The 56,500-nt window shown below is 61.2% G+C and carries 52 protein-coding genes and 1 pseudogene (2 of these 53 running past the window's edge); 22 read left to right on the forward strand and 31 right to left on the reverse strand.

Translation table 11 applies throughout. From position 1 onward, the window contains the following. On the reverse strand, positions 1-814 hold the 5' portion of the coding sequence (locus tag KW062_RS05205) for a helix-turn-helix domain-containing protein (RefSeq protein WP_105755098.1). It extends 62 nt beyond the left edge of the window; only the first 814 of its 876 coding nucleotides appear in the window; it begins with the start codon at positions 812-814; its stop codon lies beyond the left edge, outside the window. Between the two features lie 137 nt (positions 815-951). Between KW062_RS05205 and KW062_RS05210 the strand changes: the two genes are divergently transcribed. Beyond that, a complete protein-coding gene (locus KW062_RS05210; RefSeq protein ID WP_027618598.1) occupies positions 952-1,854 on the forward strand; it encodes a DMT family transporter in 903 nt (300 codons plus the stop codon). A 6-nt stretch (positions 1,855-1,860) separates the two neighbouring features. Here KW062_RS05210 and KW062_RS05215 read toward each other — a convergent pair whose 3' ends face one another. The 3 genes from KW062_RS05215 to KW062_RS05225 form a co-directional block, all read right to left on the reverse strand. Continuing rightward, positions 1,861-2,370 carry a DUF2165 domain-containing protein gene (locus KW062_RS05215; RefSeq protein ID WP_027618599.1) on the reverse strand — a complete coding sequence of 170 codons (510 nt, stop codon included), beginning with the start codon at positions 2,368-2,370 and terminating at the stop codon, positions 1,861-1,863. Positions 2,371-2,562: 192 nt separating this feature from the next. Next, entirely contained in the window at positions 2,563-3,537 is a 975-nt protein-coding gene (locus tag KW062_RS05220) for a 2-hydroxyacid dehydrogenase (RefSeq protein ID WP_027618600.1), read from the reverse strand. 96 nt (positions 3,538-3,633) lie between these two features. Further along, on the reverse strand, positions 3,634-4,602 hold the full coding sequence (locus KW062_RS05225) for a LysR family transcriptional regulator (RefSeq protein WP_027618601.1): 969 nt from the start codon (positions 4,600-4,602) through the stop codon (positions 3,634-3,636). A 176-nt stretch (positions 4,603-4,778) separates the two neighbouring features. Here KW062_RS05225 and KW062_RS05230 point away from each other — a divergent pair, with 176 nt between their 5' ends. Genes KW062_RS05230 through KW062_RS05245 form a run of 4 tightly spaced genes read left to right on the forward strand, consistent with a single transcriptional unit; the run spans position 4,779 to position 9,539 of the window. After that, positions 4,779-6,290, forward strand: coding sequence for an efflux transporter outer membrane subunit (locus KW062_RS05230; protein ID WP_105755099.1), 1,512 nt, complete (start codon positions 4,779-4,781; stop codon positions 6,288-6,290). A 10-nt stretch (positions 6,291-6,300) separates the two neighbouring features. Beyond that, entirely contained in the window at positions 6,301-8,487 is a 2,187-nt protein-coding gene (locus tag KW062_RS05235) for an FUSC family protein (RefSeq protein WP_105755100.1), read from the forward strand. Next, positions 8,477-8,677, forward strand: a complete 201-nt coding sequence (locus KW062_RS05240; RefSeq protein ID WP_027618604.1) for a DUF1656 domain-containing protein — start codon at positions 8,477-8,479, stop codon at positions 8,675-8,677. The genes KW062_RS05235 and KW062_RS05240 overlap by 11 nt, the downstream gene beginning before the upstream one ends. Before the next feature lie 10 nt (positions 8,678-8,687). After that, positions 8,688-9,539 carry an efflux RND transporter periplasmic adaptor subunit gene (locus tag KW062_RS05245; RefSeq protein WP_027618605.1) on the forward strand — a complete coding sequence of 284 codons (852 nt, stop codon included), beginning with the start codon at positions 8,688-8,690 and terminating at the stop codon, positions 9,537-9,539. Positions 9,540-9,577: 38 nt separating this feature from the next. Here KW062_RS05245 and KW062_RS05250 read toward each other — a convergent pair whose 3' ends face one another. From KW062_RS05250 to KW062_RS29220, 3 genes and pseudogenes are all read right to left on the reverse strand, one after another. Continuing rightward, positions 9,578-9,961, reverse strand: a complete 384-nt coding sequence (locus KW062_RS05250; protein WP_027618606.1) for a hypothetical protein — start codon at positions 9,959-9,961, stop codon at positions 9,578-9,580. Further along, positions 9,958-10,443, reverse strand: a pseudogene (locus KW062_RS05255) (MFS transporter); the annotation flags it as partial. The pseudogene KW062_RS05255 and the gene KW062_RS05250, both read right to left, overlap by 4 nt. A gap of 8 nt (positions 10,444-10,451) precedes the next feature. Continuing rightward, positions 10,452-12,626, reverse strand: coding sequence for an IS30 family transposase (locus tag KW062_RS29220; protein WP_327192027.1), 2,175 nt, complete (start codon positions 12,624-12,626; stop codon positions 10,452-10,454). 110 nt (positions 12,627-12,736) lie between these two features. Here KW062_RS29220 and KW062_RS05270 point away from each other — a divergent pair, with 110 nt between their 5' ends. Next, on the forward strand, positions 12,737-13,618 hold the full coding sequence (locus tag KW062_RS05270) for a LysR family transcriptional regulator (RefSeq protein WP_105755105.1): 882 nt from the start codon (positions 12,737-12,739) through the stop codon (positions 13,616-13,618). Between the two features lie 3 nt (positions 13,619-13,621). On the opposite strand, the gene KW062_RS05275 is transcribed toward KW062_RS05270, so the two are convergent. The 15 genes from KW062_RS05275 to yaaA form a co-directional block, all read right to left on the reverse strand. Next, the gene (locus KW062_RS05275) at positions 13,622-14,446 is read right to left on the reverse strand and encodes an SDR family oxidoreductase (RefSeq protein WP_105755106.1); all 825 of its coding nucleotides are present in this window, start codon (positions 14,444-14,446) and stop codon (positions 13,622-13,624) included. Positions 14,447-14,476: 30 nt separating this feature from the next. Next, positions 14,477-14,941: a hypothetical protein gene (locus tag KW062_RS05280; protein ID WP_027618610.1), complete on the reverse strand. Its 465-nt coding sequence runs from the start codon at positions 14,939-14,941 to the stop codon at positions 14,477-14,479. 171 nt (positions 14,942-15,112) lie between these two features. After that, a complete protein-coding gene (locus KW062_RS05285) occupies positions 15,113-16,564 on the reverse strand; it encodes a mannose-1-phosphate guanylyltransferase/mannose-6-phosphate isomerase (RefSeq protein ID WP_027618611.1) in 1,452 nt (483 codons plus the stop codon). A 168-nt stretch (positions 16,565-16,732) separates the two neighbouring features. Continuing rightward, the gene (locus tag KW062_RS05290; RefSeq protein ID WP_105755107.1) at positions 16,733-17,386 is read right to left on the reverse strand and encodes an alginate O-acetyltransferase AlgF; all 654 of its coding nucleotides are present in this window, start codon (positions 17,384-17,386) and stop codon (positions 16,733-16,735) included. A gap of 14 nt (positions 17,387-17,400) precedes the next feature. Continuing rightward, positions 17,401-18,579, reverse strand: a complete 1,179-nt coding sequence (locus tag KW062_RS05295) for an alginate O-acetyltransferase (protein WP_105755108.1) — start codon at positions 18,577-18,579, stop codon at positions 17,401-17,403. 11 nt (positions 18,580-18,590) lie between these two features. Beyond that, complete coding sequence (locus tag KW062_RS05300; RefSeq protein WP_105755109.1) at positions 18,591-20,069, reverse strand: MBOAT family O-acyltransferase; 1,479 nt, start codon at positions 20,067-20,069, stop codon at positions 18,591-18,593. Positions 20,070-20,260: 191 nt separating this feature from the next. Next, positions 20,261-21,376 carry a mannuronate-specific alginate lyase gene (locus KW062_RS05305; protein ID WP_105755110.1) on the reverse strand — a complete coding sequence of 372 codons (1,116 nt, stop codon included), beginning with the start codon at positions 21,374-21,376 and terminating at the stop codon, positions 20,261-20,263. 8 nt (positions 21,377-21,384) lie between these two features. Further along, positions 21,385-22,833, reverse strand: coding sequence for an alginate O-acetyltransferase (locus tag KW062_RS05310; RefSeq protein WP_105755111.1), 1,449 nt, complete (start codon positions 22,831-22,833; stop codon positions 21,385-21,387). Between the two features lie 11 nt (positions 22,834-22,844). Next, positions 22,845-24,407: a mannuronan 5-epimerase AlgG gene (gene algG, locus KW062_RS05315; protein ID WP_105755112.1), complete on the reverse strand. Its 1,563-nt coding sequence runs from the start codon at positions 24,405-24,407 to the stop codon at positions 22,845-22,847. Positions 24,408-24,433: 26 nt separating this feature from the next. Then, on the reverse strand, positions 24,434-25,921 hold the full coding sequence (locus tag KW062_RS05320) for an alginate export family protein (protein ID WP_105755113.1): 1,488 nt from the start codon (positions 25,919-25,921) through the stop codon (positions 24,434-24,436). After that, on the reverse strand, positions 25,918-27,411 hold the full coding sequence (gene algK, locus KW062_RS05325) for an alginate biosynthesis TPR repeat lipoprotein AlgK (RefSeq protein WP_105755114.1): 1,494 nt from the start codon (positions 27,409-27,411) through the stop codon (positions 25,918-25,920). Before algK ends, KW062_RS05320 begins: the two co-directional genes overlap by 4 nt. Positions 27,412-27,426: 15 nt before the next feature. Then, on the reverse strand, positions 27,427-28,596 hold the full coding sequence (locus tag KW062_RS05330; RefSeq protein WP_027618620.1) for an alginate biosynthesis protein Alg44: 1,170 nt from the start codon (positions 28,594-28,596) through the stop codon (positions 27,427-27,429). Positions 28,597-28,632: 36 nt separating this feature from the next. Further along, complete coding sequence (gene alg8, locus KW062_RS05335) at positions 28,633-30,114, reverse strand: mannuronan synthase (RefSeq protein ID WP_371321429.1); 1,482 nt, start codon at positions 30,112-30,114, stop codon at positions 28,633-28,635. A 174-nt stretch (positions 30,115-30,288) separates the two neighbouring features. Continuing rightward, positions 30,289-31,605, reverse strand: a complete 1,317-nt coding sequence (locus tag KW062_RS05340; RefSeq protein WP_027618622.1) for a nucleotide sugar dehydrogenase — start codon at positions 31,603-31,605, stop codon at positions 30,289-30,291. A gap of 756 nt (positions 31,606-32,361) precedes the next feature. Continuing rightward, the gene (yaaA, locus tag KW062_RS05345) at positions 32,362-33,141 is read right to left on the reverse strand and encodes a peroxide stress protein YaaA (protein WP_027618623.1); all 780 of its coding nucleotides are present in this window, start codon (positions 33,139-33,141) and stop codon (positions 32,362-32,364) included. A 153-nt stretch (positions 33,142-33,294) separates the two neighbouring features. Here yaaA and KW062_RS05350 point away from each other — a divergent pair, with 153 nt between their 5' ends. From KW062_RS05350 to KW062_RS05375, 6 genes are all read left to right on the forward strand, one after another. Next, complete coding sequence (locus tag KW062_RS05350; protein WP_105755115.1) at positions 33,295-34,419, forward strand: polysaccharide deacetylase family protein; 1,125 nt, start codon at positions 33,295-33,297, stop codon at positions 34,417-34,419. 334 nt (positions 34,420-34,753) lie between these two features. Next, on the forward strand, positions 34,754-36,148 hold the full coding sequence (locus KW062_RS05355) for a PhoH family protein (RefSeq protein ID WP_105755116.1): 1,395 nt from the start codon (positions 34,754-34,756) through the stop codon (positions 36,146-36,148). 129 nt (positions 36,149-36,277) lie between these two features. Next, entirely contained in the window at positions 36,278-36,751 is a 474-nt protein-coding gene (gene moaC, locus KW062_RS05360; RefSeq protein WP_027618626.1) for a cyclic pyranopterin monophosphate synthase MoaC, read from the forward strand. Then, complete coding sequence (gene moaD / locus KW062_RS05365) at positions 36,748-36,990, forward strand: molybdopterin converting factor subunit 1 (RefSeq protein ID WP_027618627.1); 243 nt, start codon at positions 36,748-36,750, stop codon at positions 36,988-36,990. The genes moaC and moaD overlap by 4 nt, the downstream gene beginning before the upstream one ends. Before the next feature lie 3 nt (positions 36,991-36,993). Then, positions 36,994-37,446: a molybdopterin synthase catalytic subunit MoaE gene (moaE, locus tag KW062_RS05370; RefSeq protein ID WP_105755117.1), complete on the forward strand. Its 453-nt coding sequence runs from the start codon at positions 36,994-36,996 to the stop codon at positions 37,444-37,446. Positions 37,447-37,738: 292 nt separating this feature from the next. Next, positions 37,739-38,515, forward strand: a complete 777-nt coding sequence (locus KW062_RS05375; RefSeq protein WP_027618629.1) for an ABC transporter substrate-binding protein — start codon at positions 37,739-37,741, stop codon at positions 38,513-38,515. A 75-nt stretch (positions 38,516-38,590) separates the two neighbouring features. On the opposite strand, the gene KW062_RS05380 is transcribed toward KW062_RS05375, so the two are convergent. The 5 genes from KW062_RS05380 to KW062_RS05400 form a co-directional block, all read right to left on the reverse strand. Further along, positions 38,591-39,217, reverse strand: a complete 627-nt coding sequence (locus KW062_RS05380) for a helix-turn-helix transcriptional regulator (protein ID WP_027618630.1) — start codon at positions 39,215-39,217, stop codon at positions 38,591-38,593. A gap of 72 nt (positions 39,218-39,289) precedes the next feature. After that, positions 39,290-40,417, reverse strand: coding sequence for an NAD(P)/FAD-dependent oxidoreductase (locus KW062_RS05385; protein ID WP_027618631.1), 1,128 nt, complete (start codon positions 40,415-40,417; stop codon positions 39,290-39,292). A gap of 12 nt (positions 40,418-40,429) precedes the next feature. Further along, positions 40,430-41,374 carry an ornithine cyclodeaminase family protein gene (locus KW062_RS05390; RefSeq protein ID WP_105755118.1) on the reverse strand — a complete coding sequence of 315 codons (945 nt, stop codon included), beginning with the start codon at positions 41,372-41,374 and terminating at the stop codon, positions 40,430-40,432. 129 nt (positions 41,375-41,503) lie between these two features. Beyond that, positions 41,504-42,958 carry an ATP-dependent RNA helicase RhlB gene (rhlB, locus tag KW062_RS05395; RefSeq protein WP_105755119.1) on the reverse strand — a complete coding sequence of 485 codons (1,455 nt, stop codon included), beginning with the start codon at positions 42,956-42,958 and terminating at the stop codon, positions 41,504-41,506. Between the two features lie 97 nt (positions 42,959-43,055). Beyond that, entirely contained in the window at positions 43,056-43,712 is a 657-nt protein-coding gene (locus KW062_RS05400; protein WP_105755120.1) for an alpha/beta hydrolase, read from the reverse strand. Between the two features lie 468 nt (positions 43,713-44,180). Here KW062_RS05400 and KW062_RS05405 point away from each other — a divergent pair, with 468 nt between their 5' ends. From KW062_RS05405 to KW062_RS05445, 9 genes are all read left to right on the forward strand, one after another. Continuing rightward, positions 44,181-45,212, forward strand: coding sequence for an amino acid ABC transporter substrate-binding protein (locus tag KW062_RS05405; RefSeq protein ID WP_027618635.1), 1,032 nt, complete (start codon positions 44,181-44,183; stop codon positions 45,210-45,212). Positions 45,213-45,277: 65 nt separating this feature from the next. After that, positions 45,278-46,459, forward strand: coding sequence for an amino acid ABC transporter permease (locus tag KW062_RS05410; protein ID WP_027618636.1), 1,182 nt, complete (start codon positions 45,278-45,280; stop codon positions 46,457-46,459). A 10-nt stretch (positions 46,460-46,469) separates the two neighbouring features. Continuing rightward, the gene (locus KW062_RS05415) at positions 46,470-47,567 is read left to right on the forward strand and encodes an amino acid ABC transporter permease (RefSeq protein ID WP_027618637.1); all 1,098 of its coding nucleotides are present in this window, start codon (positions 46,470-46,472) and stop codon (positions 47,565-47,567) included. A gap of 30 nt (positions 47,568-47,597) precedes the next feature. After that, on the forward strand, positions 47,598-48,362 hold the full coding sequence (locus tag KW062_RS05420) for an amino acid ABC transporter ATP-binding protein (RefSeq protein WP_027618638.1): 765 nt from the start codon (positions 47,598-47,600) through the stop codon (positions 48,360-48,362). Positions 48,363-48,504: 142 nt separating this feature from the next. After that, positions 48,505-49,164: a FadR/GntR family transcriptional regulator gene (locus KW062_RS05425; RefSeq protein WP_027618639.1), complete on the forward strand. Its 660-nt coding sequence runs from the start codon at positions 48,505-48,507 to the stop codon at positions 49,162-49,164. Next, on the forward strand, positions 49,154-50,458 hold the full coding sequence (locus KW062_RS05430; protein WP_105755121.1) for a CynX/NimT family MFS transporter: 1,305 nt from the start codon (positions 49,154-49,156) through the stop codon (positions 50,456-50,458). The genes KW062_RS05425 and KW062_RS05430 overlap by 11 nt, the downstream gene beginning before the upstream one ends. 99 nt (positions 50,459-50,557) lie before the next feature. After that, on the forward strand, positions 50,558-51,028 hold the full coding sequence (locus KW062_RS05435) for a nuclear transport factor 2 family protein (RefSeq protein ID WP_105755122.1): 471 nt from the start codon (positions 50,558-50,560) through the stop codon (positions 51,026-51,028). A 39-nt stretch (positions 51,029-51,067) separates the two neighbouring features. Further along, positions 51,068-51,379: a GIY-YIG nuclease family protein gene (locus tag KW062_RS05440; RefSeq protein ID WP_027618642.1), complete on the forward strand. Its 312-nt coding sequence runs from the start codon at positions 51,068-51,070 to the stop codon at positions 51,377-51,379. An 88-nt stretch (positions 51,380-51,467) separates the two neighbouring features. After that, complete coding sequence (locus KW062_RS05445) at positions 51,468-52,400, forward strand: glutathione S-transferase family protein (RefSeq protein ID WP_027618643.1); 933 nt, start codon at positions 51,468-51,470, stop codon at positions 52,398-52,400. Between the two features lie 160 nt (positions 52,401-52,560). Here the strand turns inward: KW062_RS05445 and KW062_RS05450 are convergent, their stop codons facing one another. Both KW062_RS05450 and yejK read right to left on the reverse strand, forming a co-directional pair. Next, positions 52,561-52,908 (reverse strand): glutaredoxin family protein, encoded by a 348-nt coding sequence (locus KW062_RS05450; protein ID WP_027618644.1) that lies wholly within the window; start codon positions 52,906-52,908, stop codon positions 52,561-52,563. Then, entirely contained in the window at positions 52,908-53,912 is a 1,005-nt protein-coding gene (yejK, locus tag KW062_RS05455) for a nucleoid-associated protein YejK (RefSeq protein WP_027618645.1), read from the reverse strand. The genes KW062_RS05450 and yejK overlap by 1 nt, the downstream gene beginning before the upstream one ends. A 396-nt stretch (positions 53,913-54,308) precedes the next feature. Here yejK and KW062_RS05460 point away from each other — a divergent pair, with 396 nt between their 5' ends. Continuing rightward, positions 54,309-54,590 (forward strand): HU family DNA-binding protein, encoded by a 282-nt coding sequence (locus KW062_RS05460; protein ID WP_007905514.1) that lies wholly within the window; start codon positions 54,309-54,311, stop codon positions 54,588-54,590. A gap of 62 nt (positions 54,591-54,652) precedes the next feature. Here the strand turns inward: KW062_RS05460 and rlmF are convergent, their stop codons facing one another. Together rlmF and KW062_RS05470 are read right to left on the reverse strand one after the other, a co-directional pair. Beyond that, a complete protein-coding gene (rlmF, locus tag KW062_RS05465; protein ID WP_105755123.1) occupies positions 54,653-55,675 on the reverse strand; it encodes a 23S rRNA (adenine(1618)-N(6))-methyltransferase RlmF in 1,023 nt (340 codons plus the stop codon). A 240-nt stretch (positions 55,676-55,915) separates the two neighbouring features. Then, positions 55,916-56,500 carry the final stretch of a valine--tRNA ligase gene (locus KW062_RS05470; RefSeq protein ID WP_027618647.1) on the reverse strand. The gene runs 2,262 nt beyond the window's last position, so the window shows 585 of its 2,847 coding nt (coding positions 2,263-2,847); its start codon lies off the right edge, out of view — the gene reads right to left on this strand; its stop codon occupies positions 55,916-55,918.

The raw sequence follows: 56,500 nt of genomic DNA on the forward strand, positions 1-56,500 counted from the left end.
TGGTGAAATGACTGGCGCTGGCAAACCCACAGGCCAGGGCTACTTCGCCGAGGGGCAGGGTGGTGTTGCGCAGCAGGTGCCGAGCATGGGCCAGGCGCCGCGCCAGCAGGTACTGATGGGGCGGCAGGCCGAAGCTTTGGCGAAACATCCGGGCGAAGTGGTACTCCGACAGTGCGCACATCGCCGCGAGTTGTCCCAGGCTGATGGGCTGTTCCAGATGCTGGTCGATGTACTCCACCAGTTGCCGGCGCTGGTAGGCAGCCAAGCCACCTTTGAGGCGCAAGCCCTGGCGCAGGCCGACCTGGTTGAGCAGGGTGTGGCTGAGCATTTCGTGGGCCAGGCTGCTGGTCAGCAGGCGTTCGCCGGGCTCCTTCCAGTTCAGTTCGGTCAACTGGCGAAAGCGTTGGGCCTGCAGCGGGTCGTCGAGAAAGGTGCTCTCCTGCAACTGCACGGCGCGCGGTTCGCGGTCGAGCAGGGTGATGCAGCCGAGGGCGAATTGGTCAGGGCTGAAATACAGGTGGGCGAGGCGGATTTCGCCGTTGATCACCCAGGCTGACTGGTGTTCGGCGGGGAGGATGCAGAGTTTGTTCGGGCCGCCGGTGGTGCCGGGCTGTCCACGACGAAAGGTCCCGGTGCCGCCGGCCAGGTAGCAGGACAGGGTGTGATGCCCGGGCGCCTCGTAGTCCTGGGAGTCGTGGTGGTTGTTCCACAGGGCTGCAGCCATGCCGTCACCGAGCTCGGCACTGTGCTCCAGACGAGCATGGGGCGAGCGGTTGAGGGCTTGAAAGACTTGCAGGGTTTCGAGTGCGGGCATGATCGTTTCTCCAACGCCTTGCATCCTACTCCCTCGCCATGGTCGTGCCAGCCCGGCAGCCGACAAAAGCGCAAGTTTATGCAAGCGCGCTAGATCATCACGCCACAGACTGAAGGCCATCTTCAGGAGTGAGCGTGATGAACCTTTCGTTGTATGTGCTGACCGTGCTGATCTGGGGCACCACCTGGATTGCCCTGAAACTGCAACTTGGGGTGGTCGCCATTCCGGTGTCGATCGTCTATCGCTTTGGCCTGGCGGCGTTGGTGCTGTTCGTGATGCTGCTGCTCAGCCGCAAGCTGCAGGTGATGAACCGCCGTGGCCATCTGATCTGCCTGGCTCAGGGGTTGTGCCTGTTTTGTATCAACTTCATGTGCTTTCTCAGCGCCAGTCAGTGGATCCCCAGTGGCTTGGTTGCGGTGGTGTTTTCCACGGCGACCTTGTGGAACGCGCTCAATGCACGAGTGTTCTTCCGGCAGAAAATTGCTCGTAACGTACTGCTGGGCGGCGGGTTGGGTTTAGCGGGACTGGGCCTGTTGTTCTGGCCCGAGCTGGTCGGTCACAGCGCCAGCCCGCAAACCTTGCTCGGCCTGGGTCTGGCGCTGTTGGGCACCCTGTGTTTCTCGGCCGGTAACCTGCTCTCGAGCCTGCAGCAGAAGGCCGGGCTGAGGCCTCTGACCACCAATGCCTGGGGCATGGCCTATGGCGCGGCGATGCTCTCGTTGTATTGCGTATTCAAGGGCATTCCCTTCGATATGGAGTGGAATACCCGTTACGTCGGTTCGCTGCTGTACCTGGTGATTCCGGGTTCGGTCATCGGTTTCACCGCGTACCTGACCCTGGTCGGGCGCATGGGCCCGGAGCGTGCGGCCTATTGCACGGTGCTGTTCCCGGTGGTGGCGCTGAACGTTTCGGCCCTGGTCGAGGGTTATCAGTGGACCGCGCCGGCGTTGGCCGGGTTGGTGCTGGTGATGCTGGGTAACGTGCTGGTGTTTCGCAAACCTTCGGCACGCAGCAAAGCGCTGAAGGCCGACCTCGCGTGAGGGTGATCAGTGTTCGTTTTTCAGGGAGACATAGATCAGCGCAGGAAACATGTACGCGAGATTACTGCGGGCCCAATCAAAGGCATTGCGCTTGGTCGAGTATTCGACATCAAACCATTCATTAATGATGACTACATAGAGGATGTAGTAGACAAAGATCGCTGTTGTCAGGCCGATAATGGCGAACTTCTTGGCGCTCTGGAACTCCTTGCGGGGTGCCTCGATAGTTCGGTAGAGCTGATAAGTCCCGATCAGGCAACATATCGTGAAGATGGTCTCGAACGTAATGATCGCCCAATAGAAGCGATGATGAAAATAGCTTGAGGTGACGGCGCGGTAGCGACGTGAATCGTTGCCTTCAGTGGTGGTCATGCTGAGGATCTCGCCAATGTATTCGTAATAGGCGGTGTAGTCCGTGAAGTTGTTGACGAGGGTGACGCAACCAAAGGTGGCTGCCATCAAGACAATCAATATTTTGCTGCGCCTGACTGCGCAAGTGGTCGTGAGTTTCATCATGCGCGATATTCTCCTGATATAGAGCCTGTTATTGAAGTTCTCCAGGCGATTGGCGGAGTCTATAGCGCGTGACTGCAATCAGGTTGTGAGTTGCCGTGCAAGTTTTGTCGCTTGATATTAAGCGTTAGTCTGCAACTAAATAGTAATAAGCGGATTGTCAGCGGCACGTCCGGCAAACGTGCCGCCACTGAATCAGCCTTTCCACACCTGCGGGTTGACCAGATCCTGCGGCCGCTCACCCAACAGGGCGCTGCGCAGGTTGGCCAGGGCGCGATTGGACATGGCATCGCGGGTTTCGTGGGTGGCGGAGCCGATGTGCGGCAAGGTCACTGCATTCTGCAATTGGAACAGCGGCGACTCGGCCAGCGGTTCCTTTTCATAGACATCCAGCCCGGCGCCGCGAATCCGCTTGTTCTGCAACGCTTCGATCAACGCCGGTTCATCCACCACCGGTCCACGAGAAATGTTCACCAGGATCGCCTCAGGCTTCATCAGCGCCAGTTCGCGGTGGCTGATCAGGTGCCGGGTTTTCTCGCTCAGCGGTACCACCAGGCAGACGAAGTCGGCTTCGGCCAGCAATTGGTCGAGCGTACGGAACTGCGCGCCCAATTCTTGCTCAAGCGCCGTCTTGCGACTGTTACCGCTGTACAGGATCGGCATGTTGAAGCCCAGGCGGCCGCGACGAGCGATGGCCGCACCGATGTTGCCCATGCCGACGATGCCCAGGGTCTTGCCGTGCACGTCACAGCCAAACAACGGCGCGCCGACGCTGGCTTGCCACTGGCCGGCCTTGGTCCAGGCGTCCAGTTCGGCGACGCGGCGGGCGCTGCTCATCAGCAACGCAAAGGCCAGGTCGGCGGTGCTTTCAGTCAGCACATCCGGGGTGTTGGTGAGCATAATCCCGCGTTCGTTAAAGTAGGCCAGGTCATAGTTGTCGTAACCCACCGAGACGCTGGACACCACTTCCAGGCGGCTGGCGTTTTCCAGTTGTGCCCGGCCCAGCTTGCGCCCGACACCGATCAAGCCATGGGCATGGGGCAGGGCTTCATTGAACTGTGCATTGATATCGCCCTGCTTGGGATTGGGCACGATCACCTCGAAATCCTGTTGCAGGTACTCGACCATGGCAGGCGAGACACGGCTGAAAGCAAGTACAGTCTTTTTCATCGCGGGAAAGCTCATCGGGCGGAGGACAATGCCAAGCAAGCTATCATTCTTGGCAGGGTCAGCGCGAGTCCCATGGACAAGAACCGCGCATCCGCTTCAATTGGTCAAGCGCGCGCCGCCCAGGGTGCCACTCAGCTCATAGGCCGCCAATTCTGCCTGGTGGGCCGAAAGAATTTCCGGCAGCGAGCCGCGCAGGTATTCGACCCAGGTCTTGATCTTGGCGTCCAGGTATTGGCGCGAAGGATAGATCGCGTACAGGTTCAGTTCCTGCGAGCGGTAGTTGGGCATCACCCGCACCAGACTGCCGTTGCGCAAGCCGTCGATCGCCGCATACAGCGGCAGCACGCCAACGCCCATGCCGCTGGTGATCGCGGTTTTCATCGCATCGGCAGAGTTCACCAGGAACGGTGAGCTGTTGATGGTGACCATCTCCTGGCCATCGGGACCGTCGAACAGCCACTTCTCCAGCGGAATCACCGGGCTGACCAGACGCAGGCAGGCGTGGTTCAGCAGGTCGCTGGGCTTGGTCGGGCAGCCGTGCGCCTTGACGTAGGCTGGCGAGGCGCAGGCGATGCTGTAGGTGATGCCCAGGCGCTGGGAGACGAAACCGGAGTCCGGCAGTTCGCTGGCAAGCACGATGGACACGTCGTAGCCCTCGTCGAGCAAATCCGGGACACGGTTGGCCAAGGTCAGGTCGAAGGTCACATCCGGATGACTCTTGCGATAGCGGGCGATGGCATCGATGACGAAATGCTGGCCGATCCCGGTCATGGTGTGCACTTTCAACTGCCCGGCGGGCCGTGCATGGGCATCGCTGGCCTCGGCTTCGGCTTCTTCTACATACGCGAGGATCTGTTCGCAGCGCAGCAGGTAGCGCTTGCCTGCCTCGGTCAGGGCGATGCGGCGGGTGGTGCGGTTGAGCAGACGGGTTTGCAGGTGGGCTTCCAGATTGGAGACCGCGCGCGAGACGTTGGCTGTGGTGGTATCGAGCTGCACGGCGGCGGCAGTGAAGCTGCCAGCCTCGGCGACACAGCTGAAGGCGCGCATGTTTTGCAAGGTGTCCATGGGGTGCTCTCAAGGGAGATGGCAAATTGTGACATGAAGTTACGAGGCAAAGCATTCAACCAAGGGATTATCTCGTTAACGGTAACAAAGATTCACAGGATTCCCAGCTTATCGCCGTACGGCCCCAGCCCTAGAATCATCGCGGTCAAACACCTTTCCCTCAGGAATTTGCAGCAGTGCCGCGTCGCATCAACAGAGAGCTCAAGGCTCTCAGTATTTTGGCTTTATCCCTGGCAATCAGCGGCTGCATCGGAACCGGAGGTATTGCCCCACAGGGCAAGGCACTCGATGTCAATACATTGGCCACGGACGAGGCCATCCAGAGCGCTGCACAGGACGCTCATTGGCCCGTCGCACAATGGTGGCGCGCCTATGGCGATCGCCAACTGGACGCCTGGGTCGAACTCGCCGTGCAGGGCAGTCCAAGCCTGGCCATGGCAGCGGCGCGGGTGCGGCAGGCCAAGGCCATGGCGGGCGTGGTGGAATCGGCGGAGTCATTGCAGATCAATGCCGATACCACCCTCAAGCGCCACAACTGGCCCACCGATCAGTTCTACGGCCCTGGCGACCTGGCCAACTCCACCACCTGGGACAACAACGCGGCGCTGGGTTTCAGCTATGCCCTCGACCTCTGGGGCCGCGAAAGCAATGCCAGCGAACGTGCCGTCGACCTGGCGCACATGAGCGCCGCCGAAGCGCGCATGGCCCAGCTGGAATTGCAGAACAATGTGGTGCGTGCCTACATCCAACTGTCGTTGCATTACGCCCAGCGCGATATCGTCGCCGCCACTCTGGCCCAGCAACAACAGATTCTCGACCTCGCGCAAAAGCGCCTGGACGGTGGCATCGGCACCCATTTCGAGGTCAGCCAGGCGCAGACGCCGTTGCCCGAAACCCATCGCCAACTGGACGCGCTGGACGAGGAAATCGCCCTCAGTCGCAACCAGCTCGCGGCCCTGGCTGGCAAAGGTCCGGGCGAGGGCGCGCGGCTGCAACGTCCGACCCTGGCCTTGGGTGCCGCACTGAAGTTGCCCTCGAGCCTGCCGGCGCAATTGCTTGGGCAGCGTCCGGACGTGGTTGCCAGTCGCTGGCAGGTGGCTGCCGAGGCACGCGGAATCGACGTCGCCCACGCCGGCTTCTACCCCAATGTCGATCTGATTGGCAGTCTGGGTTACATGGCCACCGGTGGTGGTGCGCTGGAGTTCCTGACCGGGAAAAAGCTCAATTACAGCGTCGGCCCGGCAATCTCCCTGCCGATCTTCGACGGCGGGCGTCTGCGCTCGGAACTGGGTTCGGCCTCGGCCGGTTACGACCTGGCGGTGGCCAGGTACAACCAAACCCTGATCAATGCACTCAAGGGCATTTCCGATCAGTTGATCCGTCGCGAGTCGATGGACAAGCAGCAGGACTTCGCCGCCGAGTCGGTGGCCGCGGCGCAGAAAACCTATGACATCGCGATGATCGCCTACCAGCGTGGCCTGACTGATTACCTCAATGTGCTGAACGCGCAAACCCTGCTGTTCAAACAGCAGCAGGTGCAACAGCAGGTCCAGGCGGCACGCTTGAGTGCCCACGCCGAACTGGTCACCGCCCTTGGCGGCGGTCTCGGCGCGGGCGACGACGTGCCGGCCGACAGCAAAATCCAGGCACCGAAACCCCCGGCCATTCTCTCCGCCCTCGATCATTGAGCAGGACACCATGACTCCCTTGCCTGCACCGCTGCGCTGGCTTTATAGCCTTGAGTGGCGCCGTGGATTTTTCGACTGGGCACGCAGCGATGGCGTGACCTGGGTCTACATCTTCAAGGTGTTGATCGCGGCCTTCCTGACCCTGTGGCTGGCCATGCGCCTGGAATTGCCGCAACCGCGCACGGCGATGATCACCGTGTTCATCGTCATGCAACCGCAAAGCGGCCAGGTGTTCGCCAAGAGCTTCTATCGCTTCCTCGGCACCCTGGCCGGATCGGCAGTAATGGTCGCGTTGATTGCCCTGTTTGCGCAGAACACTGAACTGTTCCTCGGGGCGCTGGCGATCTGGGTCGGTATCTGCACGGCCGGCGCTGCGCGCTATCGCAACTTCCGCGCCTACGGTTTTGTGCTCGCCGGCTACACCGCGGCGATGGTCGGCCTGCCGGCTCTGGCGCATCCTGAGGGGGCGTTCATGGCGGCCGTCTGGCGGGTGCTGGAAATCTCCCTGGGGATTCTCTGCTCGACCCTGGTCAGCGCTGCGATCCTGCCGCAAACCGCCAGTGCCGCGATGCGTAACGCCCTGTATCAACGCTTCGGCGTGTTCGCGCTGTTCGTCACCGATGGCCTGCGCGGACGCAGCCAGCGCGACAGCTTTGAAAGCCGTAACGTCGGCTTCATCGCCGAAGCCGTGGGCCTGGAAGGGCTGCGCAGCGTGACCGTGTTCGAGGACCCGCACATGCGCCGGCGCAACGGCCGCCTCAGTCGGCTGAACAGCGAATTCATGGGCATCACTACCCGATTCAACGCCTTGCACCAGTTGCTTGAGCGCTTGCGCGACACTGGCGCAGACCAAGTGCTGGCGGCGATCAAGCCGGGGTTGCAGGACCTGGCGGAATTGCTCGACGGCTTTTCCGGACGGGCCCTGACCCATGCCGACGCGGCGCGCCTGGCCAGTCAACTGGCGGCTTACAAGGACGGCCTGCCAGCACGGGTGCGCAGCCTGCGCGCGGCTTTCGAACACAGCGCGCCGAGCGACGCCGATCAGCTGGATTTCCACACCGCCTACGAGCTGCTCTATCGCTTCGTCGATGAGCTGCACAGTTATGCTCAGACCCACGCTTCGCTCGCCGAACACCGCCATGAACGGGAGCAGTGGGACGAACCTTTCACACCGAAAACCAACTGGCTGGCAGCGGCGGCGTCGGGTATTCGCGCCTCGTTCATTCTGCTGGTGCTGGGCAGCTATTGGGTCGCGACTGCGTGGCCGAGTGGCGCCACCATGACTCTGATCGCGGCGGCGACGGTCGGCTTGTCTGCGGCGACGCCCAATCCGAAACGCATGGCGTTCCAGATGGCCTGCGGCACATTTCTCGGTGCACTGATCGGCTTCGTCGAGATGTTTTTTATCTTCCCGTGGATCGACGGTTTCCCGCTGCTGTGCGTGATGCTGGCGCCGGTGATCGTGCTCGGCGCCTTCCTGACCTCACGCCCGCACTACGTCGGCGTTGGCCTGGGTTTGTTGATTTTCTTCAGCACCGGTTCGGTGCCGGACAACCTGACGATTTATAACCCTTACACCTTCATCAACGATTACATCGCCATGGTCATTGGCATGCTGGTCTGCGCGGCCGCCGGCGCGATCATTCTGCCGCCCAACAGTCGCTGGCTCTGGCGCCGACTGGAGCAGGACCTGCGCGGCCAGGTGGTCTATGCCATCAGCGGCAAGCTCAAGGGCCTGGCGACGAGTTTCGAAAGCAGCACTCGCGACCTGTTGCACCAGGCCTATGGCCTGGCGGTGGGTCAGCCGCAGGTGCAGCGCAATCTGCTGCGCTGGATGTTCGTGGTGCTGCAGGTCGGTCACGCGATCATCGAGTTGCGCAAGGAGCAGGCGATTCTCCCGGTGCACCCGGCCTACGCCGAGTCGCAGCCGTGGCGCCAGGCAATCCGGGTCATGGGCCGCTCGCTGGTGCGCCTGTTCCTGCAGCCGGGGCAGAGCAATCTAGAGCGCGCGCTGATTGCCGTCGACCATGCCATCAGCCGCGTCCAGGCCACCGACGAGCCCTTCGCCCCGCACTTCGACACCTCGGCCCTGCGCCGGGTGAAGAGTTACCTGCATTTCATTCGCACTTCGTTGCTCGACCCGCAATCGCCGCTGGCGGCGCTGACCGCCCCGCAAGGACCTGACCATGCCTCGTGAAATCGCCTTCCACGGCGTGTACATGCCGACCATGACCCTGATGTTTTTCATCGCCGCCGCCTTGGCCTGGGCGCTGGACCGGTTTCTTTCCGGGTACGACCTCTACCGTTTTTTCTGGCATCCGGCGTTGTTGCGCCTGAGCCTGTTCATTTGCCTGTTCGGCGCCCTGGCGCTGACGGTTTATCAGTGAGACCGCTTCGATGAAAAAGCTTTTCAGTCTGCTTGCCACCTTGCTGGTGCTGGCCCTTGCGCTGTGGATCGGCCGCTCGCTGTGGGTGCACTACATGAACACCCCCTGGACCCGTGACGGCCGGGTGCGGGCCGACATCATCAACGTCGCCGCCGACGTCACGGGTGAAGTAGTCGACGTGCCGGTGCGGGATAACCAACGGGTGAAAAAGGGCGACTTGCTGATGCAGATCGATCCTGAGCATTACCTGCTCGCGGTCAAACAGGCGCAAGCGCTGGTGGCTTCGCGCAAGGCCACCTGGGAAATGCGCAAGGTCAACGCCCACCGGCGTGCCGACCTGGACAACCTGGTGATCTCCCGCGAGAACCGCGACGACGCCAGCAACATCGCCGACTCGGCACTGGCCGACTACCAGCACGCCCAGGCGCAACTGGAAGCCGCGCAATTGAACCTCAAGCGCACCAAAGTGCTGGCGGCAGTGGACGGTTATGTCACCAACCTCAATGTGCATCGCGGCGACTACGCACGCATCGGCGAACCGAAAATGGCCGTGGTCGACATGAACTCGTTCTGGGTCTACGGCTTCTTCGAAGAAACCAAGCTGCCTCACGTGCGGGTCGGTGACCAGGCCGAGATGCAATTGATGAGTGGTGAAGTGCTCAAGGGTCACGTGGAAAGCATTTCCCGCGGCATCTACGACCGCGACAACCCCGAGAGCCGCGAACTGATCGCCGACGTCAACCCGACCTTCAACTGGGTGCGCCTGGCCCAACGGGTGCCGGTGCGCATCCATATCGATGAAGTGCCGGAGGGCGTTCTGCTGGCGGCGGGGATTACTTGCACGGTGGTGGTGAATCTGTAGAAGCGAGCAAGCTCGCTCCACAAGGTGGGGTGGGGCATTCAGCAAAACGTCTCATGCAGATGCCGCCACGCCAGCGCCCCTGACGCCTGTCGTTCCAAAACCGCAGTGGCGCGCCTGTCGTTGAGCACCCCGCTGGCATCCGACTGCAGTTCGCGGTAGCTGACGCTGGCGCCATCGGCATGCCGGTCGATGCTATGCCACTCGCTCAACTCGATGCGCAACCCAGGGCGGGCGCCGCCGAGTTTTTCGAACAACGCTTGCAGGCCTGCAAAGTCCAGCGCGTCACCATTGGGCGTGATCATCGAGAACTGCGGCGAGAATCGCGCGAGCAGACGCTTTAGCACCTTGCGATCATCCGTGCCGGCGAACCATTGCTCGATGTCGGCGAGGGTGTGGCTGACTTCAGCGAAATAGTCATTCATGGGTTTTTCTCCAGTTTGGGGTGGGGAGTGATTAGGGCCTTCACCGGCGTGGCATCGAAGCGCCAGACGGCGAGGAGCGGGATCAGGGTCAGCAGGGCGGCGATCTGGAAGCAGCGCTCGAAGGCGTGCAGCGATTGCGGGCCCAGGGCATCGAGCAGCGCACTGAGAACTGCGGCGCCAAGGCCGAAGCTCAGTTGGCGGTTGATGTTCCACAGGGCGCTGGCGTGGTTCATGCGCTCGGCACGGATGTCGAGAAACGCCAGGGTTTGCGCGCAACTGCTGCATAAGCTGCCCCCCAGGCCCATCAATCCATAAGCGAGGATCGGCAAGCCACCCTGGGGTTGCTCGATGAGTATCAACAAGCCAATCCCGACGCTTTGCAGCAGCGCGCCGAGTATCAGGAGCGGCTTGGGGCCGTAGTGTTGGAAGGCGCGTTTACCGGCGATGATCGCCAGTGCCGAACCCATGGCCCAGGGCAGCATCGGCGGATTCAACCGGTCGTCGCAACACTGGATTGTTGTACAGACTTTAGATACTCATTCAGTGCTTCGGCAGGTGTTTTCCAGCCGAGTGTTTTTCGAGGTCTAGTGTTAAGTACGTGAGCTACCGCCTGTATTTCTTGAGCACTCCAACGAGAGAGGTCAGTGCCTTTCGGGAAGTATTGCCGTAGAAGGCCGTTCGTATTTTCGTTTGTGCCGCGCTGCCATGGACTATGTGGATCAGCAAAGAAAACCTTTACTCCGGACTCGATGGTAAATCGAGCGTGATCCGACAGCTCCTTTCCACGATCCCAGGTCAAAGATCGCCACAGCTCGATGGGAAGATCAGTCACCGTCTTCTTCAATGCATTGGCCATACTAACAGCCCCATAGCCAGCCAGCGCCGGGCCGTTCTTCGTGCGGGGAATTAGCCCATAACCTTTCTCGCGGGGCAGATGGACGAGCATGGTAAATCGAGTTGAGCGCTCGACCAGAGTTCCAATCGCAGAACGGTTCAGACCGATGATCAGGTCGCCCTCCCAATGCCCGGGTACAGCCCGATCTTCTACCTCAGCAGGGCGACTGGAGATCATGACATCCTCGCTGACGTGTGCCCACGCTTTGGCCTGCGCTCTGGCTCTCGGCACGCGCAATGCGCGTCCCGTGCGTAGGCAGCTCACCAGTTCGCGCTTGAGAGCGCCTCGCCCTTGAATATAAAGGGCCTGATATATGGCTTCGTGAGAGATACGCATGGATTCATCGTCCGGAAAGTCGATCTGGAGCCGGTTGGTAATCTGTTCGGGCGACCAGCCAATGACCCATTTACGGTCACTGCGATGTGGTTTGTTTCGGCCTTTGAAGGGCGCTTGTCGAGGCCCAGCAATCTCACAACCATCGGCGTCTTGAACCTTACCCTCAAGACGGTCTCGTACGTATTGATGCAGTCGCGGGTTAGTGACCAGTTTCGCTGGCTTTGGCCTCTTGGCCACCAGTTCTGCCTTCCATTGCGCGACTGAAGCTCGATACTCAAGCCGACCGCAACGAGTTGCAGCATTACGTGTCAGCTCTCGTGAAATTGTCGATGGGCTTCGTCCAAGGCGACGGGCAATCTCACGAACGCCGACACTTTGCGCCCGAAGCAGCCCAATCTCTTCTCGCTCTGCGAACGACAAGTACCGTCCTGATATGTGGTTCGACATGAATAATGGCATCCCGCCCCGATGACGGAACCAGCGTGTGCCTACCGCTGTTGATACGCCAACGGCCTGTGCTGCCTTTTCACTTGTGATGCCGGTCGCGATCTGCACCCAAAACAGCCGCTCTATCTCATTACGAAGTGACGGTGCGCCTGGAGAACGCATCGCTCCCCGGCCCGTCAATTTTTGCATCCATCCTGCAGGTCGTCCCATAAACACCTCGATCAAGGTGTTGCAACGACCGGTTGAATTCGCCATCAGTGCGCCGATCTGCGCGACCCCCCAGCCGCGCTGATTCAGGTACAGCACGGCGATCAGGCTGGTGCCGATGAACACCCCGGGAATCAGCAGGTAGACCCACATGGCCAGGCGCAATGCCGGATTGCGCAGTAATTGCAGGTCGAGCAAGGGGCGTGTCGTACGCTCGACGACCGCGTTATCGGTCTTCAACCAAAGCGCCGCCAGCAGCAGGGCCAGCAGGACAAACGGCAGATTCAGGTAAAACACCCAGCGCCACGACAGCGCTTGTACGATCAGCCCGCCCAACGCCGGTGACAATGCCGGGACCAACAACGCGACCGACATCACCCAAGTCGTCAGTTGAGCGCGCTGCTGCGCCGGGAATTGGCGGAACGCCAGGGCCTGGCCGATGGGGATCAGCAGGCCGCCGCTGAGCCCTTGCAGCAGTCGCCAGCCGATCAAGGCTTCAATCGACGCGGCTTGTGCGACCAGCAGCGAAGCGCAACCGAACGCCAGCAGTGAAGCCAGGATCAGGCAGCGCTCGCCAACCTTGGCCGCCAGCCACACGCTCAGGGGAATGACCAGGGTCAGGCCGAGCATGTAAGCGTTGCCGATCCATGCCAGTTGGCTCACCGAGGCTCCCAACTGATGGGCAATGTCGGGGTAGGCGATGTTCGCGACAAACATGTTCAGCAGGTCCAGGGCGAACCCCAGCAGGTACACCAGCGCGACTTTCCAGCGATAGGCCATGACGATTTTCCGGTCAATGAGCGGTGCAGGGTAGGGCGCGCAAAGGTTTGGAAAAACAGCGAATTGGCTGCTAGTTTGTCAAAATTATTTTGACAAGGGGCACCGCCGAGATGGTCAGCCTGGACCGATTCGATACCTTTAAAGCCGTGGTCGAGGCTGGTTCGCTGACCGCAGCGGCCGACCTGCTGGGGCAAACCCGGGCGGTGGTCAGCTTCAACCTCAAGCGCCTGGAGGCCGAGCTGGGCGTCACCCTGTTGACCCGCAGCACCCGCCAACTGGCCCTGACCGATGCCGGCGAGCGGTTTTACCAGCGCTGCGTGCGCACCCTCGACGAAGCGCGCCTGGCTATCGAGGATGCTCGCTCGGAGCACAGCCAGCTCAAGGGCACGCTACGCATCACCACCACCCTGGAATTTGCCCTGGCCCAGGTGGTGGCGGCCTTGCAGGTGTTCCGCGAGCAACACCCGCAATTGAACATCCATCTGTCGACTTCATCGACCCACGCGGACCTGATCTCCGAGCGCTTCGACGTCGCCCTGCGGCTGGGGCGCATGTACGACTCCAACCTGCGCGCCGTGCAGTTGTCGACGTTCGACATTCATGCGGTCGCGGCACCGGCGCTGCTGGCGCAACACCCGCCGGTGCAGACCCTGGAGCAGTTGCAGGCACTGCCGGCGCTGGGCCACGGGCGGGTGCCGGAGTTGACGGTGGAGGACCCGGAAGGCACGGAACACGTCTATCAGCCACAACCCGGCAAGACCACAATCATCGCCGACAACTCGGCCACGCTGCGGGCCTTCGCGTTGTCTGGTCAGGGCGTGGCGATCCTCCCGGAATGGCTGGTGGCCGATGACCTGAAGAGCGGCACCTTGCAACGCCTGCTGCCCGGTTACCGCTTCGCCCGGCAAGGTGTCTATGCCTTGTACCCGGACACCCGCCACCTACCGTTGAAGGTACGGGCGTTTATTGATTTCATGAAAGAGTGGAATTGAATTTCAGAGCGAACCGCGCAGACCAAAGCGCTTCATCAGCACCCACTCCAGCAAGCCTTTGGGCAACAGCGCGGCGAGCAGGGGAAGGGCGCGGCTGCCGTTACCCAGGCGCAGCAGGCGCGGTGGCTGATCTTGCTGCGCAGCCTTGAGCAGGTCGGCGGCAAATTCGCTGGCGGGTGTGGGCTTGTCCTGGGAGGCCTTGGCCCTTGCCCTAATGCCTTCGCGTAGCGGCCACCACGGCGATTGCTCGCTGATCAACTGCTCGGCCTCGGCGCCGGCGTTCTTTGCAAAGCTTGAGGCAATCGCACCGGGCTGCACTTCCATCACGCGGATGCCGAATGGCGCCAGCTCCATGCGCAGTGCATCACTCAGTGCATGGACCGCTGCCTTCGAAGCGCAATAGGCGCCGGCGAATGGCGTGACCAGCACACCGGAGACGCTGCCGATATTCACCACCAGGCCCTTGCTGCGACGTAACACGGGGAATAGCGCGCGGGTCACGCCAACGATGGAAAACACGTTGGTCTCGAATTGACGCTGCATCGCCGCCACGCCGCCATCGAGCAGTGGCCCCATGGCGCCGTAACCGGCATTGTTGATTAACAGGTCGAGGCCGCCGTGCTGCTGGTTGAGGCGTTCACTCAACTGCTCGAGTGCCGGTCCGTCGTTGACGTCCAGTTGCACTGCGGTGAAGCCGGCGGCCGCCAGGAACGCCACGTCTTCAACCTTGCGCGCCGTGGCCCAGACCTCGTAGCCGGCCTGTTTGAAGGCATCGGCCAGGGCGCGGCCAATGCCGCTGGAACAACCGGTGATCAACGCAACGGGCATGGCGCATTCCTTGTGCAGGGAAGAGGAAAGTCAGTCGGAGAAACTACCCTGCAATCGCTCGGCGCGAAACTCCAGGGTTTGCGGGCGGTAGCCGGGGCGCAGGGGTGGCATGGGCAGGCAATCCTGCCAGTTGGCGCCGGCCTGCAGTTCGCCAGGGCCACGGTAGCGTGGCGCGGCGTATTGATTGTCGGCCAGGTTGACCGTATCGCCCGGGGCATAGGCGGCGATGCGCCAACGCAGCTCGGTCAGCGGAACGTCGTTGCCGTTGTTCATGTTCAGCAACAGCGGCCGGTCAGCCGGGCACTGCTCGGGGGCATAACTGATCCGCAACTCAAGGCGCGCCAGTTGCTTGACCTCGCGGTTATCCAGCCACACCACCCATGCGGCTACCAGCCCCAGGCCCAGCGCGGCGGCCAGGGACACAGGCAAGGCTTTACTCGGATAGCGCAGTAACAGAACCAGCCAGGTAATGATCAGCAAAACGCCAATGAACATGACGTACAACCTCGGGAACAGAGATCAGCATCCTACCGAAGCATAGGGAGGTTGGCGAATGGGGGAGGTCTTGTTGTCGTCCTCAGGAGCCCCCGTGGGAAAGCCCCTGTCCAACCCACTGCGGATAGGGGACGCAGTCGGCTGGACAGGGGGCTTGTTCTTGCCGGGCAGTTACTGCGCGATGGTTTTTACCGACACCCCACGCTCCAGCGGTGTCGAGCGCCCATAGATATCCTCAAACCGCTCAATATCATCCTCGCCCAGGTAACTCCCCGACTGCACCTCAATGATCTCCAGGGGAATCTTCCCTGGATTGCGCAAGCGATGCACCGAGGCAATCGGAATGTAGGTCGACTGGTTCTCGGTCAGCAGGAACACGTTCTCATCACAAGTCACCTCCGCCGTGCCGCTGACCACGATCCAGTGCTCGGCACGGTGGTGGTGCATTTGCAGCGACAGGCAAGCCCCCGGTTTGACCGAGATGTGCTTGACCTGGAAACGTCCGCCCATGTCCACCGAATCGTAGGAGCCCCACGGACGATAAACCTCGCAGTGATTCTGAGTCTCGCTGCGGCCCTGTTCGTTGAGGGTGTTGACCATCTGTTTGACGCCCTGGACCTTGTCCTTGTGGGCAATCATCATCGCGTCTTTGGTTTCGACCACGACTATGTTCTCCAGGCCGATCACCGACACCAGTTTGCCGTTGCCGTGGATCATGCAGTTGCGGCTGTCCTGGATCACCACGTCACCTTTACTGACGTTGCCGTTGACGTCTTTTTCATGCACGTCCCACAGCGACGACCAACAACCGACATCGCTCCAGCCGGCGGTCAGCGGCACCACGCAGGCGCGCTGGGTTTTTTCCATCACGGCGTAATCGATGGAGTTGTCCGGGCAGCAGGCGAAGGTAGCTTCGTCGAAGGTGATGGTGTCGGCGTCCTGGGCGCTGCGTTCGAGGGTCAGCAGGCAGGTGTCGTAGATGTCCGGATCGTGTTTTTTCAGCTCCTCGAGGAAGCGACTGGCGCGGAACAGGAACATGCCACTGTTCCAGAAATAGCCGCCCGTGCGGACGAACTCGGTGGCGCGCTTGACGTCGGGTTTTTCGACGAATTGCGCGACCCGGCTGATACCTTCCGGCAGCAGCGCATCGTTGGTCGACTTGATGTAGCCGTAGCCGGTTTCCGGCTTGGTCGCCGGCACCCCGAACAGCACCATCTCGCCGCGCTCGGCGGCGACTGTGGCCAGGGCCAGGGCGCGTTGCAGGGCCTTCTGGTCTTCCAGCACGTGGTCGGCCGGCAGCACCAGCATCAGCTCGTCGCGACCTTCATTGACCAGCATCATCGCGGTCAGGGCCACGGCCGGTGCGGTGTTGCGGCCGAACGGCTCCATCAGGATGCGCTGGGTTTCCAGCTTGCGGCTGCTCAGTTGCTCGTTGACGATGAAGCGGTGGTCCTGGTTGCAGACCACGATCGGGTTGTCCATGCCGTCGAACACCAGGCGTTCGAGGGTTTGCTGGAACAGCGTGTGCTCGCCGGTCAGGGCCAGGAACTGCTTGGGGAACTGTTTGCGGGAAAGCGGCCAAAGACGTGAACCGCTACCGCCGGAGAGGATGACTGGGATCATGGTGTAACTCCTTCAAAATTTTTAAGTCGGGGCCGCTTGTAGGAGCGGGCTTGTCGGGCCGCCGCATCGCAGCGAAGGCGGCATATCAGACACATCAATGCCCAATGACACACCGCAATCGCCAGCCAGCCGGCTCCTACAAGGAACTGCATCAATTCGGAAAATGGCTTAGCGAGTAGAAACCGGACGTTTTACCCACACCGGCGACAGGCTGCTGCCGCTACCCGTGACGTACAGCACCGCCGCTTCACCGCGCTCCAGGGCAACGGGTTTGACGTCGCCGACTTTGGTAGCACCGTCGTACAGCGCCAGGCTGACTTTCACCGGGTTGATCTCGCGTTCGCCACGGCCTTTGGCGGCGACGGTCTTGACCACTTCGGTCTTGCCGTCGGCGGTCTTCAACGTCAGCGCCTTGTCGCTGAGGTTCTGTACCCGCACCAGGGATTTCTGCTTGTTCTTGAACGGCGGTTCTTCGATCAGTTGCGGCTGGCCGCTGGCGTTGTTGACCAGGGTGTAATAGTGGTCGGCGGCGAGTTTCACCGGCAGGCTCTGGCTGCCAACCTTGGCGCTGTAGTCGCCGCCGGGCATGAAGCTGAAGTCGCTGCTGGCCAGCGGCGCAACATCGTTGAGGGCGGTGCTGCCGACGGTGGCGCTGACCTCGGCGTTGCTGGCGTTGTAGATCCGCACGAAGCTCGAGCCTTTCGGCGCGGTCGGGCCGTAGAGCGCGGCGTCACCGGCGAAGGCCTGCAGAGACAGCGCGCTCATACCAGCGACGAGGGCGATGGTCTTGGCGAGACGACGAGGAGTGGAAGTGCAAGTCATGGGAGTTACCTCTTTCAGTTTTGCGCCCGGTCGGGCATCTCGGATTTACGGATGTTGAGTGCAACGTTCTGTTGGCGCGCACCGGCTTGCTTGAGTTCGGCGACCCATTGCGGGTCGGCGTCGCCGATTTCGTTGTTGACGGGCAGATAGCGTTCGGGGAACTCCCAGATCAGCACCTGGGGCGGGCTGTTCTTGAAGTCATCGCTTTTCAGGTAGCTGAGCATCGGCAGGATCGGCCCGTGGCCGTCCTCGGCGTAACTGAGCACATCGCTGTTCAGTGCCTGCTTGAGTGCGCCGACGAAATTCCAGTTTGGGTTGGCGCTGTAGCTGGTACCGACCAGGGCGACGGGCACCTCGCTGTTGGCGAACAGCGCGTCCTCACCTTCAGCAGGTTGCTCGGCAGCAACGGTGGTGCGCTTTTGCAGCGGTTCGGTGGCCGGCATCAGGTTTTCGAACAGCGGATCCAGCGGCAGGAACAGGCGCAGGTCGCCCTTGTGACTGACGTTCTCGCTGGCCTGGGTGACGAATTGCTGAGGTTGGCCGCTCAGCGGGGTTTTCTCGGCAATGGTCCGCGCCAGTTGCTCGGCGGCGATCTGCGCGCCTTCCGGGGTCCAGTGGGTATCGGTGCGCAGGAACACTTGCTGCCCGGCATTCTTGGCCTGTTGCAAGGGGCCCAGCAGGTCAGGCGCGGGGATCCGCTCGGCGGCCACGCGCTGGTGGAAATCCCGGTACAGGTCGGCATGGATGCTCGCCGGCTTGACCTCGGCCAGATGCTCCGGATACAGGCGCACCTTGGCCGGGACAATCGCCATCACCAGTTCGACGCCACGGGCCTTGAGAGTCTGGCGTACGCCTTCGACCAGCGCGTAGTTGCCTTGCAGGTTCAGCTCTTCGTTGACGATCGGGTTGAACTCTTCATCGCTGTATAGCCATTGATCGCGACCGAGCACCACACCCGGACGCCCCTCGTTGAACAGCTTGAAATCCAGCGCCGCCCACAGGTTGGTGCCCAGGCGCTTGATTGGGAATTCATCGTCGTAGTGGGTTTCCACGGCCTTGGTCCAGCGGCCGTTGAGCACGGTTGCCTCGTTGTTGGTGCTGAAGCCGAAGAAGCTGCGTACCGACCACAGGCCCAAGACCATCAGGGTCACCAGGAACAGGGCGATGTAGAACACGCGTAATGAGCGGGTCATGGTCAGATCCCTCAGAACTGGAAGTAAAGGAACGGCGAGAAGCTTTGCGCCGAAAGTTTCAGGATCGAAGCGATGAACAGCAGCAGCACCAGCGCGCGCATGGCGTAGCGCGGCCAATCCACCATGGCGCCACCGGCCAGGCTCAGGGCACCGCCGTCGACCGCTTGGCTGGGTGCGGCGCTGTCCTTGGTCGGCGGACGGTTGCGGTAGAAGTCGCGCAGGCCGAAGAACGCCAGGGTTGTGTAGGCCACCACCAGGGTTGCCACTTGCAGACCGGTGAGGCTGGCGCGGTTGAGCTCCGAGAGCGACCAGTCGCTGAAGCTGAACATGGCGCCGTACATGCGGGCGGCGACGTGCAGGTTTTCCGCGCGGAAGATCACCCAGCCCATCACCACCAGCAGGAAAGTCAGTGCCCAGCGGATCGGGTTGAAACTGCGTGGCGAGGTGTTGAGGCCGATGGCTTTTTCAATCGCCAGCCACATGCCGTGCCAGGCGCCCCAGACGATGTAAGTGATGTTGGCGCCGTGCCACAGGCCACCGAGCAGCATGGTCAGGAACAGGTTGCGGTAGGTGGTCAGGGTGCCTTTGCGGTTGCCGCCCAGGGTGATGTACAGATAGTCGCGCAGCCAGGTCGACAGGCTGATGTGCCAGCGTCGCCAGAACTCGGTGATCGACTGGCTGATGTAGGGTTGCTTAAAGTTTTCCATGAAGCGGAAACCCATCATCAGGCCCAGGCCGATGGCCATGTCGCTGTAGCCGGAGAAGTCGAAGTACAGCTGCGCGGTGTAGGCCAGCGCGCCGAGCCAGGCGTCGCCGGTGGTCGGGTTCTGCAGGGCGAAGCAATGGTCGGCGACCACCGCCAGGGTGTCGGCGATGAACACCTTCTTGATGAAACCCTGCATGAACCGCGTGCAGCCTTCGGAAAACTTGTCGAGGGTATGGGTGCGGTGATTGAACTGGTCGGCCAGGTCACGAAAACGCAGCACCGGGCCGGCGATCAGGTGCGGGAAGATCGCTACGAACGCGGCGAAGTCGATCAGGTTGCGGGTGGCTGGGGTGTCGCCGCGGTAGACGTCGATGATGTAGCTGATGGACTCGAAGATGTAGAACGAGATCCCGATCGGCAGCAGCACGTGGGTCAGGATGAAAGGTTCCAGGCCCACTGAGGTCATCATCGCGTTGATGCTGTCGACGCCGAAATTGGCGTACTTGAAATAACCGAGGATGCACAGGTCGACGGCGACGCCGAGCAGCAACCAGCGCTGAGCCGGTTTGGTCCTGACCCCGGCGGCACCGACTTTCAGGCCGATCCAGTAGTTCCACAGCGTGACGGCAGCGAACAACGCGAGAAAGTCCACGCGCCACCAGGCATAGAACACGTAGCTGGCAATCAGCAGCAGCAAGTTGCGATAGCGTTGCCCGCTCAGGTAGTACAGGCCGAGAAAGATCGGCAAGAACAAAAACAGGAACACGTTGGATGAAAACACCATCCCGGTTTCTCCTTGTGTACATCAACAGTCAAGGGCCAACGGCCCCCCCAACCCCCCCAGTGAAATGGAGGGGTAACGCATTCACCCTTGTAGGAGCGAGCCTGCTCGCGATGGCGGTGTATCAGTCGACATCAATGGTGAATGTCAGACCCTCATCGCGAGCAGGCTCGCTCCTACAGGGGGTGTGTTGTTCATGAGCCTTTTTCATTCCTCGGGTCATAGACCTTGGTCAGATCCCCACCCAGGCGAAAGGACTTGAACGGCTGCATGCCGTGCTTTTTCTCCAGCACATCCGCCGAGCAGCTGTAGAGCGAGCAGTAGGGTTCGAGCCAGGCGAATTTGGAGTCGACCTTGAGGTCGGTCATGTCCTGCTCCTTGCCGTTTTTCTGCTCGAACTCGTCCGGGTCCTTGACCCCGGCCAGCACCCGCTCACCCAGGCGCTTGAGCGCGCTGTTGTTTTCCTGACGCAGGTCGACACCGTTGACCTGGGCGAAGCTGGCGATCATCGCCAGGGGTGGCAGGGCGTAGTTGTGATAGGCCAGCGCCCGTTGCTCGCGCTTGAGTTCATTGGGCAGGTAGCCCTGGGCGTCGACCTGGTTGGCGCCGACCTTGAACTCCTTCACGGCCCAGTCGAACAGGTCGCGGCGGTTGGTCGCGACCGAGGTGGCCATCACCGACCAGGCAGCCCAGTACGAGTGGTTGTTGGTTTTCTCCAGCGGCAGGTCGTTCCAGTCGCTGACCACCTGATCGGCCATTTTGCTGAACCAGGCTTCGATCTGCTGCGCTTGCTGCGGGTGATTCGCCAGCGGATGGGAGTCGGAGAACTTCAGGCGGATGTAGGCCGAAGCCATGCTGCCCAGCGCCCATTTGCGCATCGACTTGCCGGTGTGGTTGAAGTCCCTGGACATCAGCGCATCGGCCTGGGCCCAGGCGGTCAGCCAGTTCAGCGTGCATTCCAGTTGCTGCGGGCGACCGTCGCGCATGAACTGCATGACCCGCTTGCTGGTGCCGCGCTCGATTTTAGTGATGTCGGCGGTGGTGTCGCGGAAGGCTTTTTCCGATTGCACATTCAGGGTCGAACGGGCCTTGTCGGAGCCTTCGTATTTGCTGCGAAATTGCAGGGCACCGGTGTACGGCGTCGGCACCGCGTCGCAGCCTTCACTGCTGTCGCCAGTCTTGAATTTTTCCACCGGGGCAAAGTAACCCTGGGGCGGATGCAGTGGTGCGGCGGCCTGGGTGGCGCCGGCGAACATCGCCAGGCTGAGCAGGGCTGGTACCCAGAGCTTTTTGCGTTGTGCAGTGTGCATGGCAGACCTCATTGCCCGAGCTGGGCGGTACGTGGACCGGCGCCCGGGAATACGTTGCGTTTGCAGATTTTCGCTTCGACTTTCTGTGGCGCGGCGCCGGCTTCGGGACCCTGGACTTCGACCGCCAGCAGGTTCTGCGAGGCCCAGTCTTCGTCGGTGCGCAACTCAAAGGCGAAACGACCGTCGGTGTCGGAGGTTTCCGGTTTGTCGATCTTGATGTCCTCGTGGCGCCCGTTCATGTACCAGAGGGTGGCTTGCAGGGTTTTCACCGACGGGTCGGCGAAGCGGATATCGATCTGATGACTGCTGTTGCGCAGGTCCATGTTGCGGCTGTTGACCATCAACTCGTTCTTGCCCGGCTTGAGCGTCGAACTGCTGCTCATCAGCGCGTCCTTGCCTTCGCAGCCGTTGTCGAGCAGCGCCATCATTTGCCGGTAGATGGTTTCCTGGTCGAGGCGGTACAGCGGCGAGAATTCCCAGATGAGTATTTTCGGCGGGCTCTTCTGGAAGTCTTCACTGCCCAAGTACTGCAGCATCGAACCTTCGAAGCCACCGCCGGGGAAAGCGACGTTGAGAATGTCGGCGCCAATCGCCTCTTCGAGAAAGCCGGCGAAGTTGTAGTTCTTGCCGCTGTGGCTGGTGCCGACCAGGGTGATCTGCGGGTTGCCGGAATCGCCGAACAGGTCGCCGTCGGAGGCTTCGCCCTTGGGTTCGGTGGTGAACTGGTCCATGTACTGAATCGCATAGCTGGTGCCGCAGAGTTGCCCGGCCATGTTGTGCAGGGTGCCGGTCTTGCCCATGCGTCCGGATTTTTTGGTCTCGAACTCACGCTTGGGGATGTCGGCGAATTGCGGCAGCTGGCGGACTTTCTCGGCAACGATTTTTGCCGTGCGTTGGGCGCCGTACGGGGTCCAGTGCTGATCACCACGGAAGTAGAAATCGTGGGCGGGCAGGGTCTCGGGCAGCGACTCGTTGGTCAATGGCGAGAGGTCCGGCACCACGTATCCCATCTCGGCGAAACGCCCGAGCATGCCCTGGTAATTCTTCAACGCCTTGTCGTAGTCGAACGCGGCTTTTTCCTGCGGGTTGAGCTTGTTGCGATTCACCAGACCACGGGTTGGCTGATAGACCACCACCAGTTCCACGCCCTTGCTCTTGAACGCCTCGTGCAGTTGCTTGAGGCGGCGGTAGCCGGCGGGCGTGGTGTTGAACTCGGTGCGCAGATCCTCCTGGGTACGGAACAACCAGTCGCCCTGGGCTTGCACCAGGGTGGTGAAGTTCTGCTGGTAACGCGTGGTGTAATTCTTTGCGTCATGGGCTTCGGGGCACAGGTTGCAGCACGGCTCGGCGCTGAAGGTTGGCGCCGTGGCGGTGGCGGCACTGGCGGCGTCGCTGACGGTCAGCAGGGCGGCGGCGATGCCGGTCAGGCCGAGCAGTTTGATCAGGTGGGGCTTCATCAATGTCATCCTCAGTCGCGCATTTCGGTCTGGCGTTCGACGGGGTCGATCAGCACGGCTTTTTGCTGGCGCACCAGCAGGTCGAGGATTTCGTCCTGGCGTTCGCCGAGGATCCCCGAGAAGCTGATGCCACTGGATTTGGTCGGGGCGAGCATCGACACCCGATACAGCTCGATACTCAACGGCGAGTCGATGGACATCGGCCCGCTGCCGTTGGCCGCCAGCTCACCGCCGACCACGATCAGCGAGACCTGGGCGTCGAACGGGTCGAGCTTGATGTCGCGGTCGGTGTCGGACAGGTCCTTGATGTGGCCGTAGAGGCCGGTCAGGCCGTTGGCCATGGCGATGTTTTCGTACAGGCGAATGTTCACGCTATTACGAATGCGAATGCCATGGCGGCGGTTGCTGATGACCTTGTTGCCCCACAGCAGGTTGTCGGCACTCTCGTAGAGGGTGATGCCGTCGGTGTGGTTGCGGTAAATCTCGTTGTAGGCGACCAGGTTGTTGACGCTGTTGCGGTCGATCACCAACCCCGAGAGTTTGTTGTCGTAGCTGCGGTTGTTGAAGATGAAGCTGTCGTTGACCTCACGGGAAATGATGATGCCGTGCTTCTTCTTCGTGCCGTAGACGGTGTTGTCGGCGATGATCAGGCGATGAGAGCGGTCGTGGGGGTCGATGCCGTAGACGATGTTGTCTTTGTAGGTGTTGCCCTTGACCACGAAGTCGCTGGTTTCATAGCAGTAGAAGCCGTACCACATGTCGGAGAACTCCGAACCGATGATCCAGCCGGTCGGTTCCGGGCGCTTGAGGACCTTGGCCATGTTCGGCGTGTACTGGGAAATACTCACCCCGTAGGACTTACTGTTGGCGTAGCCGAAACTGGCCATCTTGCTGTTAACGATGTAGGTCTGGGTGCCGCCCCAGGCCAGCAGGAACGGGCGGAAGTCCTTGGGCGAGCGGAAGCTCGCCGGGCCGTTGTCCTTCTCACGCCAGCCGGTGATCTTGCTGTCACGCACGAACAGTTGGCCGTCGTTGACCAGGAACGAGCCGGCTTCCTCGGACAGGCGCAGTTCCTGGGTCTGCTTGTCGATCTCGAGAATGCCCTTGGCCCCGACCACGATCGGCAGACGCGCAAGGAACACCCCCGGCGACGTCTCGCTGAAGTACTGCTTGGGCAGCTTCTTGCTCAGATCCTTGAGGTTCAGGTAACCGTCATCGATGAAGATCGCCTGGGGTATGCCGTGCTGACGGACCACCCATTCGGCCATCTTGTTGTCACCACCGATAAAGTCCTTCAGCGCGTCTTCCTGCATCATCCGCCGCACGCTGACCTTGCCGGCCTTGCTGCGGACGATCTTCGCCTCGGCCGCTTCGGCGGTGTAGCCGGACAGGTCGGGCAGCTTTGGCGGGGCCAATTCCAGCGGCCCGGTCGGCGCGCTGCTGACGGTATAGGTCTTGGCCTGCTGCAGCTCCTTGGCCATGGTCACCGGCTTGGCCGACTCGACGCTGGCGCAGGCGGCATGGGCGGCCAGCAACAGGGCGGCGGCCAGCAGGCTGATCGCGGGGTTGTTCATCCGGGGCACTCCCTTGGCGGCTCGCATCAGAAGCGCCAGATCACGTCGACGAATGCGCGGTGCATGTACGAGTCGACCTGGTTTCCGTAGGCATCGCCCGGCTTGAACACACCGCCGCGAAAGCGCACCAGCGCCGCCGGCTCGTCGATCGACTTGCTCAGGCTGGCCGGCAGCAGGCCTTGCTTGAAGTACTTGGTGACCACCAGGTCGACTTCCTGGCCGAGGTCTTTGTTGCCGTCTTCCAGCGGCAAAGAAGTGCTGGAGAGTAGGGCGCCGGTGACGTCGTCGTAGTTGTTGTCGACGGCGTTGATGCCATTGCTGCCGACCGGCTTGTTGCCGTCGACGCGCCAGAATTTGTGGTAGACCAGGCTGGCGTCGTAGTCGTCCTGGATCATCCACGAACCGAACAGGGTGGCGCTCTGCATGTTGTTCATTTCGCCACGGAAGGCCTCGCCGAAACGATGGACCCGGGCGCGGGTGCCAGTGTAGTTCGAGCGGTTACTTTGCAAGCCGTTCTGCTCGTAGTCGGCACTGGCGCGGGCATAGGCGGCGCCGACCTGCCACTTCGGATCGAGGCGCAAACGCACGCCGAGGTCGGTGGCCCAGCCGTCGACGTCGCCGCTGCGCTTGGCTTGCGCCGGCTGGCTGCCATCGGCGTTCAGCGGATTGACCGTGTCGCGGTCGCCGCTCATGCCGGTGAGGCTGGCCCAGTAATTGACGGTGTTGGTGTTGCGCCAGTTGTAAGCGTCGCTGTTGGCCTCCAGGCCGACCCAGCTGAGGTCGCCGTTCTGTTTTTTATCGGTGGCTTCTGGCGCTTCGCCGGGCGTCGGGTAGTCGAGCTTGCCGTTGTCGTGGGTGTGGTGGGCGCGCAGGCCGACCCATTGCCCCGGAGTCCACTGGGTGGCGATGTCGCCGAAGATATGCAGGCGGTCCTTGTCTTGCGGCGATAGCTCGGTGAGGTCGGTGCGGTACTCGCTGAAGCGCTCGGCGACCCCGACGTTGGCTTTCAGCAGGGTGGTGTCGAAGGTCCAGTTAAGGGCTTCAATGTTGGTGTCGCGCCATTGCCCGTCATCGTTGCGCAGGCGTTGGCGACCGAGCTTGAGGATCTCGCCGGGGTAGGGCGTCAGGCCGCTGTAGCCCACCCAGAATTCGCGCATGGCCAGGTAGTTCTTCTTGCTCTTGCGGCCGTCGTCGTTGCTACTCTGGCTGCCTTCGGTGTCGGACTGCTGCAGGGTGTCGGTTTCGATGATGTCGGTGGAGGTCACGGCCTGACCCATGGCGTAGGCGCTCCAGTTGCCGCTTTCGCCGTACACCCACGGACGCAGGTCGAGGCCGACGCCGTTGACGTCGCCACCGCTGGCGGTGCCAAGGTCGCGGTCGTCTTCGGATTGGCCGGTGATCTTCACGTCGAGGCCGAAGTTCTTGGTCTCAGTCATCGCCGCCAATGTCGGGCACGACCACAGCAGGGCGAAGCTCAGGCCAATGCCGGCCTTCACAAAGGGATTCAACTTCATAGGGATTCCTCACCATCTTGTTCTTGCAGGGCCTGGGCGCTGATCGGGTTCTGGCTCACGGCGCCGCGCGTCGCCTGTTCCTGTTGCAGCAGGCGTTGCGCTTCGGCCAGTTGTGCTGGCGGCAGCTGGGCTTCGAGGGTCTGCGCCAGCTCGTTGGCCTGCGGGGTGTCCTGGGCCTTCGCCAGTTGGCTGAAGACATAAGCGTTAAGCGGGTTGGGCTTGGTGCCCTTGCCTTGGGAGAACAGCTGGGCGAGGGCGAAGTCGGCGCTGTTCTGGCCATTGCGTGCAGCGGTCAGCAGGTGGTCGACGGCTTTCTGTGAGTAGACCTGGCCGAGGTAACCACGGCGATAGATCTGACCCAGGTAGTAGTCGGCGGCAACTTCCTTGCCCACGGCTTTCTGCAAATGCGCCTCGGCGACCTTGGCGTCGGCCGGCACCCATTTGCCTTCGTAGTACAGCTTGCCCAGCAACAGCTCGGCCCGTGGCTGGTCGGCGGCGCGACCGTTCTCCAGGTACTTCATCAGGGTGTCGACGTCGCCCAGTTCGGGGAAGTCGTAGAGCAACTGAGCGAGGCTGACCCAGGACGCCGGGTAGCCGGGGGCGATTTTTTCGAGCATGGCTTGTGCGGTTTTTTCATCCGGCTGGCCGAGGCTGGCATCGCCGAGCACCCGCGCCACGCTGTCGACGCGTTGGGCCGAGACGGCGCCGCGACTGAAGCTGGCCTGCAACTGCTTGAGCAGCTCGGCCTGTTGTTCGGGTTGGGCACGTTTCTGGTAGACCGTGGCCAATTCGACGTAGCAGATGTCGGTGCTGTTGAGGGCGGCCTTGCAAATCTTCTCGACGTCGTCCAGGTGCTGGTCGTAAGTGCCCTGGGTGCGATACAGCAGCACCTGGGCCAGGCCGGCCTCCGGATAACCGGCGCTGCGCCATTGGCTGATCTGCTGCTGGGCGTTGATGTTGGGGAAACTCTGCGGGTATTGCAGGTAGAGCATCGCCAGCGGGATCAGGGTGTTGCCTTCACCACTGGCAGAGGCTTTTTTCAGCAGGCTTTCGGCCTCGTGGCGCTCGGCTTCGCTGGCACCCGGCTTGGCCACCAGCAGGCGACCAAGGCGCGCCTGGGCCCGCGGTGAAACGCTGGCGGCGGCGCGGTAAGTGGCCTCGGCCTTTTGCATCTGCGCCGGGTCGCGGCTGTCGACCTGGATATCAGCCAGACCGACCTGGGCTTCGCTGTAGCCGAGGTCCGCCAGTTGCTGATAGTTCGCCGCCGCAGTCGTGGTGTCGCCGCGCTTCAGTGCTTCATTGGCCAGGCGTTGATCAGGCAGGCCGGCGCAACCGGCAAGACTCACCGCCAAAGCCAGCCCACACACATAATGACCCCTGTAGGAGCGAGCCTGCTCGCGATGCGATGAGTCAGACACACCGCATGGACTCAATCGCTGGCAAGCCAGCTCCCACAGGGTCCGTCGTGTATTGAGGAGTGGAGTAGTCACAGGCATTTCCTCGACTTAAAGACCATTGGCCATGGCTTTGTCGATCAGCCAGCTCAGGTTCGGGCCACGATCGCTGTTCACTTCCACCGGACGCCCGGCGAGAGCGCTGTCGAGGGCTTCGTCCGGTTTAATCTGCACGCGAATGTCGGAGGACAGGTCGGCGCTGTTGAGGCTGGTACTGCTGACGATCTTGCCGCTGCGCACACTGTCGTCGCCGGCCACCTGGAAGCTCACGGCAGTGCCGGGACGGACGTCGGCGAACTGGCGATAGGAGAAGCGCGCCTCGACATTGGCCTCGCTGTTGCGCGGCACCAGTTGGAAGATCACGTCGCCCTTGCTGGCGTACTGACCGTCGGCAACCATCTGCTGCGCCACGATGCAGTCGCAAGGCGAGGTGAGGGTGCCGGTCATTTGTTTGCCAAACAGTTCTTCGACCTTGGCTGGCTGCAACTGGTCTTCGTCCAGATGACCCTTAAGCACGTCGAGCATGCTGGTGCTGAAGGTCGCCAGCGGCGCGCCCTTGGCGGCCACGCCGTCGGTCTGGATCAGGCTTTGCACAGTGCCGTCGCGGGGCATGGTGACGTTCATTCCCGGCACGCTGACCAGACCGGCCTGGGCGTGGCTGACGAAGTACATGCCGTACACCGATTTGAGAATGAAGCCGAACGCAGCCAGGCCGACGATGAAAATGCCGGCGCTGAAGGTCACCGCACGCAGACGGCCGAAAGCGGTCATGCCGGTGCCGCCGTCCTTGTTCTTGCGCGCCTTGGTGAAGTTGTCCCGTTGCAGGGTCGCCAGCACGTCACCCATGGTCACGATGTCGCCGGACAGGTGCGAGGTGATCAGGTGGCGCAGGGTGGAAATGTCCTGCGGTTCGAGGTTCTGGAATTGGCAGCCGACACGGCCGGTTTGCTGGTCCCAGGAGCGCACCATCAACTCGACGTCCATGGCCAGGCCGAGGTTGTCGATGAGGAACTGCAACCGGCCCTTTTTCACTTCGCCGACCTTGAATGGGATCTGCCCGCCATTGAAGCTCAGGCCACCCGCCGACAGGTCGATCAGGCGCGCCTCGACGGGCGTGCGGTCCGGACCGAAGAAACGCAGCTTGGCCGGGATCTTGACCCGGGCGTGTTGGCGTTGGGCTTCGGATTCATGCACTACGTTGACATTCACGGCGGTATTCATAGGGGGCGATTTCCTAGTTAATTCAGGCAAGGTGGGTCAGACCATCAGCAGCAGTGCGGCGACAAAAATGCTGCCGGCGGAGAAGGTCATGGTCCGAGACGACCAGGTGTTGAACCAACGTTGAAAGCTGGCGAGATCACGGGACAGAGCAGTGGGTTGGCGCGTCCAGGACTGTTGGTCGAGGCGGAAGAACACGTAGATCTTCACCAGCGCGCCAACGATCTGGTTGTAATAGAGGATGGCCGGGTAGGCCGGGCCGATCCGGTGCCCGGAGCACGACAGCAATAGGGTCAGGATCAGCCGAGTGATGCCGATCCACAGCAGATAGACCAGGATGAACGCGGTGCCGTACTTGAAGCTGGCGATGATTGCCACGGTCAGGCCCAGCAGCGACGTCCACATCGACACGCGTTGGTCGAACAGCACCACCGAGGTGAACAGGCCCAGGCGCTTGATCCCCAGGCCGAGGGCGCGGGAGTTCTGCCGCAGGTTGTTGCCGTACCAGCGGAACATCAGTTTGCGACTGGCCTTGATAAAGCTCTTTTCCGGCGGGTGCTCCACCGTGTTGATCGCCGCATCCGGCACGTAGAAGGTGTCGTAGCCCAGGCGCATCAGGCTGAACCAGCTGGACTTGTCGTCGCCGGTGAGAAACTTGAAGCGGCCCAGGCGCCAGTGCTGCAGCGAGTCGCTTTCCACGTCGGCGATGAACTCCGGGTTGGTCACCACGCTGGCGCGGAATACCGACATGCGCCCGGTCATGGTCAGCACGCGCTTGGACAGGGCCATCGAGCACATGTTGATGTGGCGCTGGGCGAAGCGCAGCTTGTGCCACTCGCTCATGATGTAGCCGCCACGCACTTCGCAGAATTCGTTGGTGGTCAGGCCGCCGACGTTGTCGAACAGCTGGAACCAGGGCACGGTCTTGCGCACCACGCCTTCGGCGAGCACGGTGTCGCCATCGATCACGGCGACCACGGCGCGGTCGTCCGGCAGATGGCGGGAGATGGCGCGGAAGCCGAAGGCCAGGCCATCACGCTTGCCGGTGCCGGGGATGCGCACGAAATCCAGTTTGACGTGGTTCGGCGGATTCATTTTTGCCCACAGGCTTTTCACCAGCAGCTCATCGGACATTTCCACGATCGAGCACACCACTGTGGTCGGGAAGCCACATTCGATGGCTTCGCGGATCACCGAGCAATAGACCTGGGCGGTGGTCAGCGCGTCGATGCGAAAGCTGGTGACCATCAGGAACACATGGGACGGGTCAGCCGCCTTGCCCAGTTTGCGCACCTTGCGCCGCAGGTGCGGGTAGACCACGTAGAGAAACAGCATGCCGCGCAGGAAGTGCGTGGCACCCATCGAGTAGCGCCAGATGCCCACGGCGCCAATCAGGAAAATAAAGTCCTTCGACTCGGAGTCGAAGGTGGACGCGGGCAACGCCAGGGCGAGGCCCATCAGTAAACATAAAAACAGCAGCCAACCGGCGGCCTGGAGTAGGCCGTGCTTTAGCCTGTGCATAATCTGCATCCGTCTCGATCTCGGGCGCGCCGGCGGGGCCGCCCGATGGGGTTAAGGCTGGCGAACGACGCCGGTGTGGCGTGCGACGCCATCGCGAGCAAGCAGGGCCCTGTGGGGGCGAGCCTGCTCGCGATCAACCGCGAAGTGGTTGCGGTGTGTCCCGGATCTGCCGCCTTACCAGCAAATCCCTTCCGTGCGCGCAGCCGGGTTGGTGGCCTTGGCCATGAAGCCGACCAGGTCGATCACCTGTTTGCCGTGAGGGACGGTGTGCGCCAGGCTGCGGAACTTCTCGTCGCGGTTGCCGAGGATGATCACGTCAGAGTTGTTGATCACTTCGTCGAAGTCCGAGTTGAGCAAGGACGAAACGTGGGGGATCTTCGACTCGATGTAGTCCTTGTTGGCGCCATGCACCCGGGCGTACTCGACGTTGCTGTCGTAGATGCTCAGGTCGAAGCCTTTGCCGATGAGCATTTCCGCGAGGTCAACCAGCGGACTTTCGCGCAGGTCGTCGGTGCCGGCCTTGAAGCTCAGGCCGAGCAGGGCGACCTTGCGCTTGTCATGGCTGGAGACTATGTCGAAAGCGTTCTGCACCTGCGACTCGTTGCTGCGCATCAGCGAGTTGAGCAGCGGCGCCTCGACGTCCAGGGAACCGGCGCGGTAGGTCAGGGCGCGTACGTCTTTCGGCAGGCAGGAACCGCCAAAGGCGAAGCCGGGGCGCATGTAGTACTGGGAGAGGTTGAGGGTCTTGTCCTGGCAGACCACGTCCATCACTTCACGGCCATCGACCCCGACGGCCTTGGCGATGTTGCCGATCTCGTTGGCGAAGGTCACTTTGGTGGCATGCCAGACGTTGCAGGTGTACTTGATCATTTCGGCAACGGCGATGTCCTTGCGGATGATCGGTGCGTCGAGTTCTTCGTACAGCGATTGCAGGACGTCACCCGAGGCCTTGTCGAATTCGCCGATAACGGTCATCGGTGGCTGGTCGTAGTCGGCGATGGCGGTACTTTCGCGCAGGAACTCCGGGTTCACCGCCACGCCGAAATCGACGCCGGCTTTCTTGCCCGAGCAGTCCTCGAGAATCGGGATTACCACGTTGGCCACAGTGCCCGGCAGCACGGTGCTGCGTACGACGATGGTGTGGCGGGTGGTCTTGTCGCGCAGCACGAAGCCGATTTCGCGGCATACCGCTTCGATGTAGTTGAGTTCCAGGTCGCCGTTTTTCTTGCTCGGCGTGCCGACGCAGATCATCGACAGGTCGGTATCGCGGATCGCTTCGGCGAAGTTGGTGGTACCGCGCAGGCGCCCGGTCTCGATGCCCTGGGCGAGCAACTCGCCCAGGCCCGGCTCGACGATCGGCGAACGCCCGGCATTGATCATGTCGATCTTGTCCTTGGCCACATCGACACCCACAACGTCATGACCGCGGGCCGACAGGCAACCGGCACAGACTGCGCCGACATAACCCAAACCAAATATGCTGATGCGCATCGCAATTACCTCTGTGTTTATCACGCCATTAAATGGCCGAAGTTAATGAAGTTCATGGGGCGAACTGCACTCGCAACTTTCCCGCAGGCGCAAAACTACCCGTAGTGGCATGTTCAATTGCGAGTGGCTAAATAAGTGCACTCAAGTTGTGCGTAACTATGACCGTTTGTCCCGGCCCGCCCTGATAGGCAGCCAAACCCCCGCTGAGGAGGCTGTGGTGCAGGCGCCTGGTGCTCGTGTGAGCACGGTTCGGGGGGCGAGACGCCGGTCTTATGGGGGAGCGCGAAGTGAAGGAATGTTCCGCCATTCGCTGTTATCCCCAAGCACTGCTGCCCATGATCAAGTTCAATGTGACAACTTGGTTATAGGGCGGTTGCTTTTCGTAAGTCATCTCCTACGTATTCGTGAAGAATCGTTACCGGTGGTATGAGCGGCGCATTTTCAGATAGTTCATGGCCACTCATCCTGATTTTTGAAATCTCTTGAAATATAGCCAGAGATGGCACTGCTCTCAAATTGATAGCACTTACCGTTTGGCCCTTTATATATGGGGAGCTAATAAGGGAGGATAGTTTTGTGCCACTACCGAACAAAAAAATCGGTGCCACTAGTGAAAAAAATCACCCCTGTCGAGTGAAATTAAAGTTAGCGGAATGTGGGGGTGGTTTTTTGACGTCATGAAAGTGACGTATTTGGCGGGAGTCAACGAGGGTGTTGGCGCATCAACAGCCGAGGCTGTCGTGCGCCCTTTTTGCCTTATTCCGGTGCGTGGTCGCGCAAGAACACCAGGTTGTCGGGTTTCGACTGCTCCGCGCTGTAGCGATAGCCCTGCAGGTCAAAGCCGGTGAGGGCTGCCGGGTCGTTGATGCGTTCCTGGATGACGAAACGGCTCATCAGGCCCCGGGCTTTTTTCGCGTAAAAGCTGATGATTTTGTATTGGCCGTTCTTCAGGTCCTTGAACTCGGTGTTGATGATCCGAGCGTTCAGGGCGTTGCGCTTGACGGCCGAGAAGTACTCATTGGACGCCAGGTTCAGCAACACATCGTCGCCTTGCTCGGCCAGGGCCTCGTTCAGCCATTCGCTGATCTGCGTGCCCCAGAAGGCATACAGATCCTTGCCCCGGGCATTGGCCAGCTTGGTGCCCATTTCCAGGCGGTATGGTTGCATCAGGTCCAGCGGGCGCAGCAGGCCGTAAAGGCCGGAGAGCATGCGCAGGTGCTGTTGCGCGTAGTCGAAGTCGGCTTCGCTGAAGGTCTGGGCGTTCATACCGGTGTAGACGTCGCCTTTGAAGGCCAGCAGCGCCTGTTTGGCGTTGTCCTGGGTGAAGGCCGGGGTCCAGCTGCCGAAGCGCGCGGCGTTGAGTCCACCGATCTTGTCGGAAACGTGCATCAGCTCGCTGATCTGCGCCGGCGTCAGTTCGCGCAATTGCTGGATAAGCTCCTGGGAGTGGTCCAGGTACTGAGGCTGGGTGAAGCGCTGGGTGGCCGGCGGTGTTTCATAATCGAGGGTCTTGGCGGGGGAAATCACCATCAGCATGAAGTCGTCTCCTTTGAACGTGCGGGGATTCTAGGGGGTTGGGCGGTTGGACTCCAGCTATCGGGTTCATAGCTGATCGGCGGTGTGCGCAATGGAGGAGGCGGGCGGCGAATCGGCTATAGTGCCGCGCGGGTTTTCCGAGGAGTCATCCCTGTGCGTAGCGCTTTACTGTTTGCGGCCTGTCTGTTCAGCCTTGCGGCCACCGCGGCGCCTGTGGGGCCGGCAACGCTGGACCGCAGTACCTGGCCGGAACAGCTGTCAAATCCGACACTGTTCGATGTTGCTTCGCGGGCGGAGATTCTGACGTTCGCCCGGGCGCTGCTTGCCAGTGAGGCGCTGGATGAGGCTGCCTTGAAGCAGCGTCTGGGGCTGCGGATGATCAACCTCGACGCGATCAACCGCCTGCGGGAACGGATGTGGCAGCGCTTGCTGGCCAACTATAACTTTGCCCAGCAAAGCTGCGATCAGGATGCCTCCTTCTGCTTCCTGGTGGAGGACCGCGACACCCTGCGCGAGCAGGCGGGCAAGTTCGAACTCGGCGAAGACTCCTATTACGCCCGTTGGGCCGAGCCGAGTCGGCAGTTCCATGAGCGCTATCTGGACGAACAGTTGCGCAAGGCCGCGCTGCTGCCACAAACCAGCAGCGAAGTTGAATTGCTCGGTGATCACGAGCGCAACGGTGAGCAACTGAATGACCGGCTGTTTGTCCTCAGTTTTGACAGTGGCGCCAACCTGATACCGGATCACAGTGCCTGGCTGGGCGAGTACCTGCGTGAGGCAAAACTGACGGGCACTTTCTTCGTTCTTGGCAGCGAAATCCAAACCCGCCTGGCCCAGGGCTCTGTAGCGCAGTTGCAGGAACTGTATGCAGGGCAGTGCGTCGGCGTCATGGGTTGGGAGTTTCGTGCTCACAGTCATTGGCAGGATTGGCAGTATTCGATCACCCGCAGTGTCGACCTGGTGAAGAACAGACTGCCGGAAAACTTCGTCCCGCTGTTCCGGCCGCCCAATGGTCAGCGTCGGGCCGAGGGGGCGAGCTTCTTCAAGGCGCAAGGGCTGCAAGTGGCGCTGTGGGACATCGACCCGCAGGACAGCAACCGCCAGATGAGTGGTGAGGTCAGTGCGCAGCGGGTGCTGACGCTGATGCTGTTGTGGCGCCACGGGGTGATCAACTTCAATAGCCGGCAAGATGCGGTCACCACGGCATTGCCTTGGTTGATGGCGCAAACGGCGCAAAGCGGGATCGGTTGGGAAGATTGTCAGGACGCGTTTCGTTGAAACGCCAAAACCCCGTAAACATTGGCTTTGGGGTGATTTTTGCGAAGAATTCGCTGCAGGCGGACTTACGACTTTAACGGTGCGTGAGTCACCCGCCAAGCGCTTTTTAGCGCTGTGAAAAATAAATATCAAAAAAGTGTCAAAGTGCTTTTTCCTGTCATGGGTTTTGGAGTATTACGAAGACAGACCGCCGAAACCTGCAGCACAGGTGGCGTCTTCCAAGACCCGCTTGTGTGCAATTCTCCGGACGCCCCCCCGGGGAATTCGGTGGCCACTTCGAGGCGCAGCACTGTCACGGTATTGCGTCGACTGGCTCCCACAAAGGTGACCGAGTATGGATGATCACGGACGTAGCCCTTCTTCCAACCAGCCAATCCTTTATGTACTCGATACCAACGTATTGATTCACGATCCAAACGCGCTTCTGAACTTCGAAGAACACCACGTCGCCATCCCCATGACCGTGCTTGAGGAGCTGGACAAGCTCAAGAGTGGGCATCACAGCGTCGCGGCCGAATGCCGTCAGGCTATTCGCCTGATCGACAAGACCCTGGGCGAGGCGTCACCGGAAGACGTTGAACTGGGTGTGCCGATCCAGCGTGGCAAAGGCGGTCCAAAAGGCTTGCTGTCGATTCTGATGAGCAAGCGCGCCGAGCCGAATATCATTCTGCCCGAGCACCTGAACGACAACATCATCATCAACCAGTTGATCGACCTGCACGCCCGCGAGCCCAAGCTGCCCGTGGTGCTGGTCACCAAAGACATCAACATGCGCCTCAAGGCCCGCGCCTGCGGGATCGCGGCCGAGGACTACAGCACCGACCAATTGGTCGACGACATTTCGCTGCTGCCCAACGGCTATCACAACATGAGCGGTTCCTTCTGGGATCGCGTGAGCAAGGTGGAGACCCGCCAGGACCATGGTCGCACCTGGCATCAAGTGCAACTGATCGACAACCTGCCGGCAGTGCACATCAACGAATTCATCATCGATGAGCAGGGCTTTGTCGGCTGGATCAAGGAGATCGAAGACGCCAAGCTGCTGATCCTCGACCTGCATCAGGAACCCCTGTTGCACCAGGAAGCCTGGGGCCTGAAACCGCGTGACATCTACCAGAGCCTGGCGCTGTATGCCTTGCTCGATCCGGACATCCACCTGGTCAACCTGTCAGGCGCCGCCGGTTCCGGCAAAACCATCCTCGCGCTGGCAGCCGCTATCGAGCAGACCATGGTCAGCAAGCGTTACCGGCGCATCATCGCGACCCGTAGCGTGCAGGGTCTGGACCAGGAAATCGGCTTCCTGCCGGGCACCGAGGCGGAAAAAATGGAGCCTTGGCTGGGCGCCATCACTGACAACCTCGAAGCCTTGCACATGGACGACGAAAGTACCCATGGCAGCGTCGACTACATCCTTAGCAAAGTGCCACTGCAATTCAAATCCCTCAACTACATCCGGGGCCGCAGCTTCCAGCAAAGCCTGATCCTGATCGACGAATGCCAGAACCTCACCCCGCACCAGATGAAAACCATCATCACCCGTGCCGGCGCCGGTTCCAAAGTGGTGTGCCTGGGCAACCTGGCGCAGATCGACACCCCTTACCTGTCCGCGACCAGCTCCGGGCTGACCTACCTGACTGAACGCTTCAAGGATTTCCCCAACGGGGTGCACATCACCCTGCAAGGGGTGCCGCGTTCGATTCTGGCCGAATACGCCGAATCCCACCTGTAACTTTTCACACACACCGGGCGGCCTCGAAAGCCGCCCGGTTTTTTCTGTGTGACGGATAACCCTACAAACAAGGGTGCTTAATTCTGACCGGCAGGTTTACAATCGGGGCTCCTGATCAGGAGTAACCCTGTGCTGACTCATCTCGATTCCCAAGGTCGCGCCAATATGGTCGACGTCACCGAAAAATCCGTGACGTTCCGTGAAGCCACGGCCGAAGCGCGCGTGCGCATGCTCCCCGAAACCCTGCAAATGATCGTCAGCGGCGGCCACCCCAAGGGTGATGTGTTTGCCGTGGCGCGCATCGCCGGGATTCAGGCGGCTAAGAAAACCTCGGATCTGATCCCGCTGTGCCACCCGTTGCTGCTGACCGGGGTCAAGGTCGAGCTGAACGCCGAAGGGCTCGACACCGTGCATATCACCGCCCGCTGCAAGCTGTCAGGGCAGACCGGCGTGGAAATGGAAGCCCTGACCGCCGCCAGCGTCGCGGCGCTGACCATTTACGACATGTGCAAGGCGGTGGACCGCGGCATGGTCATCGAGAACGTGCGCTTGCTGGAGAAACTCGGCGGCAAGAGCGGGCACTATCAGGCGGACGAGCAATGAAAGTGACAGTCAAATACTTTGCCCGTTACCGCGAAGTCTTGGGTAAGGATTCAGAGCGGGTCGAGGGTGAATTCGCCACAGTCGACGATGTTCGTGCTCTGCTGGCCCAGCGTGAGGGTGCCGAGGTGCTGAGCGAGCAGAACCTGATGTGCGCACGCAATGAAGACCTTTGCCAACTGGACGAGCCGCTCAGCGATGGCGACGAAGTGGCGTTCTTTCCGACCGTGACCGGGGGCTGAACCATGGCCATCCGCGTGCAATCGGCGGCGTTCGATCCGGGAGCTGAAGTCAATGCACTGCACGACGCCAATGTCGGCGTCGGTGCGGTGGTGAGTTTTGTCGGCTATGTGCGCGACTTCAACGATGGCCTCGATGTCGCCGGCATGTTCCTCGAACATTATCCGGGCATGACCGAAAAAGCCCTGGGCAAAATCGCCATTGAAGCCGAGCAGCGCTGGCCGCTGCTCAAGCTCGAAGTGCTGCACCGCATCGGCGCCCTCGAGCCGGGCGAGCCCATCGTGTTTGTCGGCGCCACCAGCGCCCACCGCCAGGCGGCATTCGACGCCTGCGCCTTTGTCATGGATTACCTGAAGACCCGCGCGCCGTTCTGGAAGAAGGAAACCACCAGTGATGGCCCGCGCTGGGTGGAAGGGCGTGACAGTGATCATGCGGCGGCGGATCGCTGGAAGCAGTAAGTCTGGCGTTTCTTTATCGCCACTGCTGGCCTCTTCGCGAGCAGGTTCGCTCCCACATTGGGTTGGTGTACTCCGTACCCTGTGGGAGCGAGCCTGCTCGCGATGGCGGCCTATGCCCCACAAAAATCCTCAATGACTGCCCACCCGACCACCGGCCGGCCCAGCCTGCATTTGCCCGATTGACGCCAAATACATAAAAGTCCAGTATGGAATTATAAGTACAAAAAAGGCTCCGCCGATTGACGCTTTCTTCTCTCTTGCCAAACCAACAACAACTCGCGAGAAAACCAACATGAAGAAATTCCCCCTCATCACCGGTCTGGCCCTGAGCCTGCTCGCGTGCAGCTCAGTGTTCGCCGCCGAGAAAACCCTGCGTATCGGCATCGAAGCCGCCTACCCACCGTTCGCCTCGAAAACCGACAAGGGCGAGATCGTCGGTTTCGACTACGACATCGGTAATGCCTTGTGCGCCGAGATGAAGGTCAAGTGTGTGTGGGTCGAGGGCGAGTTCGACGGTCTGATTCCGTCGCTGAAAGTGAAGAAAATCGACATGGCGCTGTCGTCCATGACCATCAACGACGATCGCAAGAAGTCGGTGGATTTCACCCACAAGTACTACTTCACCTCATCGCGGCTGGTGATGAAGGAAGGCGCGACGGTGGATGATCAGTACGCCAGCCTCAAGGGCAAGACCGTCGGCGTGCAGCGCGCCACCACCACCGATCGTTATGCCACCGAGGTGTTCGAGCCCAAGGGCATCAACGTCAAGCGCTACAGCAACAACGAAGAGATCTACATGGACCTGGCGGCCGGGCGTCTCGACGCGATCTTTGCCGACACCATCCCCCTCAACGATTTCCTGTCGATGCCTCGTGGCAAGGGCTATGCCTTTGTCGGGCCAGAACTCAAGGACCCGAAATACGTGGGCGAGGGCGCCGGGATTGCGGTGCGCAAGGGCAATGCCGAGCTGGTCAGCCAACTGAACAGCGCCATCGATGCGATTCGCGCGGATGGCGAGTACCTGAAGATTTCCGAGAAGTATTTCAAGTCTGATATCTACGGCGATTGATTAATCAACATCGTCGGAGCGCCGCCCGGAGCCGGCTCGCTCCGACGATGGGGCCAGATCAATCGCGGAAAATCTTTAGCCCTTCAACTCCTTCAAATGCTTGTACACCGTCGCCCGCCCCATGTTCAGCACATTGGCCACGTAGTTTGACGCGCTTTTACCCTTGAAGGCGCCTTCGGCGTGCAAGGCCAGCACCAGCTCGCGCTTGTGTTCGCGGGTCAGCACATTCAAGCCCAGTTGCCGTTCCCGCAGCCAGTTGTGCAGGAAGGTGTTGATGCGTTCCTGCCAGTCATCGCGGAACAGCGCGTCGGGTTGCGGGATCAGTTTGCTCGGCGAGAGAAACAGGTCCAGTGCGGCCTTGGCATTTTCGAACAGGGAAATGTTCAGGTTGATGCACAGCACGGCCAGCGGGTGGCCCTGGCTGTCGCGCAGCACACTGCTGAGGCTGCGAATCTTCTGTCCATCCCAGTTGAGCTTTTCGTACGGGCCGATGTTGCGCTCGCTGACCTCGTCACTGAGCATGTCTTCCAGTGCGGCATCGTCACCAATTTCGCGCTTGGACAGGTTGTTGGCGATGTAGTCGATCTTCTGCGTACGCAGGTCGTGCAGCACCACCTCGGCATGGGGGAAAAACAGCGTGGCGATGGCGTCGGCGATCGCCCGGAAGTTATCCAGTGCAGGATCGGGTAGAGGTGGGGTCATCGGTGGTGCTCCAGGCAATCGGCGCCCCGTGGACGAGGGGCGCAGGAAGTTTGCCGCAAACGGGGTCGGGTGTCAGCCGAGGCGTGAAGGCGAGAGCATTTCAGCGCTGAGGCCGAATTCGCACAGGTGCTGAGGAAGAGTCTCGCCGCGAACCAGTGCGGCGCTGGCCTGCCCCATGGCGGGTGAGGTCTGGATGCCATAGCCGCCTTGTGCGGCAACCCAGAACAACCCGGGCACCTGTGGGTCGAAGCCGCTGATCAAGTCGCCGTCGGCGACAAAGCTGCGCAGGCCGGCCCAGGTGCGGGTCGGGCGGCGGATGGTCAGGGTGGTGGCCTCTTCGATCTGGTAGATGCCCATGGCGATGTCCAACTCTTCCGGCTGCACGTCATGGGGTTCGACCGGGTCGGCGTTGGCCGGTGAGCCGAGGAACATCCCGGCGTCGGGCTTCATGTAGAAGGACTCGTCGAGGCTGACCAGCATCGGCCAATTGTGGATGTCCACGCCTTCCGGCCCGGCAAAAATAAATGCGGCGCGGCGCTTGGGTTGCAGACCCAGCGGGCGGGCGCCTGCCAATTCACCGAGCTTGTCGGCCCAGGCACCGGCGGCATTGATGATGATCGGTGCGCTGAAGGTCTGCGTGGCAGTTTGCACTTGCCAGTGGCCGGTGGCATCGCGTGTCAGGCCGAGTACTTCGCTGTCGGTGTGCACTTCGCCCTGGTTGCGCCGGATACCGCGCAGGTAGCCCTGATGCAACGCATCGGTGTCGATGTCGGTCGCGGTGGGATCGTAGAGCGCGCCGAAGACTTTTTCCCGACGCAGGATGGGCAGGCGCGTGCAGGCTTCGTCGGCACTGAGCAATTGCATCTGCGGCACGGTGGCTTTGGCGCTCAGGTATTGGTTGTTGAGCTCGGCCGGGTCATTGCTGAAGTCGACGGTCATCTCGCCGCGCGGGGTCAGCAACGGGTGTTCGCAGAAGCCTGGCGGCGGCGCATCGAAGAATTCGCGGCTGGCCTGGGTCAGGGCGCGCACCTGTGGCGTGCCGTAGGCTGCTGTGTAGAGCGCCGCCGAGCGTCCGGTCGAGTGATAGCCGGGGTGAGACTCGCGCTCGAGCACGATCACCCGACCATGCCGGGACAGCCAGAAACCGGTGGAGGCACCGGCGATACCGCCGCCGATGATGATGAAGTCTGCCTGGGGCATGAACGGCTCCTGTCAGTGCGCCAACGGGTAAATGGCATTGGCCAGCGCAATGTCTTCCAGGCCCAGACCGATCGAGCGGAAGAACACATGGCGCTCGTAGTCCGGACGCTGCACCTTGCCACTGATCAGGTCAGGCAAATCGCCGAGGATTGCCGTCGGGTTCCAGCCATGCTGCTCGCTGGCGATCAGCATTTCGCCAGCCGAGCCCGGTGTGGTCAGGCGGTAGTCGCAGAACACCTGCATGTCCTTGAGGCTGTGCGGTGGCACTTCGTGGGCGCGCGGGGCATTGGTGCTGATGGAGGTGATCAGAGCCGGTTTGCTCAACTCGGCGGGGTCAATCACCGGGCCGGCGGAGGAGGTGCAGAGCATGATCACGTCGGCATCGGCGACGGCAGTCTCGCGGCTGCTGGCGATGTTCACGCGTGGCTCGATGGCTTTCAGCAGGGCGATGGTCTCAGCGTCGTCGGCCAGGTTCGGCGAGTACAGGCTGATGCTCTGCCAGTCGCGCAGGCCTCGGACGTAATGCAGGTGCGCCTGGGCGACCTTGCCGCTGCCGATGATCGCCAGTCGTGTCGCCTGCTGCGGGGCCAGTGCACCGACCGCCACCGCCGTTGTCGCCGCCGTGCGCGCGGTGGTCAGTTCGCCGGCATCGCACAGCAGCAGGGGCTGGCCGGTGTGCATCGACATCAGCAAGGTCCAGGCACTGACCAGCGGGCCCTGCTCGCGGACGATGTAAGGCGAGGTCTTGATTCCGTACACGCCGTCCTCGGCCAGCACTCCCAAGTAGTTGATGAAGTCGCCGGCACCCTGGGGGAACTCCACCAGTTGCTGGGCCGGTTGCACGGCTTGGCCAGCCGCCAGGTCTCGAAACAGCTTGCGCAGGATCTGCGGTACGTCGACCCGGGCGAGCAGTTCGCGGGCCTGGGCTTGGGCGATCACTAAAGGGGTGCTGGACATGCAGGGACTCCATGAAGTCGCAACTAAACTAATTTGTCCATTGTGGACTTATTCATCTATTTGGCAATATCCGGGCGTAAAAAAAGCGCAGTCCGTGGCCGGGTGCGCTTCTTTAATCGTGAACCTATCTTACGGGCGTTTGCGCTCTACAGGCCGCAGCAGATGGGTTGGCGGGGTTTCGCAACTGATCTTGCGGCCCAGCAGCTCTTCGATAGACGGTAGCTGGTAGGAGTCGTCTTCACCGGCGAAGCTGATGGACACACCGTCAGCGCCTGCGCGACCGGTACGGCCAATACGGTGCACGTAGTCGTCCGGCACTTCCGGCAGGGTGAAGTTAATCACGTGGCTGATGCCGTCGATGTGAATGCCGCGGCCGGCCACATCGGTGGCCACCAGCACGCGGATCTTGCCTTCGCGGAAACCTTCGAGGGTCTTGATGCGCTTGTGCTGTGGCACGTCGCCAGACAACTGCGCCGCATTGATGCCGTCGCGCACCAGGCGTTCTTCGATGCGGCGTACTTCGTCCTTGCGGTTGGCAAACACGATGACCCGCTCCCAACCGTTGTCGTTGACCAGGTTGTAGAGCAGTTTGTATTTGTCGGCGCCGGCCACCGCGTAGATGTGCTGCTCGACGTTTTCGTTGGCGACGTTGGCCACTTCGATTTCGACGATGGCCGGATCGGTGGTCCACTGCTTCGCCAGGTTCATCACGTCTTCGGTGAAGGTGGCGGAGAACAGCAGGGTCTGGCGTTCGCTTTTCGGCGGAGTCTGGCGAATGATCTGACGCACTTGTGGGATGAAACCCATGTCGAGCATCCGGTCGGCTTCGTCCAACACCATCACTTCGACCATGTCCAGGTGCACGTCGCCGCGCTGGTTGAAGTCCAGCAGGCGGCCCGGCGTGGCGACGAGGATGTCGCAATGGCGGGCTTCAAGGTGCTTGAGCTGCTTGTCGAAATCCATGCCGCCAACGAAGGTCATGACGTTGAGGCCGGTGTACTTGGTCAGGTCGGCTGCGTCTTTGGCGATCTGCACCACCAGCTCGCGGGTCGGCGCGATGATCAGCGCCCGTGGCTCGCCCATGTAGCGCTCTTTCGGCGGCGGGGTTTGCAGCAGTTGGGTGATGATCGACACCAGGAACGCGGCGGTTTTGCCGGTGCCGGTCTGGGCGCGACCGATGGCGTCCTTGCCGGCCAGGGTGAAGCCCAGTACTTGCGCCTGGATTGGCGTGCAGTACGGGAAGCCCAGGTCCTGGATGGCATGCATCAATTCCGGGGCCAGCTTGAAGTCGTGAAAGCGGGTTTTGCCTTCCTGGGGTTCGACCACGAAGTCTTCGAGTTTCCAGGCCACTACCGGCGGTTTTGGTGCGCGAGGGCGACGCGGTTTCGGCGTTTCGCTGCGTACGGGGCCCGGGGGCGTTTCGATGGCAGGTGTGTTCACCGGCTCGATTTTCGCTGCGGTTAGACCAGGCTGATGACCGTCGGTGCGGTGGCTGGTAGCAGGAGTGGGGGCGCTGGAGCTGGGCGCGAGCTGCTCAGCCTCGCTTTTACCGAACATTTTCTTGAGTGCTTTGAGCACGGTCATCTCATTAATTGGTTAAGGAATGTACGCCGGCCAGTGTAATGCAAGAAACGGGCGCGGCGTAGTACGTTGGTCATACGGCGACACAGATGTGCCGGTATCAGCGCAAACGGTCGGCAAGCCAGGTGCCAATGTCGCGAATTTCCTCGGGTAACACTTCGTGCCCCATTGGGTATTCCTGCCATGTCACGGTGACACCACGGTTCTTCAGGTGCTCGTAGGCGCTACGGCCCATCGAGTTCTGCACCACGTCGTCGTACTGGCCGTGCAGGCACAGCACCGGAATCCGCTGCTGGCTGGCCGAGAGTTCGAGTGTCTCGCTGAAAGTCGGGGCATAGGTGGAGAGGGCCAGGACACCGCCCAATGCTCCCTGCCATTTAAGAAATGCCGTGTGCAGGACCACGGCGCCGCCCTGGGAAAAGCCCGCGAGGAAAATCCGCGAAGCGTCTATTCCGCTGGCGCGCTGTTGTTCGATCAGTTCGATGACGCGATCGGCGGAAGCTTTCAGTTGTTCGCGGTCGATTGCCCGGGCCGGACTCATGGCCAGGATGTCGTACCAGCTCGGCATCTCGTAGCCGCCATTGATGGTCACGGCGCGGGTCGGCGCCTGGGGCAGGACGAAGCGCGTGGTTTGCAGGGTTTCCTGCAGGGCTTCGGCCACCGGCAAGAAGTCGAAGCGGTCGGCGCCCAGGCCATGCAGCCAGATGACGCAGGCGTCTTCGGCCTTGGCAGGGTGAAGAATCAAGGGCTCGCTCATGTTTGCTCCAGTCTTGTGCGTGCGCCCGCATTCGGTGCGGGGCTGAGGTGCACGTTCGGTCGATCAGTTAAGAAGATGTCGCACGGTTGCAAGTTTTGCTCTTGACCTCACGCTGAATCGCTTTAGCGAGCAGTGTGGTACGGGCCTTGCTATGGGGAATCCCGTGCAATCAATCCTGCGCCTGGCGGTAACACTATCAGGCTAACGTCGGCGACGGGAATGCAAAAAATCCGGTGATGGACGTTCGCCACAGGCCGCTACGGGCTGGGCAGACAGGAAAGGGCTACAGCCCGTTCGGCCGATTGGTGAGAAGTGAGTTTTCCATTATGTGGATTTTCTCCTACTAGACTCATAGCGAAAGTCTGACGCCGCTTGACCCTATAACAAGCCAACACGGGTCAACAGCGCCTCATAAGGGTGCGGCAGGACTCAAGCTCCGACACAACAAGAGCAAAACTGGAGGTTTGAATGAAGATGTTGAAATCCACCCTGGCAGTCGTCACTGCGGCCGCAGTACTCGGCGTCAGCGGGTTTGCCCAGGCGGGCGCAACCCTGGATGCGGTGCAAAAGAAAGGTTTCGTACAGTGCGGTGTCAGCGATGGCCTGCCAGGCTTCTCGGTTCCAGACTCCACCGGCAAGATCGTCGGTATCGATGCTGACGTCTGCCGTGCGGTAGCCGCTGCAGTGTTCGGCGACGCGACCAAGGTCAAATTCAGTCAGTTGAACGCCAAGGAGCGCTTCACCGCGCTGCAATCCGGTGAGATCGATCTGCTGTCGCGCAACACCACCATGACCAGCTCCCGTGACGCGGGCATGGGCCTGAAATTCCCGGGCTTCATTACCTATTACGACGGCATCGGCTTCCTGGTGAACAACAAGCTGGGCGTGAAAAGTGCCAAGGAACTGGATGGCGCAACCATCTGCATCCAGGCCGGTACCACCACCGAGCTGAACGTTTCCGACTACTTCCGCGGCAATGGCCTGAAGTACACCCCGATCACCTTCGACACCTCCGATGAAAGCGCCAAGTCGCTGGAATCCGGTCGTTGCGACGTGCTGACCTCCGACAAGTCGCAACTGTTCGCCCAGCGCAGCAAGTTGGCCGCGCCGAAAGACTACGTGGTCCTGCCGGAAACCATTTCCAAGGAACCACTGGGCCCGGTCGTACGTAATGGCGACGACGAGTGGCTGGCCATCGTGCGCTGGGTGGGCTACGCCATGCTCAACGCCGAAGAGGCGGGCATCACGTCGAAGAACGTCGAGGCTGAAGCCAAGAGCACCAAGAACCCGGACGTCGCCCGTTTGCTGGGTAGCGACGGCGAGTACGGCAAAGACCTGAAAGTGAAGAAAGACTGGGTCGTGCAGATCGTCAAACAGGTCGGCAACTACGGTGAGGTGTTCGAGAAAAACCTCGGCAAAAGCACTCCACTGGAAATCGACCGCGGTCTGAACGCGCTGTGGAACAACGGCGGCATTCAGTACGCACCACCAGTGCGCTGATGGTTCTATCACCCGGCGGGCCAACCGCCGGGTGATGTTCTGTTCCATTCTTTGCGGGGCACTTCATGCAAAATTCTATCGGCGCACCAAAGCAGAGGTTCAGCCTCAGCGATCCAAAAGTGCGTGCGTGGCTATTCCAGATCATCACCATCGTGGCGGTGGTCTCCATGGGCTGGTATCTGTTCGATAACACCCAGACCAACCTGCAGCACCGGGGCATCACCTCCGGCTTCGACTTTCTCGAGCGCAGTGCCGGTTTCGGCATCGCCCAGCACCTGATCGACTACACCGAATCGGACAGCTATGCCCGGGTGTTCGTCATCGGCTTGCTCAACACCCTGCTGGTGACTTTCATCGGCGTGATCCTGGCGACAATCCTCGGTTTCATCGTCGGCGTCGCGCGCCTGTCGAAGAACTGGATCATCGCCAAGCTGGCGACCGTCTATGTGGAAGTCTTCCGCAATATTCCGCCGCTGCTGCAGATCCTGTTCTGGTACTTCGCGGTATTCCTGACCATGCCGGGACCGCGCAACAGCCACAACTTCGGCGACACCTTCTTTGTCAGCGCCCGTGGCCTGAACATGCCAGCGGCGAAAATGGCTGAGGGATTCTGGCCGTTCGCCGTGAGCGTCCTGGTGGCGATCGTCGCTGTGGTGCTGATGAACCGCTGGGCTAACCGTCGCTTCGAAGCAACCGGTGTACCCTTCCACAAGTTCTGGACCGGCCTGGCGTTGATGCTGGTGATTCCGGCGTTGTGCTCCCTGGTGTTCGGCGCGCCGGTGCACTGGGAAAAACCGGAGCTCAAGGGTTTCAACTTCGTCGGTGGTTGGGTACTGATCCCGGAACTGCTGGCCCTGACCCTGGCCTTGACCGTGTACACCGCGGCGTTCATCGCCGAGATCGTGCGTTCCGGGATCAAGTCGGTGAGCCACGGCCAGACCGAGGCCGCTCACTCGTTGGGACTGCGCAACGGTCCGACGCTGCGCAAGGTGATCATCCCGCAAGCCCTGCGCGTGATCATTCCGCCGCTGACCAGCCAATACCTGAACCTGGCGAAAAACTCCTCGCTGGCAGCCGGTATCGGTTATCCGGAGATGGTCTCGTTGTTTGCCGGTACGGTGCTGAACCAGACCGGGCAGGCGATCGAGGTGATTGCCATCACCATGAGCGTGTACCTGGCGATCAGTATCAGCATTTCCCTGCTGATGAACTGGTACAACAAGCGCATTGCGCTGATCGAGCGGTAAGGAAAAGCGCATGAGCACTCATACTTTCAAACCTGACATGCCACCGCCGAGCAGCAGCATCGGCATCGTGGCGTGGATGCGCGCAAACATGTTCTCCAGTTGGCTCAACACCCTGCTGACCCTGTTCGCGTTCTACCTGATCTACCTGGTCGTGCCGCCGATCCTGCAGTGGGCGATCCTTGACGCCAACTGGGTAGGCACCACTCGCGCCGACTGTACGAAGGAGGGCGCCTGCTGGGTGTTCATCCAGCAGCGCTTCGGCCAGTTCATGTACGGTTACTACCCGCCGGAACTGCGCTGGCGTGTCGACCTGACGGTGTGGCTGGCGGTACTCGGCGTGGCGCCGCTGTTCATCTCGCGTTTCCCGCGCAAAGCCATCTACGGCCTGAGCTTCCTGGTGCTCTACCCGATCATCGCCTGGTGCCTGTTGCACGGCGGCGTGTTCGGCCTGACACAAGTAGCGACCAGTCAGTGGGGCGGCCTGATGCTGACCCTGGTGATCGCCACCGTCGGCATTGCCGGCGCCTTGCCGCTGGGGATCGTCCTGGCGTTGGGGCGGCGCTCGAACATGCCGGCGATTCGCGTGGTCTGCGTGACCTTCATCGAGTTCTGGCGCGGCGTGCCGTTGATCACGGTGCTGTTCATGTCCTCGGTGATGCTGCCGCTGTTCCTGCCCGAAGGCATGAACTTCGACAAGCTGCTGCGGGCACTGATCGGGGTGATCCTGTTCCAGTCGGCCTACGTCGCCGAAGTGGTGCGTGGCGGTCTGCAGGCGATTCCAAAGGGCCAATACGAAGCGGCCGCGGCGATGGGCCTCGGTTACTGGCGCAGCATGGGCCTGGTGATTCTGCCGCAAGCCCTGAAGCTGGTGATTCCGGGCATCGTCAACACCTTCATCGCGCTGTTCAAGGACACCAGTCTGGTGATCATCATCGGGCTGTTCGACCTGCTCAACAGCGTCAAGCAAGCCGCCGCCGACCCCAAATGGCTGGGCATGGCCACTGAAGGCTACGTGTTCGCGGCCCTGGTGTTCTGGATTTTCTGTTTTGGTATGTCGCGCTATTCCATGCACTTGGAACGCAAGCTCGACACTGGCCACAAGCGCTGAAGCGCCGTACCTAATTTAGGAAGTTCTCTTATGAGCGAAGCAATCAAGCAACCGTCCAGCCCTGAAGGCATCATCCAGATGCAGGGCGTGAACAAGTGGTACGGCCAGTTCCACGTGCTGAAAGACATCAACCTCAACGTCAAGCAGGGCGAGCGCATCGTCCTGTGTGGCCCGTCGGGTTCCGGCAAATCCACTACCATCCGTTGCCTTAACCGCCTGGAAGAGCACCAGCAGGGCCGCATCGTGGTCGATGGCGTGGAGCTGACCAACGACCTCAAGCAGATCGAAACGGTGCGTCGCGAAGTCGGCATGGTGTTCCAGCACTTCAACCTGTTCCCGCACCTGACCATCCTGCAGAACTGCACGCTGGCGCCAATGTGGGTGCGCAAGATGCCCAAGCGCAAGGCCGAGGAAATCGCCATGCACTACCTGGAGCGCGTGCGCATTCCGGAGCAGGCGCACAAGTACCCGGGGCAGCTGTCCGGTGGTCAGCAGCAGCGTGTGGCAATCGCCCGCGCATTGTGCATGAAGCCCAAAATCATGCTGTTTGACGAACCAACCTCGGCCCTCGATCCGGAGATGGTGAAGGAAGTACTGGACACCATGATCGGCCTGGCTGAAGACGGTATGACCATGCTCTGCGTGACCCACGAAATGGGCTTCGCCCGCACCGTGGCGAATCGAGTGATCTTCATGGACAAGGGTGAAATCGTCGAGCAGGCGGCACCGAACGACTTCTTCGACAACCCGCAGAACGACCGCACCAAACTGTTCCTGAGCCAGATCCTGCATTGATCGAGGTGTACAGTTAAAAAACCCGGACTGAGTTCCGGGTTTTTTTATGCCGGCAGAAAACGGGCGCTCTGTTGCTCTCCAGGGGCAAGCTGACTAACATGTCAGAAAATTCATCCCATGATTGGATGACAGGGCGAATTCCATGTCTGAAATATCTCCGCTTATCAAACGCTCCCTGGTCGATCAGGCCCTCGAGCAACTGCGTCTGCGCATCAGTCAGGGCCAGTGGGTCGTGGGCCAGCGCCTGCCGACTGAGCCCGAGTTGTGCGCCGAACTTGGCATTAGTCGCAACACCGTGCGTGAAGCCATGCGAGTGCTGGCGTTTTCCGGATTGATCGAGATTCGCCAGGGCGATGGCAGCTACGTGCGCGCAGTGGTCGATCCGCTGGATACCCTGAAGGCCTTGTCCCGCTGTTCCCATGAGCAGGCCCGAGAGACCCGGCACATCCTCGAAGTCGAGGCCATCGGCCTGGCGGCGTTGCGGCGTACCGACGATGACCTGCTGGCCTTGCGCCAGGCACTTGAAGTCAGCGGTGGTCATTATCACGGTGACCTCGACAGTTACATTGCCTGCGATATGGCATTCCACCGGTTGCTGGTGGACGCCGCGCATAACCCCACCCTCAGCGAGCTGTATCGCTATTTCTCCAGCGTCGTCGCGGCACAGTTGCGCGAGACACTGAACGTTATCCCCAGGCGTCAGGAAGTGTTCGATCTGCATATCGACCTGCTCGATGCCGTCGAGCAGCGCGACCCGGAACGGGCGAAAGCCATTTCCCGGCAGTTGATCAATGAACCCTGATACCGAGAGCCTTATGTCCAACCACTCTGAAACCCTTGCACCGAAGCGCTCGGCAGAGCTTGAAGAACTGCTGATCGATGCCGAGGCCGACGACGAGCAGGTCCAGACCAGTCCCCCGTCGTTGCGCCGTCCGTGGCTGCTGTTGCTGGGCCTGGTCCTGGTGGCGCTGAACCTGCGCCCGGCGCTGTCGAGCATGGCGCCATTGCTCAGTGAGGTGTCCCACGCGCTTGGCCTTTCGGCTGCCAAGGCCGGTTTGTTGACCACCTTGCCGGTGCTCTGCCTGGGGCTGTTTGCACCGCTGGCGCCGGTCCTGGCGCGGCGTTTTGGTGCCGAGCGCGTGGTGCTGGGGATTCTGCTGACGCTGGCCGGCGGGATTATCCTGCGCAGTTCGTTCGGTGAAGTCGGGCTGTTTGCCGGGAGCGTCCTCGCCGGTGCCAGCATCGGTGTGATCGGCGTATTGCTACCGGGGATCGTCAAGCGCGACTTCGCCAAGCATGCCGGGACCATGACCGGGGTCTACACCATGGCCCTTTGCCTGGGCGCGGCCATGGCGGCGGGCGCCAGCGTGCCGTTGAGCGAGCATTTTGACCAGGGATGGACGGCGGGTCTGGGCTTCTGGGTCATTCCGGCGTTGCTCGCGGCGGTGTTCTGGTTGCCGCAAGTTGGGCCCAAGCACGGCGCGCACAATGTCGCGTACCGGGTTCGCGGCTTGCTGCGCGACCCGTTGGCCTGGCAAGTGACGCTGTACATGGGGCTGCAGTCCTCGCTGGCCTACATTGTGTTCGGCTGGTTGCCATCGATCCTGATCGGTCGCGGCCTGACGCCAACCCAGGCCGGGCTGGTGTTGTCCGGCTCGGTGATCGTGCAACTCGCCAGTTCGCTGGCGGCACCCTGGCTGGCCACGCGGGGCAAGGATCAGCGTCCGGCCATTGTGCTGGTGATGCTGATGACCCTGGGCGGCTTGTTCGGCTGTCTGTACGCGCCGATCGAAGGTTTGTGGGGCTGGGCGATCCTGTTGGGCCTGGGGCAGGGCGCGACGTTCGCCCTGGCCTTGACCCTGATCGTCCTGCGCTCGCGCGACTCCCACGTGGCGGCCAACCTGTCGAGCATGGCCCAGGGATTCGGTTACACCCTGGCGTCGATGGGGCCGTTCGCGGTCGGCCTGGTGCATGACTGGACCGGCGGCTGGGGTGCCGTCGGCTGGATCTTCGGGGTGATTGGCCTAGGGGCGATTATCGCCGGGTTGGGAGCGGGCCGAGCGCGCTACGTGCAGGTTGAGAGCGAACGGGTCTGAGTCGAGCGCACCCACAGTATTTGCGTGGCGAATGCCGGTGGTGTTCCGCGCTGGCGCAGACTATCGTGCAGCGATCTTTCGATTGTCCGGAGTCTGCCCATGAGCGAAGCCAACCGCGCGTTGATCACCACGTTCTACCAAGCCTTCCAGCGCCTGGATGCCGAGGCCATGGCGGCCTGCTACTGCGACGATGTGTTGTTCAGCGATCCGGCCTTTGGCGAGCTGCGTGGCCGTGATGCCGGCGACATGTGGCGCATGCTCACCACCCGGGCCAAGGACTTCTCGCTGACCTTCGACAGTGTTCAGGCCGACGAGCGCGCAGGCAGCGCCCATTGGGTCGCCACCTACCTGTTCAGCCAGACCGGCAACACTGTGGTCAACGACATACACGCGCGCTTCGTGTTTCGCGACGGCAAGATTTGCGAGCACCATGACGCCTTCAGTCTGTGGCGCTGGTCGCGTCAGGCATTGGGTTTCAAAGGCCTGCTGCTGGGGTGGACACCGCTGGTGGGCAACGCAGTGCGCGGTCAGGCGTTGAAGGGGCTGAAGGCATTTCAGGCCGGTCGCTGATAAGATTGCGGCCTGTTTCCTACAAGTCCTCATTGTTACGTGACCACCCTCAGCGAAAGCACTGTCGACGTCGACACTCCGGCAAGCAAAACCTGGTTTGTCTACCTCGTGCGTGCCGCCAATGGTTCGCTCTATTGCGGGATCAGTGATGATCCCGAGCGTCGTTTCGCCAAGCACCAGAGCGGCAAGGGAGCACGTTTCTTTCTCTCCAGCCCGGCGGTGGCGCTGGTCTACACCGAGCGCTGTCGTGACAAGAGCGATGCACTGCGTCAGGAACGGTTGATCAAAAAGCTCAGAAAGAGTGCCAAAGAGTGCCTGGTGGCCAGCGCAGTGACAGGCCCATCAATCTGACTGATCAGTTCCCATCAGGGTGCATGGGTAGGCCACCACTCGATTGCGCGCTAAGCTGCGGGCTCCTCACTCAAGCGGCGGGACCAGCATGTCAGAGTTGATTCTTCACCATTACCCGGCCTCCCCATTCGCCGAAAAGACCCGCCTGATGCTGGGCTTCAAGGGGCTGTCCTGGCGTTCGGTGCACATCTCACCGGTCATGCCCAAGCCCGATCTCACGGCGTTGACCGGCGGTTACCGCAAGACTCCGGTGCTGCAGATTGGCGCCGATATTTACTGCGACACCGCGCTGATTGCACGACGCCTGGATCAGGAGAAGGCCCTGCCGGCGTTCTTTCCAGAGGGCCAGGAATTGGTCAGCGCGACTTTCGCCGCCTGGGCCGATTCGGTGCTGTTCCAGCACGCGGTGAGTCTGGTGTTCCAGCCTGAGTCGATTGCTGTGCGTTTTGCCAAGCTGCCGCCGGAAGCGGTGAAAGCCTTCGTTGCCGATCGTGCCGGATTGTTCAGTGGCGGCAGTGCGACGCGGTTGTCGGCGGAGCAGGCTCGGCATCAATGGCCGACTTTTATGGCGCGGCTGGAGCAGCAATTGCAGCGCGATGGCGATTACCTGTTCGGCGAACCTTCGATTGCCGACCTGGCCTTGGCCCATCCTCTGTGGTTCCTCAAGGCTACGCCGGTGACGGCACCGCTGGTGGATGCCTATCCGACGGTTTCGGCCTGGCTGACGCGGGCGCTGGGCTTTGGTCATGGCGCATTCAGCGCCATGAGTGCAGAGGAGGCCTTGCAAGTGGCGCGCGAGGCAACCCCGGCGGCCTTGCCGGACGAGGCGTTCATCGACCCGAACGGTTTTGTCGCCGGTCAGCCAGTGGTGATCGCCGCGACCGACTATGGCGTTGATCCGGTTGAGGGCGAGTTGCTGTTTGCGGGCAGCGAGGAGTTGATCCTGCGTCGCGAAGACGAGCGTGGCGGTGTGGTGCACGTGCACTTCCCGCGCCTGGGATTCCGAATCGAGGCCCGCTGACGCGGTGTTGTGTGCCGGCCCTTTGTGCGAGCAGCCCGGGCGGCGTGCCGTTGCTCGCGAAAGCGGTGGGTCAGTCATCGCAGATGTTGGATAGGCTGGCCTCATCGCCAGCAGGCTGGCCACAGGGATTTGAACGCTTCACAGGTTCTGCGTCGCGCCCCTACAAGGCCGCCATGATCGCATCCGGGTCAAAGTTGCGAATCAGCGTGCCATTCACGTCCAGCACCGGGATGCCGCGACCGCCTAGCGCTTCATAAGCCTTGCGTGCCCCGGCGTCCTTGTCGATATCGAATTCCTTGAACGGAATGCCCTTGCTATCGAGAAAGCGCCGGGTTGCCTGGCAGTAGCCGCACCAGTCGGTCGAGTAAAGCACAACCCGGGCGTTGCTCCGGACTTGCTCGGAGACCGCCTGGGAAGGATTGAACAGCCGTTCGATCTTGCCCCAGTTCTGATAGACCACCACCACCAGCAGGATCAACAGGACCTTCTTCAGCGTCCGTACGAGCATCAGTTGCGACGCTTGAGCTGATCGGTGAGCGAGGTCGGCAGGCCCTTGATGATCAGGGTGCCGGCTTCTTCGTCGTATTCGATCTTCGAGCCGAGCAGATGCGCTTCAAAGCTGATGGACAGGCCTTCGGCGCGCCCAGTGAAGCGACGGAATTGATTGAGGGTACGTTTGTCCGCCGGAATCTCCGGCGACAGACCGTAGTCCTTGTTACGGATATGGTCGTAGAAGGCTTTCGGCCGCTCTTCGTCGATCAGCTCGGAGAGCTCTTCCAGACCCATGGGTTCGCCGAGCTTGGCCTGGCTGCTGGCGTAGTCGACCAGGGTCTTGGTTTTCTCGCGGGCATCGTCTTCGGGCAGGTCTTCGCTTTCGACGAAGTCACTGAACGCTTTGAGCAGGGTGCGGGTTTCGCCTGGCCCGTCGACCCCTTCCTGGCAGCCAATGAAATCGCGGAAATACTCGGAAACCTTTTTCCCGTTCTTGCCCTTGATGAACGAAATGTACTGCTTGGACTGCTTGTTGTTCTGCCACTCGGAAATGTTGATCCGCGCCGCCAGGTGCAGTTGGCCGAGGTCCAAGTGCCGGGAAGGGGTCACGTCGAGTTGCTCGGTCACCGCCACGCCTTCGCTGTGATGCAGCAGGGCGATCGCCAGGTAGTCGGTCATGCCTTGCTGGTAATGGGCGAACAGCACGTGGCCGCCGGTCGACAGGTTGGACTCCTCCATCAGCTTCTGCAGGTGCTCGACGGCAACCCGGCTGAAGGCGGTGAAGTCCTTGCCGCCGTCCAGGTACTCCTTCAGCCAGCCGCTGAACGGATGTGCGCCAGACTCGGCATGGAACAAACCCCAGGCCTTGCCGGCTTTGGCGTTGTAGCTTTCATTGAGGTCGGCAAGCATGTTCTCGATTGCGGCGGATTCGCTCAGCTCCGAGTCACGGGCATGGAGAACTGCAGGTGTGCCGTCGGGTTTTTTGTCGATCAGGTGGACGATGCAATGACGGATCGGCATGGGCTTCTCGGCTGGATGAATGGAGGAGGGCGTGCTCCCCCGAAAAAGTGCCCAGTGTACCGCACCTGCTGGTTTTGGCGGCGGTTCAAGGGGGTGGCGTGTGACTCCCGTCGGGCTTATGCGTTTTTTTACCGGTTTAGAGCAATAAAGCTGACCAAATGGGTAGGTAGAGGCGGATATTTCCCCGTCTCTGTGCTAGTTTTGCCCCGTCTTGCGCGAAGTCACCGCGACAAGCCTGCATTCAGCATTTGTCAGGTCGAACCAAACCCTGATTTCGGCATCTATAACCCCGATGCATCGGTGTTGTAGCCGAGGGTGCCAGATCCAGAAGATCGGGCTCGATAGCTGACACTGCACTCTGCAATCCATATGAATTTGATAGGGAAGGAACACCACATGGCTCTTACTAAAGACCAACTGATCGCCGATATCGCTGAAGCTATCGACGCGCCAAAAACCACCGCGCGTAACGCTCTGGACCAACTGGGCCAAATCGTTGCTGATCAACTGGAAAACGGCGGTGAAATCACCCTGCCAGGTATCGGCAAACTGAAAGTGACCGAGCGTCCTGCCCGTACCGGCCGCAACCCTTCGACTGGCGCTGCCATCGAAATCGCTGCCAAGAAAGTTATCAAGCTGGTTGTGGCTAAAGGCCTGACCGACGCTGTTAACAAGTAAGACGCATAAAAGAAAGCCGTGCACCGGAGCGATTCGGGCACGGCTTTTTTGTTGCCTGCGATTTAATCCTTTCGCACCCAGCGCTGACGCCAGGCCTGTTGTTGCGCGGGCGTCTGGAACGTCCAGGCGACAAAGCGGCTCTGCTTCTGCCCCTGGGACATTTCCACCACCTGGCGTTGCAGGGCTCCGACCTTTTTCAGCGCGGCCTCGATTGCCGGCAGATTGGAAGCTTTCGAAACCAGGGTGCTGAACCACAACACCTGTTGCCCGATCTCTGCGCTTTCGCTGATCAGTTGTGTGACAAAGCGTGCCTCACCACCCTCGCACCACAATTCCGCTGCCTGACCGCCGAAGTTCAGCACTGGCAGTTTGCGTTTCGGATCGGCCTTGCCCAATGCCCGCCATTTGCGTGTGCTGCCACGCGTGGCTTCTTCCAGCGAGGCGTGGAAAGGTGGATTGCACATCGTCAGGTCAAAACGCTCGGTACTCTCAAGCAGATCCCGCAGGATCTGCTTGCGATTACCTTGCTGGCGCAACTGGATGGCCTTGTTAAGCCCGTTGGATTGAACGATGGCTTTGGCGGAGGCGACGGCCGTGGTGTCGATTTCCGAGCCGAGGAAATGCCAGCGGTAATCGCTGTAACCGATCAGCGGGTAGATGCAGTTGGCGCCCGTGCCGATATCCAGCACCTTGACTGCCGCACCTCGTGGAATGATGCCTTCGTTGCCGCTGGCCAATAGGTCGGCGAGGAAGTGCACATAATCGGCTCGGCCCGGCACCGGTGGGCACAGGTAGTCTGCGGGAATATCCCAATGGGCAATGCCGTAGAAGGATTTGAGCAGCGCCCGATTGAACACCCGCACCGCATCGGGGCTGGCGAAGTCGATGCTTTCCTTGCCGTACGGGTTGATGATCACGAACTTCGCCAGTTCCGGGGTGCTTTTGATCAGCGCCGGAAAGTCGTAACGGCCCTGATGGCGATTGCGCGGATGCAGGCTGGCCTTCTCCCGCGGCGCCTCGGCTTTGGCCGGGGTAGCGGTGGCTGGCTTGTTGCGCGCAGGTTTGGGGTGGCGAGGGGCGGTCATGGCTGGAATCGATTCGGGTATGGCTGAAAGTGGCGGGCATTGTCCCACATCCTGCGGGTGTGAACCCAATTGCAAAATCGACACAGAGCCCTGTGGGCGTGCCCGCAATAGCCGTCTATCAGGCAAATCAGTTTTGAATGTATGTCCGCATCGCGGGCAAGCCTGCTCCCACAGTGGTCAGGAACGGAACAAAAAAAGGGAGGCCATCACTGGCCTCCCTTTTTCATTGCGCTTTACCGATTACAGACTGGCAATCCGCGCGTGCTGCTCGGCCAACTTGCCCAGAGCCTGTTCGGCTTCGGCCAGTTTGGCGCGTTCTTTTTCGATGACTTCGGCCGGGGCCTTGTCAACGAAACCGGCGTTAGACAGCTTGCCGCCAACCCGCTGCACTTCACCTTGCAGGCGCTGGATTTCCTTGTCCAGACGCGCCAGTTCGGCACCCTTGTCGATCAGGCCGGCCATCGGCACCAGTACTTCCATCTCGCCGACCAGAGCGGTAGCGGACAGCGGTGCTTCTTCACCAGCGGCGAGGACAGTGATCGATTCGAGCTTCGCCAGCTTCTTCAGCAGCAGTTCGTTTTCGCTGAGGCGACGCTGGTCTTCGGCACTGACGTTCTTCAGGAACAGCGGCAGCGGCTTGCCCGGGCCGATGTTCATTTCGCCACGGATGTTACGCGTGCCGAGCATCAGGCCCTTGAGCCATTCGATATCGTCTTCGGCGGCCTGGTCGATGCGTGCTTCGTTGGCCACTGGCCAAGGTTGCAGCATGATCGTTTTGCCTTCGACACCGGCCAGCGGCGCGATGCGCTGCCAGATTTCTTCGGT

It is taken from the genome of Pseudomonas fluorescens, assembly GCF_019212185.1.
Lineage (GTDB): Bacteria > Pseudomonadota > Gammaproteobacteria > Pseudomonadales > Pseudomonadaceae > Aquipseudomonas.

What these genes read in the sequence shown, in the direction of transcription:
- KW062_RS05210 (WP_027618598.1), top strand. Translation starts at nt 952, where the DNA reads ATGAACCTTTCGTTGTATGTGCTGACCGTGCTGATCTGGGGCACCACC.
- KW062_RS05215 (WP_027618599.1), bottom strand. Translation starts at nt 2,370, where the DNA reads ATGATGAAACTCACGACCACTTGCGCAGTCAGGCGCAGCAAAATATTG.
- KW062_RS05220 (WP_027618600.1), bottom strand. Translation starts at nt 3,537, where the DNA reads ATGAAAAAGACTGTACTTGCTTTCAGCCGTGTCTCGCCTGCCATGGTC.
- KW062_RS05225 (WP_027618601.1), bottom strand. Translation starts at nt 4,602, where the DNA reads ATGGACACCTTGCAAAACATGCGCGCCTTCAGCTGTGTCGCCGAGGCT.
- KW062_RS05235 (WP_105755100.1), top strand. Translation starts at nt 6,301, where the DNA reads ATGACTCCCTTGCCTGCACCGCTGCGCTGGCTTTATAGCCTTGAGTGG.
- KW062_RS05240 (WP_027618604.1), top strand. Translation starts at nt 8,477, where the DNA reads ATGCCTCGTGAAATCGCCTTCCACGGCGTGTACATGCCGACCATGACC.
- KW062_RS05245 (WP_027618605.1), top strand. Translation starts at nt 8,688, where the DNA reads ATGAAAAAGCTTTTCAGTCTGCTTGCCACCTTGCTGGTGCTGGCCCTT.
- KW062_RS05250 (WP_027618606.1), bottom strand. Translation starts at nt 9,961, where the DNA reads ATGAATGACTATTTCGCTGAAGTCAGCCACACCCTCGCCGACATCGAG.
- KW062_RS29220 (WP_327192027.1), bottom strand. Translation starts at nt 12,626, where the DNA reads ATGGCCTATCGCTGGAAAGTCGCGCTGGTGTACCTGCTGGGGTTCGCC.
- KW062_RS05270 (WP_105755105.1), top strand. Translation starts at nt 12,737, where the DNA reads ATGGTCAGCCTGGACCGATTCGATACCTTTAAAGCCGTGGTCGAGGCT.
- KW062_RS05275 (WP_105755106.1), bottom strand. Translation starts at nt 14,446, where the DNA reads ATGCCCGTTGCGTTGATCACCGGTTGTTCCAGCGGCATTGGCCGCGCC.
- KW062_RS05280 (WP_027618610.1), bottom strand. Translation starts at nt 14,941, where the DNA reads ATGTTCATTGGCGTTTTGCTGATCATTACCTGGCTGGTTCTGTTACTG.
- KW062_RS05285 (WP_027618611.1), bottom strand. Translation starts at nt 16,564, where the DNA reads ATGATCCCAGTCATCCTCTCCGGCGGTAGCGGTTCACGTCTTTGGCCG.
- KW062_RS05290 (WP_105755107.1), bottom strand. Translation starts at nt 17,386, where the DNA reads ATGACTTGCACTTCCACTCCTCGTCGTCTCGCCAAGACCATCGCCCTC.
- KW062_RS05295 (WP_105755108.1), bottom strand. Translation starts at nt 18,579, where the DNA reads ATGACCCGCTCATTACGCGTGTTCTACATCGCCCTGTTCCTGGTGACC.
- KW062_RS05300 (WP_105755109.1), bottom strand. Translation starts at nt 20,069, where the DNA reads ATGGTGTTTTCATCCAACGTGTTCCTGTTTTTGTTCTTGCCGATCTTT.
- KW062_RS05305 (WP_105755110.1), bottom strand. Translation starts at nt 21,376, where the DNA reads ATGCACACTGCACAACGCAAAAAGCTCTGGGTACCAGCCCTGCTCAGC.
- KW062_RS05310 (WP_105755111.1), bottom strand. Translation starts at nt 22,833, where the DNA reads ATGAAGCCCCACCTGATCAAACTGCTCGGCCTGACCGGCATCGCCGCC.
- algG (WP_105755112.1), bottom strand. Translation starts at nt 24,407, where the DNA reads ATGAACAACCCCGCGATCAGCCTGCTGGCCGCCGCCCTGTTGCTGGCC.
- KW062_RS05320 (WP_105755113.1), bottom strand. Translation starts at nt 25,921, where the DNA reads ATGAAGTTGAATCCCTTTGTGAAGGCCGGCATTGGCCTGAGCTTCGCC.
- KW062_RS05330 (WP_027618620.1), bottom strand. Translation starts at nt 28,596, where the DNA reads ATGAATACCGCCGTGAATGTCAACGTAGTGCATGAATCCGAAGCCCAA.
- alg8 (WP_371321429.1), bottom strand. Translation starts at nt 30,114, where the DNA reads ATGCACAGGCTAAAGCACGGCCTACTCCAGGCCGCCGGTTGGCTGCTG.
- KW062_RS05340 (WP_027618622.1), bottom strand. Translation starts at nt 31,605, where the DNA reads ATGCGCATCAGCATATTTGGTTTGGGTTATGTCGGCGCAGTCTGTGCC.
- yaaA (WP_027618623.1), bottom strand. Translation starts at nt 33,141, where the DNA reads ATGCTGATGGTGATTTCCCCCGCCAAGACCCTCGATTATGAAACACCG.
- KW062_RS05355 (WP_105755116.1), top strand. Translation starts at nt 34,754, where the DNA reads ATGGATGATCACGGACGTAGCCCTTCTTCCAACCAGCCAATCCTTTAT.
- moaD (WP_027618627.1), top strand. Translation starts at nt 36,748, where the DNA reads ATGAAAGTGACAGTCAAATACTTTGCCCGTTACCGCGAAGTCTTGGGT.
- moaE (WP_105755117.1), top strand. Translation starts at nt 36,994, where the DNA reads ATGGCCATCCGCGTGCAATCGGCGGCGTTCGATCCGGGAGCTGAAGTC.
- KW062_RS05375 (WP_027618629.1), top strand. Translation starts at nt 37,739, where the DNA reads ATGAAGAAATTCCCCCTCATCACCGGTCTGGCCCTGAGCCTGCTCGCG.
- KW062_RS05380 (WP_027618630.1), bottom strand. Translation starts at nt 39,217, where the DNA reads ATGACCCCACCTCTACCCGATCCTGCACTGGATAACTTCCGGGCGATC.
- KW062_RS05385 (WP_027618631.1), bottom strand. Translation starts at nt 40,417, where the DNA reads ATGCCCCAGGCAGACTTCATCATCATCGGCGGCGGTATCGCCGGTGCC.
- KW062_RS05390 (WP_105755118.1), bottom strand. Translation starts at nt 41,374, where the DNA reads ATGTCCAGCACCCCTTTAGTGATCGCCCAAGCCCAGGCCCGCGAACTG.
- rhlB (WP_105755119.1), bottom strand. Translation starts at nt 42,958, where the DNA reads ATGACCGTGCTCAAAGCACTCAAGAAAATGTTCGGTAAAAGCGAGGCT.
- KW062_RS05400 (WP_105755120.1), bottom strand. Translation starts at nt 43,712, where the DNA reads ATGAGCGAGCCCTTGATTCTTCACCCTGCCAAGGCCGAAGACGCCTGC.
- KW062_RS05405 (WP_027618635.1), top strand. Translation starts at nt 44,181, where the DNA reads ATGAAGATGTTGAAATCCACCCTGGCAGTCGTCACTGCGGCCGCAGTA.
- KW062_RS05410 (WP_027618636.1), top strand. Translation starts at nt 45,278, where the DNA reads ATGCAAAATTCTATCGGCGCACCAAAGCAGAGGTTCAGCCTCAGCGAT.
- KW062_RS05415 (WP_027618637.1), top strand. Translation starts at nt 46,470, where the DNA reads ATGAGCACTCATACTTTCAAACCTGACATGCCACCGCCGAGCAGCAGC.
- KW062_RS05420 (WP_027618638.1), top strand. Translation starts at nt 47,598, where the DNA reads ATGAGCGAAGCAATCAAGCAACCGTCCAGCCCTGAAGGCATCATCCAG.
- KW062_RS05425 (WP_027618639.1), top strand. Translation starts at nt 48,505, where the DNA reads ATGTCTGAAATATCTCCGCTTATCAAACGCTCCCTGGTCGATCAGGCC.
- KW062_RS05430 (WP_105755121.1), top strand. Translation starts at nt 49,154, where the DNA reads ATGAACCCTGATACCGAGAGCCTTATGTCCAACCACTCTGAAACCCTT.
- KW062_RS05435 (WP_105755122.1), top strand. Translation starts at nt 50,558, where the DNA reads ATGAGCGAAGCCAACCGCGCGTTGATCACCACGTTCTACCAAGCCTTC.
- KW062_RS05445 (WP_027618643.1), top strand. Translation starts at nt 51,468, where the DNA reads ATGTCAGAGTTGATTCTTCACCATTACCCGGCCTCCCCATTCGCCGAA.
- KW062_RS05450 (WP_027618644.1), bottom strand. Translation starts at nt 52,908, where the DNA reads ATGCTCGTACGGACGCTGAAGAAGGTCCTGTTGATCCTGCTGGTGGTG.
- yejK (WP_027618645.1), bottom strand. Translation starts at nt 53,912, where the DNA reads ATGCCGATCCGTCATTGCATCGTCCACCTGATCGACAAAAAACCCGAC.
- KW062_RS05460 (WP_007905514.1), top strand. Translation starts at nt 54,309, where the DNA reads ATGGCTCTTACTAAAGACCAACTGATCGCCGATATCGCTGAAGCTATC.
- rlmF (WP_105755123.1), bottom strand. Translation starts at nt 55,675, where the DNA reads ATGACCGCCCCTCGCCACCCCAAACCTGCGCGCAACAAGCCAGCCACC.